The organism is Streptomyces actuosus (assembly GCF_016921115.1).
GTDB lineage: Bacteria > Actinomycetota > Actinomycetes > Streptomycetales > Streptomycetaceae > Streptomyces > Streptomyces actuosus_A.
In genome coordinates this window covers 1-57671 of the sequence record NZ_JAFFZS010000040.1, presented here as the reverse complement: position 1 = coordinate 57671, position 57671 = coordinate 1, and the positions used below count along the sequence as shown (strand labels likewise).

Annotated in this window: 39 protein-coding genes and 6 pseudogenes (1 of these 45 running past the window's edge); 22 read left to right on the top strand and 23 right to left on the bottom strand. The window is 69.3% G+C overall.

All coding sequences use genetic code 11. From position 1 onward, the window contains the following. A protein-coding gene (locus JS756_RS31275) for a DUF3152 domain-containing protein (RefSeq protein ID WP_205386631.1) crosses the window boundary here: on the bottom strand, positions 1–733 show its 5' portion. It extends 164 nt beyond the left edge of the window; 733 of the gene's 897 nt are visible here — the first part of the coding sequence; it begins with the start codon at positions 731–733; the stop codon falls past the left edge of the window. A gap of 128 nt (positions 734–861) precedes the next feature. Between JS756_RS31275 and JS756_RS31270 the strand changes: the two genes are divergently transcribed. The 4 genes and pseudogenes from JS756_RS31270 to JS756_RS31255 all read left to right on the top strand — a co-directional run. Further along, entirely contained in the window at positions 862–1554 is a 693-nt protein-coding gene (locus JS756_RS31270; protein WP_205386630.1) for a response regulator, read from the top strand. Positions 1555–1631: 77 nt separating this feature from the next. Further along, positions 1632–3071 carry an ATP-binding protein gene (locus tag JS756_RS31265; RefSeq protein ID WP_205386650.1) on the top strand — a complete coding sequence of 480 codons (1440 nt, stop codon included), beginning with the start codon at positions 1632–1634 and terminating at the stop codon, positions 3069–3071. Then, on the top strand, positions 3068–3706 hold the full coding sequence (locus JS756_RS31260; RefSeq protein ID WP_205386629.1) for a GerMN domain-containing protein: 639 nt from the start codon (positions 3068–3070) through the stop codon (positions 3704–3706). The genes JS756_RS31265 and JS756_RS31260 overlap by 4 nt, the downstream gene beginning before the upstream one ends. 217 nt (positions 3707–3923) lie before the next feature. Further along, positions 3924–4367, top strand: a pseudogene (locus JS756_RS31255) (transposase); the annotation flags it as partial. On the opposite strand, the gene JS756_RS31250 reads toward JS756_RS31255, so the two are convergent. After that, a complete protein-coding gene (locus JS756_RS31250) occupies positions 4351–4893 on the bottom strand; it encodes a GNAT family N-acetyltransferase (RefSeq protein WP_205386628.1) in 543 nt (180 codons plus the stop codon). The pseudogene JS756_RS31255 and the gene JS756_RS31250 sit on opposite strands and share 17 nt — an antisense overlap. 148 nt (positions 4894–5041) lie before the next feature. Further along, positions 5042–9658 (bottom strand): arabinofuranosidase catalytic domain-containing protein, encoded by a 4617-nt coding sequence (locus JS756_RS37205; protein ID WP_307791259.1) that lies wholly within the window; start codon positions 9656–9658, stop codon positions 5042–5044. Between the two features lie 572 nt (positions 9659–10230). On the opposite strand from JS756_RS37205, the gene JS756_RS31240 reads away from it, so the two are divergent. After that, a complete protein-coding gene (locus JS756_RS31240; RefSeq protein WP_307791258.1) occupies positions 10231–11052 on the top strand; it encodes an IclR family transcriptional regulator in 822 nt (273 codons plus the stop codon). Positions 11053–11628: 576 nt separating this feature from the next. Here the strand turns inward: JS756_RS31240 and JS756_RS31235 are convergent. From JS756_RS31235 to JS756_RS31210, 6 genes are all read right to left on the bottom strand, one after another. Continuing rightward, complete coding sequence (locus JS756_RS31235) at positions 11629–11910, bottom strand: hypothetical protein (protein WP_205386627.1); 282 nt, start codon at positions 11908–11910, stop codon at positions 11629–11631. Positions 11911–11922: 12 nt separating this feature from the next. Next, entirely contained in the window at positions 11923–14733 is a 2811-nt protein-coding gene (locus tag JS756_RS31230) for a hypothetical protein (protein ID WP_205386626.1), read from the bottom strand. A gap of 18 nt (positions 14734–14751) precedes the next feature. Continuing rightward, positions 14752–15300, bottom strand: coding sequence for an NUDIX hydrolase (locus JS756_RS31225; protein WP_205386625.1), 549 nt, complete (start codon positions 15298–15300; stop codon positions 14752–14754). A gap of 4 nt (positions 15301–15304) precedes the next feature. Beyond that, positions 15305–16717 (bottom strand): hypothetical protein, encoded by a 1413-nt coding sequence (locus tag JS756_RS31220; RefSeq protein ID WP_205386624.1) that lies wholly within the window; start codon positions 16715–16717, stop codon positions 15305–15307. Beyond that, entirely contained in the window at positions 16714–19731 is a 3018-nt protein-coding gene (locus JS756_RS31215) for a hypothetical protein (RefSeq protein ID WP_205386623.1), read from the bottom strand. Before JS756_RS31215 ends, JS756_RS31220 begins: the two co-directional genes overlap by 4 nt. 396 nt (positions 19732–20127) lie before the next feature. Next, positions 20128–20388, bottom strand: a complete 261-nt coding sequence (locus JS756_RS31210) for a hypothetical protein (protein WP_240204630.1) — start codon at positions 20386–20388, stop codon at positions 20128–20130. Here JS756_RS31210 and JS756_RS31205 point away from each other — a divergent pair. From JS756_RS31205 to JS756_RS31180, 6 genes and pseudogenes are all read left to right on the top strand, one after another. Beyond that, positions 20375–20816, top strand: a pseudogene (locus tag JS756_RS31205) (ATP-grasp peptide maturase system methyltransferase); the annotation flags it as partial. The gene JS756_RS31210 and the pseudogene JS756_RS31205 sit on opposite strands and share 14 nt — an antisense overlap. A 229-nt stretch (positions 20817–21045) precedes the next feature. Next, positions 21046–23517, top strand: a complete 2472-nt coding sequence (locus JS756_RS31200; protein WP_240204629.1) for a SpoIIE family protein phosphatase — start codon at positions 21046–21048, stop codon at positions 23515–23517. A 91-nt stretch (positions 23518–23608) separates the two neighbouring features. Further along, positions 23609–24067, top strand: coding sequence for a recombinase family protein (locus JS756_RS38135; protein WP_205386622.1), 459 nt, complete (start codon positions 23609–23611; stop codon positions 24065–24067). After that, positions 23962–24900, top strand: a complete 939-nt coding sequence (locus JS756_RS31190; RefSeq protein ID WP_205386621.1) for a hypothetical protein — start codon at positions 23962–23964, stop codon at positions 24898–24900. The genes JS756_RS38135 and JS756_RS31190 overlap by 106 nt, the downstream gene beginning before the upstream one ends. 470 nt (positions 24901–25370) lie before the next feature. Further along, on the top strand, positions 25371–25838 hold the full coding sequence (locus JS756_RS31185; RefSeq protein WP_205386620.1) for a hypothetical protein: 468 nt from the start codon (positions 25371–25373) through the stop codon (positions 25836–25838). A gap of 273 nt (positions 25839–26111) precedes the next feature. Then, on the top strand, positions 26112–27356 hold the full coding sequence (locus JS756_RS31180) for a protein-glutamine gamma-glutamyltransferase (protein WP_205386619.1): 1245 nt from the start codon (positions 26112–26114) through the stop codon (positions 27354–27356). A gap of 501 nt (positions 27357–27857) precedes the next feature. On the opposite strand, the pseudogene JS756_RS31175 reads toward JS756_RS31180, so the two are convergent. Beyond that, positions 27858–28496 (bottom strand): annotated as a pseudogene (locus JS756_RS31175) (transposase); the annotation flags it as partial. A 408-nt stretch (positions 28497–28904) separates the two neighbouring features. On the opposite strand from JS756_RS31175, the gene JS756_RS31170 reads away from it, so the two are divergent. Continuing rightward, complete coding sequence (locus JS756_RS31170; protein ID WP_307791256.1) at positions 28905–30053, top strand: Glu/Leu/Phe/Val family dehydrogenase; 1149 nt, start codon at positions 28905–28907, stop codon at positions 30051–30053. 11 nt (positions 30054–30064) lie between these two features. Then, positions 30065–31465, top strand: a complete 1401-nt coding sequence (gene hglS, locus JS756_RS31165; RefSeq protein WP_205386646.1) for a 2-oxoadipate dioxygenase/decarboxylase — start codon at positions 30065–30067, stop codon at positions 31463–31465. Positions 31466–31804: 339 nt separating this feature from the next. Here the strand turns inward: hglS and JS756_RS31160 are convergent, their stop codons facing one another. Continuing rightward, on the bottom strand, positions 31805–32746 hold the full coding sequence (locus JS756_RS31160; RefSeq protein WP_275892756.1) for a LysR family transcriptional regulator: 942 nt from the start codon (positions 32744–32746) through the stop codon (positions 31805–31807). A 622-nt stretch (positions 32747–33368) separates the two neighbouring features. Between JS756_RS31160 and JS756_RS31155 the strand changes: the two genes are divergently transcribed. The 3 genes from JS756_RS31155 to amaB (JS756_RS31145) all read left to right on the top strand — a co-directional run bounded on the left by JS756_RS31155 (position 33369) and on the right by amaB (JS756_RS31145) (position 36795). After that, a complete protein-coding gene (locus tag JS756_RS31155; protein WP_205386617.1) occupies positions 33369–33584 on the top strand; it encodes a type 2 periplasmic-binding domain-containing protein in 216 nt (71 codons plus the stop codon). Between the two features lie 465 nt (positions 33585–34049). Further along, positions 34050–35219, top strand: coding sequence for an NAD(P)/FAD-dependent oxidoreductase (locus JS756_RS31150; protein ID WP_307791255.1), 1170 nt, complete (start codon positions 34050–34052; stop codon positions 35217–35219). A 40-nt stretch (positions 35220–35259) separates the two neighbouring features. Further along, positions 35260–36795: an L-piperidine-6-carboxylate dehydrogenase gene (gene amaB, locus JS756_RS31145; protein WP_205386616.1), complete on the top strand. Its 1536-nt coding sequence runs from the start codon at positions 35260–35262 to the stop codon at positions 36793–36795. A 180-nt stretch (positions 36796–36975) separates the two neighbouring features. On the opposite strand, the gene JS756_RS31140 is transcribed toward amaB (JS756_RS31145), so the two are convergent. Then, positions 36976–37896 (bottom strand): LysR family transcriptional regulator, encoded by a 921-nt coding sequence (locus JS756_RS31140; protein ID WP_205386615.1) that lies wholly within the window; start codon positions 37894–37896, stop codon positions 36976–36978. A 170-nt stretch (positions 37897–38066) separates the two neighbouring features. On the opposite strand from JS756_RS31140, the gene JS756_RS31135 reads away from it, so the two are divergent. Then, positions 38067–39239, top strand: coding sequence for an NAD(P)/FAD-dependent oxidoreductase (locus tag JS756_RS31135; protein ID WP_205386614.1), 1173 nt, complete (start codon positions 38067–38069; stop codon positions 39237–39239). A gap of 29 nt (positions 39240–39268) precedes the next feature. On the opposite strand, the gene JS756_RS31130 is transcribed toward JS756_RS31135, so the two are convergent. Further along, positions 39269–39526, bottom strand: coding sequence for a hypothetical protein (locus JS756_RS31130; RefSeq protein ID WP_205386613.1), 258 nt, complete (start codon positions 39524–39526; stop codon positions 39269–39271). A 164-nt stretch (positions 39527–39690) separates the two neighbouring features. Between JS756_RS31130 and amaB (JS756_RS31125) the strand changes: the two genes are divergently transcribed. Next, entirely contained in the window at positions 39691–41220 is a 1530-nt protein-coding gene (amaB, locus tag JS756_RS31125) for an L-piperidine-6-carboxylate dehydrogenase (protein WP_205386612.1), read from the top strand. A gap of 82 nt (positions 41221–41302) precedes the next feature. After that, positions 41303–41698 (top strand): annotated as a pseudogene (locus JS756_RS31120) (ISAzo13-like element transposase-related protein); the annotation flags it as partial. 86 nt (positions 41699–41784) lie between these two features. On the opposite strand, the gene JS756_RS31115 reads toward JS756_RS31120, so the two are convergent. Further along, the gene (locus JS756_RS31115; RefSeq protein ID WP_307791254.1) at positions 41785–42036 is read right to left on the bottom strand and encodes a group II intron maturase-specific domain-containing protein; all 252 of its coding nucleotides are present in this window, start codon (positions 42034–42036) and stop codon (positions 41785–41787) included. Between the two features lie 10 nt (positions 42037–42046). On the opposite strand from JS756_RS31115, the pseudogene JS756_RS31110 reads away from it, so the two are divergent. Next, positions 42047–42799 (top strand): annotated as a pseudogene (locus tag JS756_RS31110) (ISAzo13-like element transposase-related protein); the annotation flags it as partial. A 14-nt stretch (positions 42800–42813) separates the two neighbouring features. On the opposite strand, the gene JS756_RS31105 reads toward JS756_RS31110, so the two are convergent. Further along, positions 42814–45717, bottom strand: coding sequence for an FAD-binding and (Fe-S)-binding domain-containing protein (locus JS756_RS31105; protein WP_307791253.1), 2904 nt, complete (start codon positions 45715–45717; stop codon positions 42814–42816). 55 nt (positions 45718–45772) lie between these two features. Here JS756_RS31105 and JS756_RS31100 point away from each other — a divergent pair, with 55 nt between their 5' ends. Then, positions 45773–46498, top strand: coding sequence for a GntR family transcriptional regulator (locus JS756_RS31100; RefSeq protein WP_205386609.1), 726 nt, complete (start codon positions 45773–45775; stop codon positions 46496–46498). Between the two features lie 362 nt (positions 46499–46860). Here the strand turns inward: JS756_RS31100 and JS756_RS31095 are convergent, their stop codons facing one another. The 8 genes and pseudogenes from JS756_RS31095 to JS756_RS37930 all read right to left on the bottom strand — a co-directional run. Then, positions 46861–47649 carry an ABC transporter ATP-binding protein gene (locus tag JS756_RS31095; RefSeq protein WP_205386608.1) on the bottom strand — a complete coding sequence of 263 codons (789 nt, stop codon included), beginning with the start codon at positions 47647–47649 and terminating at the stop codon, positions 46861–46863. A 1-nt stretch (position 47650) separates the two neighbouring features. After that, a complete protein-coding gene (locus JS756_RS31090; RefSeq protein WP_205386607.1) occupies positions 47651–49510 on the bottom strand; it encodes a branched-chain amino acid ABC transporter ATP-binding protein/permease in 1860 nt (619 codons plus the stop codon). Positions 49511–49515: 5 nt separating this feature from the next. Next, a complete protein-coding gene (locus JS756_RS31085; RefSeq protein WP_205386606.1) occupies positions 49516–50427 on the bottom strand; it encodes a branched-chain amino acid ABC transporter permease in 912 nt (303 codons plus the stop codon). A gap of 9 nt (positions 50428–50436) precedes the next feature. Further along, a complete protein-coding gene (locus JS756_RS31080; protein WP_205386605.1) occupies positions 50437–51621 on the bottom strand; it encodes a branched-chain amino acid ABC transporter substrate-binding protein in 1185 nt (394 codons plus the stop codon). 619 nt (positions 51622–52240) lie between these two features. Further along, positions 52241–53263 carry an ornithine cyclodeaminase family protein gene (locus JS756_RS31075; RefSeq protein WP_205386604.1) on the bottom strand — a complete coding sequence of 341 codons (1023 nt, stop codon included), beginning with the start codon at positions 53261–53263 and terminating at the stop codon, positions 52241–52243. 97 nt (positions 53264–53360) lie between these two features. Beyond that, on the bottom strand, positions 53361–54590 hold the full coding sequence (locus JS756_RS31070; protein WP_205386603.1) for a PucR family transcriptional regulator: 1230 nt from the start codon (positions 54588–54590) through the stop codon (positions 53361–53363). After that, entirely contained in the window at positions 54571–55140 is a 570-nt protein-coding gene (locus JS756_RS37935; protein ID WP_307791252.1) for a hypothetical protein, read from the bottom strand. The genes JS756_RS31070 and JS756_RS37935 overlap by 20 nt, the downstream gene beginning before the upstream one ends. 202 nt (positions 55141–55342) lie before the next feature. Next, positions 55343–55498: pseudogene (locus JS756_RS37930) on the bottom strand (ISAs1 family transposase); the annotation flags it as partial. Between the two features lie 492 nt (positions 55499–55990). Between JS756_RS37930 and JS756_RS31060 the strand changes: the two are divergent. Next, positions 55991–57385: a DUF1214 domain-containing protein gene (locus JS756_RS31060; protein WP_240204627.1), complete on the top strand. Its 1395-nt coding sequence runs from the start codon at positions 55991–55993 to the stop codon at positions 57383–57385. Positions 57386–57671 lie beyond the last annotated feature (286 nt).

Genomic DNA, 57671 nt, shown 5'->3' with positions numbered 1-57671 from the left:
GGTTGATGATCAGCGCGCGGTACGCGGTGACGTCCTTGGCGTAGACGGGAGTTGCCAGCAGCCAGCGCTTGAGGTTGACCATGACCTGTCCGCCCACGTCGCAGTTGAGTTCGCCGCCGGTGTCCAGGCCGTACCGTCCGCAGATGTCGTCCACGGTTGTCGGGGTGGCGACGCGCACGGCGAAGTCCGCCGGGCCGCTGGAGACGCGCTGGAAGGCCGACGTGCCGTTCGCCGTCCAGCCGCGGCGATCGGCGAGGATGCTCTCGACCTGGGCGGCGACGTCGGCGGCGGACAGGGAGAGACCGTCCTCGATGTCGACCCGGTAGCGCAGGGTCTTGCCCCGCCCCGCCCTGGCGCCCGTTCCGGGGGCGGTGGTGAACGTTCCTGCACCGGACGTGGGGACGGAAGGCACCGACGGCTTGGAGGCGGAGGCGGTGGAGCCCGGCGTGGAACGGTGGCCCGGCGGTCGCCGAGAGGGGCTTTCGGGGGGAACGGGGGACGGGCCGGGAGCGGCCGGGCCCGTGGCGTGGTCGGAACCGCCCGAGGCGGCGTTCCCTTCGGTGCCGGACGAGAACGACGTCCACCCTGCGGCGGCTGAACCTGCCAGCACCAGTACGGCCGCTGCGGCCAGACCCGCCGGCCGGGTCCGCTTCCCGTCCCTGCCCGCGGAGGCGTGCCTGCGGACGGGCCTGCGGCGACGGGAACGTGAGCGGGTTGTCTTGTGCGCGTTCATGGCCCTTCAGGCTGGGCGGGGGATGTGCGCGGACCTGGCCCGAGAGATCACGAAGCGATAACGAACCTCCGTATGATCATCCTGTAACAATGCTCTCCGCTTTTCGTTTCGGAGCCGATACTGATCCCATGCCACGTGTTCTGCTGATCGAGGACGATCGCGCCGTCCGGGAGGCCGTCGCACTCGCACTGCGACACCAGGGCCACGAGGTGACGGCCGCCGGGACCGGGGAGGACGGGATGACCCGGCTGCGTTCGTTCCGGCCGGACGTCGTCGTACTCGATCTGATGCTGCCCGGGATGACCGGCCTGCAGGTGTGCCGTGCGATCCGCAGCATCGACCAGGCGATGCCGATCATCATGGCGACGGCGCGGGGAGACGAGGTGGACATCGTCGTCGGCCTGGAAGCGGGAGCCGACGACTACGTTGTCAAGCCCGTCCAGGCGCGTGTGCTGGAGGCGCGCATCCGCGCCGTCCTCCGCCGCGCCACCGCCACCCGGACCGCCGACGGCATCCCCAGGATCGAGACCCATGGAGACCTGTCCGTCGACCGGGCCGGGATGTCCGTCACCCGGCAGGGCGTGCCGATCGCCCTCGCGCCGTCCGAACTGCGCTTGCTGCTGACCCTGTCCGCCTCGCCCGGCCAGGTGTTCAGCCGCCAGCAGCTCCTGGAGACGGTCTGGGAGCACAGCTACCACGGCGACGCGCGCCTCGTGGACGCCTGCGTCAAACGGCTGCGGTCCAAGATGGGGGAACAGGCCGGCCGGCCCCGATACGTCCAGACCGTGCGCGGCTTCGGCTACCGGTTCGGGCCTCGGTGAAGGCCCCCACCCCGGCGAAGGCCCCGGTCACGGACCGGATCGGACCACCTCGACCGCGCGGCCTCCGTGCTCGCCTGATCATCGCCTTCGGCCTCGTCACCGTCCTCACCGCCGCCGCCACCGGAGCCCTGACCTTCCGCGAGGCACGTACCGGCATCCTCCAGCAGAGCCAGGACGCCGTGATCAAGCAGCTGCGCGCCCGCGTCGACCGGCTCGCCCCCGCCCTCGGCTTCCCCCCGTCCGAGTCCGAACTGCGGCGCTTCGCGGTCGACCTCGCGGCCGGCGAGCAGTCCCCTGCCTGGCGCGTACTCGCCGTCTATCGAGGCCTGAGTGCCACCTCCGTCCCCGGTGACCCTTTCGAGGAACTGACGCCCGCACTGCGTGAGGCCGCGCGTTCCCACCCGTTCACGGCCTTCCAGCGGGTGCGCGACGGCGGGCGTGCATCACTCGTCGTCGGCATGCCGGTCACGTTCGCGTATCCGGCCGAACAGGGCCCTCGCGCATCCGGTGTCCAGGTCTTCCTGACGGTGCCTCTGGCGAACGAGCAGATGTACGTCGACGCCCTGGTCGCCGCCGTCGAGCGGGCCACCGTACCCGCCCTCGTCCTCGCCGTCCTGCTCGCCCTGCTGGCCGCTCGCGGAGTGCTGCGGCCGGTGCGCGCGCTGCGGCATGCCACCCGCAGCATCGCCGAAGGCCGCTTCGACACCCGGCTCACCGTCGACGGCTCCGACGAACTGGCCGATCTGTCGCGCACGTTCAACGAGACCGCCGCCGCGCTGGAGACCTCGGTGGCCGAGTTGCGCGACATGGAGGCACGCGCCCGCCGCTTCGCCGCCGACGTCTCCCACGAACTCCGTACGCCCCTGGCCGCCATGTCCGTGATCACCGACGTACTGGACGACGGGGCAGCCCGGCTGGATTCCGACACCGCCGCAGCCGTACAGCTGATCAGCACCGAGACCGTGAAACTGACGCGTCTGGTCGACGACCTCATGGAGATCGCCCGTTTCGACGCGGGCGCGGCCGTCCTCCATCTCGACGAGATCGATCTCGCCGAGTCCGTACGCCGCACGCTCGCGTCCCGCGCCTGGTCGGGGGAGGTGGACGCCCTGCTGCCCGAGCCCGGCGCACTGCGCGGCCGTGTCGATCCACGCCGCCTCGACGTGATCGTCGCGAACCTGGTCGGCAACGCGTTGCGGCACGGCGCACGGCCCGTGGAGCTGCGCCTGTCCGCCGAACGGGCGGGGCGGGAGACGCAGGCGGTCATCGAGGTAAGGGACAGCGGCCCCGGCATCCCCGACAGCGTCCTGCCCCATGTCTTCGAGCGCTTCTACAAGTCGGACACGGCCAGGACCCGCACCGAGGGAAGCGGCCTCGGACTTGCGATCACCGCCGAGAACGTCCGCGTGCACGGCGGCACCATCCGTGCGGCGAACCACGCCGAGGGCGGCGCCCTCTTCACCGTGGCCCTTCCCCTGCGACACCCCGACGACCGGTCCGCTGGAGGGCATCGATGAGACCCGCTCGCCGTTCCACCACCCCACTCCTGCGCCGCTCGCTCCTCTCGGCAGCCCTGTCGGTGCTCTCCGCCTGCGGTATCGCTCCTACCGGCGTGGTGGGGGCGGGAGCCGCCGCCACCGGTGTCCGGCCGACCGTGCAGCTCTACTTCGTCCGGGACGGCGCCCTGGTCGTCGTCCCCCGCACAGCCAACGGTCCGGTCGACGCCGGGAACGCCGTGGAGATGCTTCTCGGGGGACCGACCGGCCCGGAGCGGCTCCAGGGCCTGACCACCGAACTGCCGCGGGTGCCGGTCGAACCGCAGCCACCGACTCCGCCTCCCACCCGGGTGCCACTCGTGGTGGACATACGGACGCACGCCGACACCGTGACGATCGAACTGCCCCGGAATCTCAAGAGCCGTCTGCCCCACACCGCCGCCTACCAGCTGATCTGCACGGCCGCCGCGGCTCACCTCGTCAGCGACCCGGACATCGACGCGGCGCGGGTGACCCTGACGGGCCACACCCGAACCGGCCGATGGCGCACCGAGGGATCGAGCACCGGCTGTCCCCGGCGTACCACCCCCCTCGGCCCGAGCGCCACCCCCTCCGCCCTGCCCGGAACGGTGTCGGGGCGACCGAACCGCGGCTGACCCCGGGACGGCGCCCCGACCGTCTCTCCCGGGTTCCCCTCCCGCCCGCCCGCAGGCACGGGCCGTGCGCCGCACGGCCCGTGCCTGCACCGCAGCACAGCACCACGTGATCGCAGGTTTGTGACATGGTTCGTGGCGATCGTGTCGATGGCGTCGAGTACGCCCGGCGGATCAACGCCGCCGCTGATCTGGTCGAAGCGGGTATGCCCGCCAACCGACGCTGCACCTGGCCGTCGAACAGGGCCAAGAGCCCATGTCCATCGTGATCACGGCCGGACAGCGCGGGGATTCCCCGCAGTTCGCGCCTGTCCTGAACAAGGTCCGTGTCCCTCGTCTCGGGCCGGGCAGGCCGCGTACCCGGCCAGATCGGGTGCGCGCCGACAAGGCGTACGCCTCCCGGAAGAACCGCGCCTACCTGCGCCGCCGGGGAATCCGCTGCACCATCCCGGGCAAGGCCGACCAAGCACGCAACCGCAAGAAACGCGGTTCGCGCGGCGGTCGGCCGCCGAAGTTCGACCCGCAGGACTACAAGGCTCGACACGCGGTCGAGTGCGGTATCAGTCGCCTCAAGAGGCACCGGGCTGTGGCCACGAGGTACGACAAACTCGCGGTCCGCTACGAGGCCACTGTCCTCGTTGCCGCCGTCAATGAGTGGTTGTGACGCACTGGTCCGACGACAACTCGAACACCCGTACTCGCCGACCTCCGGTGGGATTGACCGTCTCACGGACCGGATGCATGCCCAGTTTGGTCATGATTCGTTCGGAGGCGTCGTTGCCCACTTGAGTGATGCTGACGATCCGCTCCAGCCCTCGCTCTTCGAACCCGAACCGTACAGCGGCCGCAGCGGCCTCGGTGGCCAAGCCCTGTCCCCAGTGGGAACGTCCCAGCCGCCAGCCGACCTCAACCGCCGGCAGTACCTCCGGCAAGAAGTTGGGCACCGAAAGGCCGGTGAACCCGGCCAGCTCGCCAGTGGACCGGATCTCCACGGCGAACAGGCCGAACCCCTGTGACTCCCACTCGCTCTCCCATGCCTGGACCCGGCCACGAGTCTGCTGTTCGTCAAGGACGCTGCCGTCACGGATCCACCGCATGACCGCGGCGTCGGCATTGACGGCAGCCATGGGCGCAACGTCTTCCTCGCGCCAGCGACGCAGGATCAAACGAGGAGTCTCAAGCGTGACCATCCAATCATTCTGGATCACAAATGGGCTCTCCTCCATCCTCACCAGGCACTTTCGACACACGTCCTAGAGGCGCCGGAGCTGCTTGTCGCGGAAATGCGCGTATTTCCGCGAGCGGCGGCCGGTGGCCCCGGCCGCCGCGGGCTGAGGGTCACACCGGCGGTGTGCCGTACTTGTCACTCAGGTCCTGCGTGATCCACGACTGGCCGATGGCCGGCAGATAGGTCTCCTGCAGGTGGTTGTTGGACCCGTCCACGCTGAACAGGCTGGTCCAGGTCAGGCCCCCGCTGGTGTCGAAGTGCAGGAGCGGCGACGGTGGCTGGTCCGGCGTGGGCGTGCCGTACTTGGCGGTCAGGTTCTGGGTACTCCAGTTGTCGCTGATGGCCGGCAGGTATGTCTCCTGCAGGTCACCGTTCGACGCGTTGACGGTGTACACGCTGGCGTAGCCTGAGTGGTAGAGCGCCGCCGGTGTCATGCCCGTCTTCACGGCAGGGGTGCCGTACTTGTCGGACAGGTCCTGCGTGACCCAGTCGTCCCCTATCGCCGGCAGGTAGGTCTCCTGCAGGTGATTGTTGCCATTGTCGACCGTGTACACGCTGGTGAACCCGCTGTGCACGGACACGGTCAGGGATGTCTGGATGTCGACTGCCGGCGTGCCGTACTTCGCCGACAGGTCCTGGGTTGCCCACGGGTCGCCGATCGCTGGCAGGTAGGTCTCCCGCAGGTGCTCGTTGGACGCGTCGATCGTGTAGACGCTGACCCAGCCGGAGTGCACGATCGCGACCGGCGAGGTGAACGCGTCGACGGTCGGCGTGCCGTACTTGGCCGACAGATTCTGCGACGTCCACGGGGCGCCGAGCGCTGGCAGGTAGGTCTCCCACAGGTTGCCGTTCGACCTGTCCTGCGTATAGACGCTGGTGTAGCCGTCATGGAACACCGCCGTCGGCGTCGTCTTCGCCGCCGGCGTGCCGTACTTCGCCGAGAGGTCCTGGGTTGTCCACGGATCACCCATCGCGGGCAGGTACGTCTCCTGCAGATGTCCGTTGGATGCATCGATCGTGTACACGCTGGTGTAACCGTTGTGCGTGACCGCGACCGGCGCCACGCCGCCCATCACTGCCGGGGTGCCGTACTTGGCCGAGAGGTCCTGGGTCGCCCACGGCTGGTTCATCGCGGTCAGGTACGTCTCCTGCAGGTGCCCGTTCGACGCGTCGACCGTGTACACGCTGGTGTAGCCATCGTGCACCACCGACCAGGTCGACGTGGCGAGTTGGGAATCCGCCACCGGCGGGGTGCCGTACTTCGCCGACAGGTCCTGGAAGGTCCAGTTGTCGCCGATAGCCGGCAGGTAGGACTCCTCCAGGTGGTTGTTGAACTGGCCCACCGTGTAGACGCTCGTCCAGGTCACGGCTTCGCTCTCGTTGGGGTGCAGCAGGGGTATCGGCGTGTCCGTGGTGGTCGGGGTGCCGTATTTCTGGGTGAAGTCCTGGGTGGTCCAAGGCGCACCTACACCAGCCAGGTAGGTCTCCTGGACGTCGTTGGAGCCTCCGTCCACCGTATAGACGCTGGTGTAGCCGGTGTGCACCAACGCGACGGGCTGTGTGCCCGGCGCCACCCATGGCGTACCGTATGTGGCGGAGAGGTCCTGGGTCGTCCATGGATCACCCATCGCGGGCAGGTAGGTCTCCTGCAGGTGGCTGCTGGCGTCGTCGACCGTGTAGACGCTGGTGTAGCCCTGATGAACGACGGCGGTCGGCGTCACCGACGTGGGCGGAGTGCCGTATTTTGCGGTCAGGTCCTGGGTCGACCATGGGTCACCCATCTTCGGCAGATATGTCTCCTGCAGGTGGTGGTTGGCGTCGACGGTCCACACGCTGGTGTAACCGGTGTGCACGGCCGCGACCGGCGACGACCCGGCCTGCACCTGCGGGGTGCCGTGCTTGGCCGAGAGGTCCTGCGTCGACCACGGGTCACCCATCTTCGGCAGGTAGGTCTCCTGCAGGTGGCCGTTGACCTTGTTCACCGTCCAGACGCTGGTGTAGCCGTCGTGGACCACCGCCGTCGGTGTCCAGGCCGTCGGCGGCGCGCCGTACTTGGCCGAGAGGTCCTGCGTCGACCACGGGTCACCCATCTTCGGCAGGTACGACTCCTGGATGTGCCCGTTGTCCGCGTCCACGGTGAACACGCTGGTGTAGCCGTCATGGGTGAGCGTGACCGGCTTGGTGCCGGGCATCACCTCCGGCGTCCCGTACTTGGCCGAGAGGTCCTGCGTCGACCACGGGTCACCCATCTTCGGCAGGTACGACTCCTGCAGGTGTCCGTTCGCCGAGTTCACCGTGTAGACGCTGGAGTAGCCGTCGTGGACCACCGCCTGCCCGGCCGGCGTCGAGGCACCCGTCGCGCTGCCGCCGGAGTTGCCCGCGTAGCCGGCCTTGACTATGTTCGCCTGGACGGCGTCGTCGGCGGTGTCGGACGGATATCCCGCCGTTATGACGCCCTCGAAGAAGGATCCCCGCGACCAGTTGCTGTTGTCGCCGCCGACGCCGAGCAGGATGGCACCTTCCTGCTGCATCGGCTTGTAGCCTCCTCGGGTCGGCAAGCCCCCCTGCCACCAGGTGCTGAGTCCCCCGCTCTGGGAGTCACCCCCCTTGAGCGCGTACGTCGTCCGGCCGTTGTTCTTCAACAGTGCGGTGACGAAGTTGCTGTTGTTGCCCTTGTTGGCGAGGTTGGAGCCGTTGTCGCCGGAGAACAGGCCGTTCTCCAGGTCCGCCTCGACCCACGGCCCGTTGCCCGTGCAGGGGGCGAAGTAGCACTTGGTGCCGAGGTTGACCGCGTCCATGTGCCCGTTGCCGGTGTCCCGGGTGTTGGTCTCTGCGTTGCCGAAGTCGTAGCAGCAGCCATCGTTCACGTTGGTTCCGCTGGCTACCATGTACATGCCCTCGGGCTGCCCGTTGACCGCCACCCCGCGGGTGTTGTTGTCGCGGTAGCCGGTACCGGGGGTGATGTACAGCCCGTACGCCTCGTCGCCGCCGACCGTGATCGGCAGCGCGGTAGCGTCGGCACCCTTGTCGGCACGGGGTGCGGCACCGCCGCCGGGCGCGATGGTCAAGTCGTTGCCCTGCGGCGACTGGTCGTAGAGCTCGGTCACCGTGCAGGTGGTGTTCGCGCAGAACGAGTCCTGGGCGGACGCCTTGACGTGACCGCCCGTGACCAGCAGGCCGACGTCGCTCGTCGCGCCGTCCGAAGTCCGCTTGACCTGGTACAGCGGCCCGTCATAGCCGGAATACATGGCCCGGGTCGTGCTGTACGCACCGACGCACGGGGTGCCGTAGTAGGTGTAGATGTCACACGGCGAACCGTTGAGCTGCGAGTCCGACGCGGGCTCGGAGATCCAGCCCATCGTCGTGGCCCATTCCAGGGCGCCGGTAAAGGAGTCGGCGACCTTCTGCTGACCGGTGTCGTTGAGGGTCACGCCATCGGCGGTCAGGTCGACGGTGGTCAGTGCGCCCAGGTCGGCCAGCACCACGCGCTGCCCGGCCGCCACTTTGTCCTCAACCATCTGCTTGACCGCCGCGTTGAACGTGGTCACCTGCGTCTCGTCGGCGGCGTTGGTGGTCGGTGCGAGGGTCGCGACCATGACGACCGCGGCGGGATCGTCGTTATGGATCTGATCGACCAGGGCCGACAGCCGGCCGGGCGCCCCGGACGCGTGGCCATGCTGGATGTCCCAGGTGCCCGCCTGCAGCATGACAACGTTCGGCTTGTATTTGGGTATGGCCGTCGCGTCCCGGCTGGCGATGGTGCTGATCTCCTCGCCGGAGGCGCCCTCGACCGGTATGCCGTCGCTCGACATGCCGGATCCGACGAAGTCCACTGACCGCTTGAAGTCGATCGACTCGGCGATGGTCCACCAGAGCTTTTCCTCGGTCTTCGTCTTGTTGGGCATGCTGCCGTAGATGATGTCGCCGTTGAACATGCCCCGCAGGTCCTGCGGCTCCGCGGCGGCCTGCATCCCGCCGAGCTGGACCGGGTAGTGGTCCGACTGGCTGCCGTTCTGGCGGGTGGCGCCGCTCGTCGGGGCACTCGGATCGTTGGTGACGAAGTAGTCGAGCTCGCCGCCGCTCTGCTGCGTGGCCTCACCGGTGGCATAGACGCGGGCGCCGGCCGGGAGCTGCAGCAGCGAGGGATCGCGGTTGTAGTCGCCACCGACGGTATAGGTGTAGTTGGCGTTCAAGCCGGTGATCGTGGTGTCGATCGCGCCTAGGAGCGCCCCGGAATCGTTGCCGCCGCCGGAGAGGCCATGAATGCTGAAGTACCAGTTGTCGCCGAAGCGGACACCGAGGGCCACCCGGCCGGCGTTGACGGGGTTGGGCACGACGATCACCTCGTCCGGCGTCGCCCGGGTGACGATCGCGATGTTGACCCGGCCACCCGTCCCGGTGCCGCCGTTGTTGTCGGTCTGCACGAAATACACGTTGGCCGTCGTGTCCCGGCCCGGTGCCCATACGAAGTGCCGCACCTGGTTCCCGTTGCTGTTGATCGGGGCGAACTCGGTGGCGCCGGGAGGGCCCGAGGGCCCCGCCTCCTGGATCATCACGATGGGAGCGTTGTGGCGGATGAACCCGGCCACCATCGTTCTCCACTTGGAGTCGGTTTGGGACGCACCTTGGATGTTGTTGGTGAGCAGGGAGGTCCGGGAGAGGGGCGCAGCGGCCGCGGGCGCGGCGTTATAGATGCCGCCCAGCAGGGCGCACAGCAGCGACGCCACCGCCAGCACCGCCCACCGACGGCGTCCGTCGCGGGGTGTTACTGATAGAAAGCTCACAAGACGGCCTTCTTCGGTAGATGGAGTGTTCGCGAAGGGTCCGTTGATTGGCTGCAGTTCCAGCCAGTGCGATGCCACTTGGCAGTCGTCACCGCGCCGACCAGCGAGAACGCCAGCGCCTGGAGTCACGCCTCCTCTCCATTGCACCCTCCCTGGTCAGACCACATCTTGTAACTCTAGGTGACGGGAATTCCGTCGAGCCCGGGTAAGGGGGCAGCAGTGGCCTCTTCCACTCCAGCTCCAGCTCCAGCTCCAGCTCCAGCCGCAGCTTGACCCGCGCGCTGATCTTCTCGAAGAAGATCCGCTTGCACTGCGCGAGCGCGAGGGCGTCGCCACGGCCGTGCCGCCGCCCGCGTCCTGACAAAGGCACGGCCCCTTCCCAACCTCAAGTCGAGAAGCGAGGCGCCGCCCCCTGAGGGAGAGCCGCCCCGGGAGATACTTGCCGGTTCGGCGGTGGTCCGGCACCCCTGGTTTCATTGAATGGACCCATCCGGCGCGATCCGCGGAGCTTGAGCGTGAACGACCACAACGACAGCAACGGCGCCAACCAGGCGAGCTCGCACGTGCGAGGACGCCGCCCGGCCCGCGGCGAACCCCTGCTGGACCGGGCCTTTCGCCTACTCGCCTGTTTCGGGCCGGACACGCGCGTGCTGTCATTGACCGCTCTGGCCGCCCGGGCTGGCTTACCCAAGGCCACCGCGCTGCGCCTGGCCCGCCAACTGGTCGGCCAAGGCGCGCTGGAGCGCACCGACGATGGCCACTACACCATCGGCTTACGCCTGCTGGAGTTGGCCACCCTCGCCCCACGCGGCCACGGCGTGCGCGCCGCCGCCCTGCCCCACCTGCACGATCTCCACCACGCTACCTGCCAACACGTGCAGCTCGTGGTGCGCGAAGGTCTGGCGGGCGTCCTGGTCGAGCGACTGTCCGCCCACAACGCGAAACGCATCATGTACCGCGTCGGCGGCCGCCTCCCACTCAATGCCACTGCACCCGGACTGGTCCTGCTCGCCTTTGCCCCCGCCGAGGTGCAAGATGACTTCCTCGTCGGCGAGGGGCCGACCGAGGAGGACGACTCACACCCCACCGGCGAGGCGCTGCGGGCTGAGCTTGCTGCCATCCGCCGCGACCGGTACGCGGTGTTCTCCCGCCGCCAATGGGACACCGAGATGACCGGGGTGGCCGCCCCCATCCTCGACCGGCACGACACCACCGTCGCCGCCGTCTCGGTCGTCACCCCGTCCGAGACCATCCAGCCGGCGGCGCACATCCCCGCTGTGGTCACCGTGGCCCGCGCCATCAGCCGTGCCCTGGCCACCAGCAGGGAGACCTATTGATCCGAAACGGTCTGGGTTCTGGGTCGTTGGGGGGGGGTGTGCGATCTGGTGGGGGACGCACGGCATCTGTCGCCGTCGGCGCGGGCGGCCCTTCGGCTGAGGGCGGTGGCCGCGTTGGTGGCGAGGCGGGACCGTGAGGACGTAGCCGCAGTCTTCGGGGTGTCGCTGAAGGCGGTCGACGGTTGGGTGGGCGACCTCGTCGTGAAGCGGTAACGGGGGCAGCCAGTTGAAGAGATTCTGTGACCAGGGGTGGCGGTTCGCCTACGGCGACACCGCGTTCCTCGGCGCATCCAGCATCATGATCGAACGCTATCGCTATCGCGGAGCACGTATCCCGACTCCGTGGACCATCGGCTCGGCAGCCGGAACCGGCTGACCGCAGGGCAAGACACGTGGACAGCCGGATGCGTGGAGACACGCACGTCCGGTTCGGGCCGGCGGCTCGGGGAAACGGAACGACGGCAACGTCGTCACCGCGCCCCGAGCCGACCGCACAGGGAAACAGGGGGCCACCTCCCCACATTCAAGGGGGCTGAAAAGCGACACCAGGGAGTCCAACTGCGTGCGATATCGGCGTCATTCCCTTGAGCGGGTTCCCAGCCATTCGGCGCTCTCCCCCTTGGCCAGGGAGGCCACGGCCAGGTAGAGGAAGAACCCGGCTGCCAGGCCGATGGCGTACCAGGAGAACAGGCTCGTCTCCTCGAACAGGGACACGACACCCCCGCCACCGACGACCCCGACCACGGCGCTGATGTCCTTCAGCGATGCCTTGTCCTCCCGCCGCCGCAGCGTTCGGTAGGTGATCCATCCGACGACCAGTCCGAAGCAGGCCGCACCGACAGCGTCGACGATCTTCACGAGCCCTCCCCGTCAAGCCATTGCGCTCTTGAGGCGCAGATCTCCGAAGCAATGTGCGGTATAGGTGAGCCCGAGCAGGTTGTTCTTGCGCAGCAGCCGGATCCGTACCGAGTGCAGGGCCTGTCCGACGGTTTCACCCTTGCCGAGAGCTGCCCAGAACTCCTCGGCCACTTCGGTCGCAAGGTGCGCCTCGACCTCCGTCTCTGTACCCACCACTCCGGCGGCGTAGAGGAAGGCGAACGTCTCGACGAAGTCGAGCCACGTCGCGGACGGTTCCCCCGCCGCGGTGGCGCAGCCGTTGATGAACACCAGGGGCCCCACGTGTTTCCAGTACTCCAGAGGTTCGCGAGAGTCGTCCAATGCCCGCAGGCGGCCGGGGGTGATGCCGGGCTTCGGAGGCGTCGGGAGCATCAGGCAGGGGTCTTGAAGACCCTTGCTGTGCGGATCCGGGCCGCAGTGGCAGCAGAAGTAGACCAGAGACGGGGGAGTCGAGCGCAGTTGATCCATGAACTGCTGTCCGGTCTCGGTGAAGTGGACCGCGTCGGAGCCCACGGCATCGCCCAGGGCCCGCCGGTGACGGTCACGCAGACCGTCCGAAAGGTCAACCGCCGCGACCATGACGGGGTGCCCGGCGGGCCGGACGGTCTCCGAGACGAACGGGCGGCCCCCGTCCCGGTGGGGCGGCGCGTCGATGTTGTGCCGTATGCCCCAGAAGCCGAAGGGGCACAGGAAGTTTGCGGCTGAGGCCCCTCTTCTGTCCGGATGCTGATCGGCGCGAGGACAGACCCTTGTCTCGGCGGCAGGGTCCAGGTCGTCCAGCTCGTCGATCACAGAGCAGTACGTCACCGCTTCCTCGGAGCCGTAGTACGGCAGGTCGTAGACCAGGGACCATGGTATGTAGGGGCATTCCCGCACCGAATAGGCTATCTGCACGTTCCTGGACGGGCGCAGGGCTTCCGTGACCGCCTGACGGTCGGCGGCGGTACTGAAGAGTCCGTCCCACAGGCGCCTGCCCACTGTGGCCAGTTCGGCGAGATCCCTCGTGAACTCCTTCACGCTCTTGCCGTTGTCCCGGCCGAGCAGATTGCCTCCCGACCTGCCCTTCTTACCCTCCCGCATGTGGATCCGGGTGAGGGTGCTGCGGCAGGACTCCACCAGGGGCTCCAGCGCCCGTCCGGGCCTGACCGTGACCGACCGCGTGGCGGACCCGCTGCCCTGGTTCACGGTGACATGCCAGGTACCGTCGGCGCCCTTGAGTTGCACGATGCCCGCATCACGTGGCGACAGGGCTTCCAGCCCTCTCAGTCCTCCCGTCAGGTCCCAGGCGAGGGACACCCGTTGCGGATGCCCCGGCTCCTCCCGGTCGAGGATCCGGAAGTCGGCCCTGAGGCACTGCAGCACGTTTCCCTGGTAGAGGACCTCCACCCCCAGCCGTGCAGGACCCAGCTCCGGCGGCGCGGTCACAGGGATGAACAGCCAGCGTCCCTGCTGGTCGGCGGTGCACTGATGCGGTCGGCCAGGGGTGCACGGACAGACCCACGAGGGCCCGTGCTCGGGCAGGAAGAGCCGGGACGCCCCCGCCGGGGGCCCTGCTGATGTCGTGGTGAAGTCGATGTCGATGACACGGACATCGAGCCAATGTCCGCCGTGGGCAGTCGCCGGCAACTCCTCCACCGGAAAAGGCACGGGATGGTCGACGGCCGGGCCGGAGAGATCCCGGCCGCCGATGTTCAGACGCAGTTCATATGTCGCGCCACGGCGCAGGGAGCAGGTAGCGGGCAAGGGGTTCCGTGAGGAGGGCCAGACCATACGGGCGTTGAGGAAACGCTCTTCGCCTCGCGGTCCGTCCTGTCGCCCGCTGCCACCCAGCTGGACGGTCCGCGTCACCGGATCACTGCTCTCCCGCCGCGCGGCCTCCGCCCGTACGGCATCTTCCCGCATCAGCCGCAGCATGGCCCCACTGTCGGCCTCCGCGCCGAATGGAACCGCGATCCTGTCGAGCCGTGCGCCCAGCCGGTGCGAGGCAAGCAGTTCGGCGGCCGGCCCTCTCCAGTCGCCGTCCGCCCAGATGACGTTGTCCAGCACATGCGCAGCCCATGCCTCGCCGAGCCGCGCCTCCTGCACCCGGGAGGCGACAAGCCTGCGCTGCGGGTTGGGCAACGCCGGTACGACGTGGGCGATCAGGGCGGCTGCTCGCCATTCCGGCCCGCCGTCGAGGGCAGCCGCCACGGCTCGAAGTGCGGCCTCCTGAAGCGGGCCGATGTGGGGCACCGGGCCGGCCGACAGGCGGGGTCTGCCTCGGACGACCAGCAGTGGCAGCAGAAACGCCAGCATCAGGTCGCTCTCGGGCCGCGCGTCCGGCAGGGTCCGCCACGCCTCGACGGCGCCGACGGCGTCCTCGAGGCGCAGGCCGCTCCTCAGCGCGACGGTGCCGGCCGCGTCCGGGCTTCCGCCCAGATCCTCCACCGACAGGGGGCTCACACTGGTGCGGACGCGGGCGGACAACAGGGTGCGTGCCGATGGGCTCAACGAGTCCGACCGCTTGTCGACCAAGGCGCAGGCCGGCTGGTCCAGGTGGCGCAACAGCCCGGGCAGGGCGTCGACGAGCGGGGCCAGCTCCGCGGCGTCGGCGCCGTGCCGGCGCACCAGCACCTCGGCGACCGCGTCCGCGAGGCCCGGCCACTGAAATGGCGCGAATCCGCTGAGCGCCGTCGCCGTCTCCGCGGTGTCCCGCAGCTCACCGGTGTTCACCCGCTCCGCCAGCCACGGAAGGAGCGACGGCTCGGGCGCTCCGCCCCCCAGTAGCACCGACAGTTCACTCACCTTGCAGACCCCTGTCGCTCACTTCGTGGGCAGCAATCCGCGCAACTCGGCCCGCAGGAACGCCGCAAGGGTGAAGCCGTCACGGATCTCGTCCGTCGCGATGGCCTCACGAAGCCGGGACACCGGCCACCACTCGAACCGGTCGACCTCGCCATCCATGGCATCGAGGTTGCGATGCCCGTTCACCCTGGCCAAGAAGAGACGTACCCCCCCGGCGGACAGGCCGCTGTTGGGCACCACCGTGCCCAGAGGGACCCATGTGTCGGCACTCAGTCCGGTCTCCTCACCGAGTTCCCTGGCTGCGTCCGTCTCCGGGTCGGGTGTCTCCCCGAATCCTCGGGGCAGTTCCCAGACGTCGTCGTCCAGCACGATCCGGTACTGCCTCACCATTCCGATGTGCTCGCCCCACAGGGGCAGAACGACCACGCCGGGCACGCCCCCCGACTCCACCAGCCGCAGGCGCTGGGAGGAGGACTCACCGGACACGATGTCGTCCAGGTACACCTGAAGCCAGGGATCATGCGCGAAGGCGGGCTCTGTCGCGCGGATGACGTGGTCGGGTCGCACGTGGTCACCTCTCGGTCGATTCAGCGGGATACAACTGGCCCGTTGCCAGCGGCGGGGCCGGCGGGGAGCTTCCCTGCGGATCCGGCGACGCCCCGCCGGACAGCTCGGGAATCCATTGGTCCAGCCTGTACACCTGAGCCGACCCCGCCAGGGTCGCCTCGATCGCCATGGAGCGGGAGACGTTCTTCACCGACCCGGGCAGCATCGCGCGCAGGAGCTGCAGGTGGCGCTGCCAGGCGTCGTCCAGCTCGGCAGGAACCCACGCGTCACCGCCGCGACCGGACAGGTAACGAAGCCGTTCGCAGGACTGGTTCCAGGCGTGTTGGAGGGACTCGTCCGTGGTCCGGTGCTCGAAGTAGGCCTCGAAGATCGCACTCATCCCGATCACCAACTGCTCCTGGCTGGGGAGCCCCACCGCGTCACGGACCCGGCTCAGCTGTCCCTGGAGGGCGGGCCTGCCGTGAGGGTCCATGCCCTGCCTGGACCGGAGGAAGGCAAGGGCCAACTCGTTGCTCTGCTGCACGCCGCGCTCCCAGCCTACGCGCGGGGGCGAACTCAGATAGGCGTCCATGGCCTCCGCGGAAGCGGCGAGCACGGCGTTGTAGAGAGTGTCGACGAACTCCTGCACCCGGAGGTCGATGGGGCCGGCGGCATAGATGTCCGGTTCGTGGACCCAGCTGCGGTTGTTGATGGAGGGGTGCGGGTTTTCGGGGTCGTTCCCCATCTGGGTCCGTATCGCATGGCGAATGTCGTTCGCCAGTTCCGTGGGGACACCGGCGGCCGCGGACAGCACGTCCATGGCCTTGTCGTCGACCGCTGCGAAGCCGGCCACGTGGTCGGCGAGTGCGTAGCCGGGCCGATGCCGCGCGCAGGGCAGTTCACGGCCGCCGCCCGCCAGTGCGTAGAGCCTGCGGAACGTCTCGAACTGCCGTCCCATCGTGCCGTCCCGTAAGAATCCCGGTAGCAGCGGCGGCAGGGTGTCACCACGCCGCAGGGTGTCGAGCAGTCGGGCCATCTCCTCACGGGCGTCGGGCTGGTCGTCGATCTCCGGCCATGCCGACAGGACGAACTTGCGCGCGCCTCCGGAGCGCCGCAGCTGGTCCGCCGCCGCACCGAGCAGGCTGACCCCGCCCGGTGCGGCGCCGGGCGCCCACACGCGCAGTTCGAAGGGGGACAGCCGCTGCCTGTCCTCCTCCGGCATCGGCCCCGCCGACACCTGCAGGGCGTCCAGTATCACGCCGGCGAACTCCAGGAAGCTGGCGGAATCGAAGGCGTATGTGTTGGCGACAGCGAGCTTGCGGCCCATCAGCAGGCTCGCCAGCGCCTCCAACTGCGGCTGGATCAGATGGGCCTCCGAGGACGTACTTCCGGTGCGCACCGAATCGAAGGACTCCACGAAGAGTGTGGCTCGGCTCACGACTCGCTCCTTGATCTGAGATAGATGACCGGTACTGCGGCGCCTCCCGGATGACCGGTTCGGATGTACGCGCCGAGCCCCTGTGCAAAGGCCCGGTCCGGAGGGAGCCCGTCGGCGTGAGCGCGTGTGAAGTCCTCCACCAGGACGGAGACCATGCCGGTCATCACGGTCCGCCGCATGGCCACCACCGTCTCCACGCCCGCCTCGATCAGCAGCCGGGCCGCCCGCGTGGACTCGCAGCCGACCAGCACGACGAGCCGGGGCGGCCCTCCGGCCCGCACCCAGCCGACGAACTGTTCCAGATCGGTGTTCGTGTTCGTGCCCGTGCCGAGCTCGATGCCGGTCTCGCCGCAGTGTGCCCAGATGTGGAGGATGTCGCACGGCGGCAGTCCCCCCGGGTCGGGGCCTGGGGCCTCTTTCACCCCGATTCCTTTCGGGGCGAGGCGTCGGCCCAGCCGCACCATGTCCGTCCGGACGGCAGTCAGTGCCCTGTCGCTGCCGATCCGGTACATCAGCAGTTGTCGTCCGTGAGCGGCATGCGGGGGGAGCGGCTGCGCAGTGGAGAGTCGGGCCACGGAACGCACCGTGGTGATCGGCGGCTCCTGGAAGCAGAGCAGACCGGTGTCCCTGTCGTGCAGCAACTCCCAGGGCACGGCGTGCAGCGCTTTCACGTCCGGGATGTCCCATCGCAGTCGGACCTGTCGGTCCGGATCGGGTCCGCGGGCCCGATCCACCGCCGCCGCGAGCCCGGCGGCCCATACCTGCTCTCCCAGCCGTTCCGCCCGATCGGCCGCTTCGGCCAGGACCTGCACGTCCTGGCTGTCCGCGTCGTGCCACAGCCGGCCCAGCCCGTCGTCCCGGGGGTCGGGCCGGGAAGGGACGGCCCCGAGGGTGATCCCCCGGCGGGCCGGGAGATCCCACCGCAGCAGGCATCGGTGGTCGTCGTCCTGTGCGACCCGCACCATGACTTCGCCCGACGTATCCGAGGAGGAGGCGGCCGGCATGACGTCGTACACCTCCAGCTCCGTGTCGGTCCCGACCAGCACGTGGCCCTCCCCCAAGCCCACCACGCGTCCCGTCACGGGCCACCGGGCCCGTACACCGCCGGCCGGTTCCATCATCTGCAGGCCATGCACGGGATGGATGGTGACGAGTGTGCCGTCCTCGCCGACGGCCGCCCGCGTCCCGGCCGGCATGCCGGCAACGGCTGGTTCGACTTCGCCGTCCGGGGTGACACGGACTACCGAGACGTAGCCCGTGTCGTCGGTGCCGCTGAGGCAGAACAGACTCCCCTCGGGAGCCCAGCCGAGGACGGTGTGTCCCGGAAGGAACGCGGGGTACGTCCGGCGGCGACCACGGTGCGTGCCGAATGTCAAAGCACCCGAGTAGTCCAGGGCCGCGATACCGTGACGGGCGCTGACCGCAACGCTGGTGACCGGCGAAGGATGCCTCCACAGCTCACGTACCACCTTGTCCCCGGCGCACACCGCCGACCCGAGCGCGTACACCGGTGGAGCATCGGGCACGGCCCCGACGGCGGTGCAGGCGCCGGCGGCCTGCGGCTCGGGGCTGTGTCCCAGCCGCCACTCGTAGAAGCCGGTGTCGGTGGCGGCCAGCCAGGTCTGCCCGGCGCTGCCGGGCTTCGCAACCAACTGGTGCACCTTGCCCGGGGTGCAGAACCCGCGCTCCCTGACCCGGCCTCTGCCCTCATAGAGGCGCAGCCCGCCGCCGATCGTGCCCACGGCGACCCGGTGCGGGGCGTCGGCCGCCACAGCCACGGCTGTGATGCGGTCGTCCGGCTCCCGCGCCGTCTCGAGCCCCCACCGGGTCGGGTCCGTGTCCCACAGCGTGATCTCCCGCTGTTCGGCGCACGCCAGGCGCTCCTCGTCGAGGAAGACGACCGCCGAGGCGTCGGCCGGAAGAATCTGCAGTGCACCGTCGTGGCTCGGGTCACGTACCTCCAGCCGTCCGTCCGCACCGCAGACCGCGAGCCGGCCCTCGTCCGACAGGGCCATTGCACGCACCCCGGAACGCTGCACCAGGCGCGCCGACCCGTCCGTTCCCCAGATCACGAGCATGCCGTCGCTCCACGCCTCGGCCAGTCGTCCTGCCCGTCCGGCGACGGTGTCGATGTACTCGTGAGCATGGTCGGCCCAGGGCCGCGGAGGCGGTGCGGACGCCTTCATCGTGACGGGCGCCGCACGCGGGTCGTCCCGGGCCGGTCCGGGTTGCGATTCACCGGCCATCCGGAACCGTGCTCCGCCGTCCGCCCACTGGGCATCGAGCGTCCCGTCCGCCAGCCAGGCGAGCAGGCGAACCCTGGTGTCGCGTGCGCCCCCGATGTCTTCGAGCCGCTCGGGCCCCGGGCCCACCTGCACCGCGCCGGTTTCCGTACCGAGCGCCATCCAACCGTCGGCCCTCAGGGCCACGGCGGTCACGGCCGCGTTCGTGCCGCCCCGTACGGTCCCCCGGTGCGCGCGGCTTCCGAACAACTCCCAGCCACCGTCCGGGCCTCCGGCCAGTACCTCCCGTCCATGCCCGGCCACGGCGTGGACGGGCCCGCGGAGACGGCCCACGCGCCGCAGAGCGTCCCCCTCCCAGGACTCCACGCATCCCGACGCGGTACCGACGGTGAAACCGGGATCCGATGCCTCCCGTCCGGTGCAGGGCCCCAATGCCGTGACCGGCGAGTCGGTCACGGCAGTTGTGATCAGGCGGTCTTCGGGGGCCACGGTGGTCCACCGTAGCCGCGGATAGCTCTCTCCCAGAGCTTCCAAGCAGGCCACCGCCCGCCGTTCACCGACGGCCTCACCACGCTCCACCGCGGCCCTGAGCAGCGACAGCGCGGCCGTCTGCACACCTGGCGGACCGTCCGGGCCCGTCCATCCCCCGACCCGTGCGGCGACGAGCGCGACCACGGACTCCGGAAGGCCGCGGCCCAAGAGGAAGGACTCCCAGTCCTCCGGCGGACCGAGCCCTGGCACCGAGGTACCGCTCAGTGAATGCCCCGTCATCGTGCTTCCCCCGTGACGACAGCGGACGAGTGCGCTGACCCGGCACCAAGTATGCGAGTGGCACGGCGCGAGCACCAGAGGAACACTCATGGCACGTCCGTTCGACATGGCGCGCGGCAGGTCGTCCGCGCCCCCGGTTGCAGTCGCTCTCGCGGTCGGCGAGCGCGGCCCCGCCGGGCTGCGGCCCGATCGAACGGGCAGCCTCGGCGTTCTCACCGCCCGCCAACCGACGCCCAGCAGCCGCTGCCCGCCCGGCCCGGTACCCGCCCGGCCCGGGACGCCCGTCTCAGGCGGCGTGCGGCTGCCACGCCTCCTGGAAAAGCCGGCGGGCGCGGTACGGGCGGGAGCGGACGGTCCCCACGGGCAGGGAGAGCGTCGCCGCCGTCTCGTCCTCGTTCAGGCCGTAGAACCGCAGCGCGAGGACCCGCGATGCTGTTCGGAGAGCCGGTCGAACACGTCGTTGATGTGCACGGCGTCCAGCGGGTTCTCCAGCGGGCCGGAGTCCACCTGGAGACTGGCGGCCTCCTCGCGCAGCCGCTTGGCGGTGCGGACGGCCTCGCGGGTCGTGACGGCGCGGACCCAGCCGTAGAAGGCGGCGGGTGCGCGCAGTGAGCCGAGGCCGCGGCAGATGGCCAGCAGTAGCACGGTGTCGTTCATGTCCGTGCGCACGCACGCGGCGCCGGCGTTCGGCAACCCCACCCACTGGGCCGCAGGGCTGCGGCCGGAGACGGGCCGGGCGGCCCGGCACAGCCTCAAGCGGATCACGGCGGCTTCCGAGGAGGCGTTCCACCTGCGGTTCCTCGCCCAGTGCGCCGCTCCGGACGCGCAGATGACGACAGTCGGCGAGCTCGTGCACCTGGTCGACGTCGTGACCGGCTCCGCCGCCACCCTCACCCCGACCGGCGACCGGTGGGAAGCCCGTGAGGGCGGCCTTATGCGGCTGTGGGACCGGATCGAGCGCGTGCTGTCCGGCGTACGACAAGGCGGGTCCACCCGGGCCGGCGACGTTCACCCTGCACGTCCACGACGGCGGGCAGCACCTGCGACACCCGCACCTGCCCGGCCTGCGGCTGCCCAGGCCCTGATCCGGACCTACCGGGAGACTCCGGAGCCCGGGCGGGGAACGTGACGGCCCCGCCCGGGCTCCGGTCGTGCTCGGTGCCAGCTCAACGGTTTGTGATCTTGCCCGGGGTGTCCCGGGGATCTCAGGCGTAGCCGCAGCCGGATCGCGACGACGGGCCTTGCGAGCTGTGATCGATGCGTCTCGCTGGGTTGGGCCTTGGACCGGCGGGCTGACCTGGGCACACTGGAACCATGCGCGAAATGGTCGTCGGCGGGATGGCAGAGCGTGAGGATCTGCTCGCTGCAGCCGTCGTCGAAGCCGTGGCGGGAACCGACGCGTACGCGGGGAGCGTTTTTCTCCGCTCCCGCGACCGTCGGTCGATCGTGCTCGCCGCGACGTGCGGGGTGCCGCCTTCGCTGCTCGGTGGCTGGCACCTCATTCCGGTGAGCAGTCCCATCCCGGTCGCCGCAGCCTACAGCTCTGGGCGCACGGTCCACCTGGCCGACGCCGACGAGACGATGCGCCGGTTTCCTCAGCTCGCGCTGGCTCTGCCGTACGCCTTCGGATCCTGCTCCGTGCCGGTAGGCGCAGGTGAGGAGAGCTTCGGGGCGCTGGCGATCGTCTGGGCGGCGTCACCCGGCAGCGAAGGGCTGTCCAGGGCCCAGCGCCGCCGCGTGCGGACCATCGCCAAACGGCTCGGTGCTTCCCTCGCCGATCTCCGCGCCCGTACCGGCGATCCCGTCGAGTGCGACCCGCAGACGATTCCCGTGGAGACCCCAGCGCCATCGGCACCGGCCATGAGGGCCGGCCTTTTCGACTGGGACCTCGTCACCGGCACCGTCACCGTGGACGACGAGCTCTGCGCGATCTTCGGTCTCGCCCCCCGTGCTTTCGACGGACGAGCCGATACGCTGGCTTCCTGCTTGCACCCCGGTGACCGCGCCGCCCTTCGAGCGGCCGCCCGCGCGGCAACCGCCGAAGGCCGGATCAAGTCGTGGCGCCTGCGCATACGGGATCGCGGGGACGGCGGCGAGGGGTATCGCACGGTCGAGTTGTGGGGCCGCGCATCGGGGACCGACGACGCGCGGGCACACACCCACCTGGTCGGCACGGTCGTCGACATGCAGGCTGGCAGCGCGGCTGTCGCCGCGGTCGAACGGCTGCGGGACGGGGTGTTCTCCCTCGCCCCCGAGGGGCGGGTCACCTACGCCAATCACAGTGCTCTGCAGCTGCTGGGCGTGCGCGGCGACGAGTTGCGGGGGCAGTTCCTCTGGGACGTGCTGCCGTGGCTCTCCGATCCCGACATCGAGTTCCGGCACCGGTCCGCGATGATCTCGCAGGCGCCGGTCTCCTTCCTGGCCCGTCGGCCGCCCGACCGGTGGCTCGCCTTCTCCCTCCATCCGGAAGCGGACGGAGTGACCGGCCGGGTGGTGCCCTCCGGTCGTCCACCCGCGACCTCGACTCCATCAGCCTCCTCGGCCGAGACGGCAACCGTTGGCACATCGGCGCGCCTGGGCGTCATGTACCACGTCTTGCAGCTGGGCAGCGCGCTGACTGAGGCGGTCACCGCCCGCGAAGTCTGCGAAGTCATCTCCGACCAGCTCCTGCCAGCCTTCGGAGGCCAGCAGTTGGCGATCTACGTGGTCCGCGATGGAACGATGCGTCTGCTCTACCACACCGGCCACCACGAAGACTTCCTCGACTGGCTGGAGGGCGTACCGCTGCATGCCTCCCTGCCCGGTACGGAGACCCTGACCTCCGGCGCTCCGCGCTTCATCGAGTCGCAGCAGGACCTCTCCCAGGGCTACCCGGGCATCCCCACAGGCGAAGTGAGCTCTTGGGCGTATCTGCCACTGATCGCCTCCAACCACCCCGTCGGCACCTGCGTCCTCGGTTTCGACGAGATCCACCGATTCACGGAGAAGGACCGCGGCGTCCTCACCGCACTCGCCGGTCTGATCGCCCAGGCTCTGGAACGAGCGCGGCTCTACGACTCGGAGTCAGCCCTCGCGCGCGGCCTGCAGCAGGCGCTCCTGCCGCACCGTCTGCCAGTAGTCCCAGGTATCCGCACCGTCGCGCGCTATCTGCCCGGCACCAGGGGAATGGACATCGGTGGCGACTGGTACGACGTAATCCCCACCGGTGGTGGGGTCTCTCTTGTCATCGGAGACGTGGAGGGGCACAGCATCGCCGCGGCGGCCACCATGGCCCAGCTGCGCAGCGCCGTACGGGCCTTTGCCGCCGTAGGCCATACGCCCGGCGACGCGATGGCGGGCGCCAACCGGACCCTCATCGACCTCGATCCCGGGCTGCTGGCCAGCTGCTGCTACATCCACGTCGAACCCCACGGCCACCACGCCGACGCCGTTACCGCGGGCCACCCCCCACCCCTGCTCCGCCGACCCGACGCGACGACCAACGCCCTTGCACTGGACGTCGGCCCACTCCTCGGTGTCGATTGCGCAAGCGCCTATCCGACAACCCGGATCGACCTCCCGCCGGGGTCCGTCCTCGCCCTCTACACCGACGGACTGGTCGAGGAACGCGGTGCCGACATCAACGTGGGGATTGACGGCCTGCGAACATCCCTGGCCCACGCCCCTGCGGACTCACTGGACGAACTCGCCGACCGGCTTCTGCACAGCGCCCGGGGCTCCTCGTACCGAGCCGACGACATCGCCCTGCTGCTCGCCCAGTACGGTTCCGACCACAGCGCCAGGTGACGCCTGATCACGGTGTCACGACATCCAGTTGGGCATCCGGCTGTGTGAGGGACCGGACAAGGGCACCCTGGAATGGTGAAGGCCGAACCGGATGACGCTGCAGAACCTGCTGCACAATCCCGCCTATGCCGGGATCTACGCCTACGGGCGGCGCCGGGTCGACCCGCGCCGCCAGGACCCGGCCAGGCCGAGCACCGGACGGGTCGTCCGCTCCCGGGACGGATGGCATGTGATGATCCCGAACGTCCTGCCCGCCTACATCACCGTCGCCCAGTTCGAGGCGAACGAGGCGAAGCTGGCGGCCAATCGCGCCCGCGCCGAAGCCATGGGGCGCCATCCGGGGCGGCCCCGCGCTCGCGGCCGGGCTGGTGCACTGCGGACGCTGCAACCGGCGCATGAGCGTGCGCTACCACACCCAGCACAGCAAGGATCCTGCCCGAATACGTGTGCGCCCGGGACAAGACCAACTCCGGCGCGCAGAAGGGCTGCCTGCTGCTCAACTCCGCCTGTGTGGACGCCTTCGTCGAGCAGCAGGTCCTGGCGGCACTGACGCCAGCCGCCGTCGAGGTGTCCCTGCGCGCGGCCGACCAGGTCCTGGCCGAGCGGGCCGAGCTGGAACGGCTGTGGTTGCAGCGGCTGGGACGCGCCGCGCAGGACGCCGACCGGGCACGCCGCAGCCATCACCTCGCCGAGCCGGAGAACCGCCTGGTCGTGCGCCAGCTGGAAAAAGCGTGGGAGGACGCACTCGCCGTCCAGCAGCAACTCCGGGAGGACTACGACCGCTTCGCCCGCAGCAGTCCGCGCATCCTCACTCCGGCCGAGCGGCAGACCATCACGGCTCTGGCCGGCGACATCGAGGACCTGTGGCGCGCGGACAGCACCACGACGGCGGACCGCAAGGAGATCGTCCGCGCGGTCGTCGACAAGGTCGTCGTCACCGTGCACGGCACCAGCGAGCGGGTGAACGTCACGATCGTCTGGGCCGGCGGATCGACTACGGCGGGAGAGGTCATCCGCCCGGTCCAGCGGTTGGAACAGCTCAGCCACTACCCGCAACTGACCGATCGGATCCGCGAACTCGCAGGCCAGGGCATCTGCGCCAGCAGAATCGCGGATCTCCGCAGCCACCGTCCGCGACCTCATGCGCCGCCTCGCCCACCCCGCAGGCCGTGTCCACCAGCACCGTCCCGCACCACCCGGCGAGGAGCCCGGCCCCAACGAGTGGTGGCTCAAGCACCTGGCCGCCGAACCGGACATGACCACCTCCACCCTCTACGCCTGGAGTCGGCCGCCGGGGGCGGTGGAAGCCGTGCAGCCACCGGCGCCGAGCCACGTGCTGTCCGAGCGTCCTCGCCCGCGCCGCGGACACAACACAAGTCGTGAACGTGTTGCCGGTTCGGAGAACGGCGTGATCCGGTGCGTCAACGGCTGCCGCTTCGGTAGGTGACCGCTGCACACGGGATTCTCTGCACGAGACGATCTCGTCGAAAACACCTCGGCCCGGCACCGACCGCGCCGACACAGGACCTGCACCTCGGACCTATGTCAGCCTATTGACCTGCGATTTCGAGTTGGCGGAGGCTCGCTCCTCGTACCGGTCGGTGACGACGTCATCGTCCGCACTGCGGGATGCCCGACCACATCAGTACCGACCTCGCGGGGAACCACACGTCAGGAGCGGAGAAACGCTGCCGCATCGTGCCGCCTCCCCGTTCGACTGGTTCGGATAAACGGCTAGATATCGCCCTTCATGCCGGAGTGGCCGATTTTGAAGCCGTGGTGTTGCCGGGGAATCAGCACACAGACATGATCACCACTCGTAACGACCTGCTCACTCACCCAGGAGCTGAGACGTGATACGTCGAACCGCTCTCCGCGCCCTCACTGGCGTCGCCGTGACCGCGACCCTCGTCCTGCCTCTCACTCAGGGAGCCCAGGCGGCCGCCCCGGAAGCCGCCGCCACGATCAACGCGGACGACTTCAACCCCTTCCGCGGGATGGAACTTGATGGCATGCGAGCCGACTTCCAGTTGATGTGCCCCGCGGACCACTGTGCGGGCTTCTGGTCTCTGGCCCTGACGGACGACGTCATGCAGCAGGAGTTCGAGGGCCGCAAGTTCTTCGTCTACGCCCCGGCCACGGGTGAGTTCGGCTTCCTCCTCGATACGGACATCGTCGTGCGCACGGTCGATCACCCCAGCCAGGTCCGCCTGGTCGACACCGACGTCATGCGCTCCCACCCGCGTACCGAGGTCCGCTACGGCGACCCCGGTCACCCGGACCGGGCCGGCGTCGTCGCCACGGCGACGACCTTGATGTAGCGAGCCGACCGGCCCGGCGGTCGGACACCAAGTCGCACTCAGCCGCAGGGCAGCCACCACGGTGACGACAAGCCACGAACGCAACACCTCCGCCTTCTTTCCCGTCCGCCGCGTCTCCTTCCTCCTCGCGGCGCCGCCTTCGCGCCTTCGGCGCAACGACGCAGGACAGTGCGTCCCGGGCCCTGAGCGACAGCTCGCCGAACCCCTCCATCGGGTCGCGCCCCTTGCGTGCCTTCGTTCCATGAGTTTCACCACAAGGGAGTCATCGATTCTATGAATCAACGTCAGAGCTTCTTCACCTTCGCCGCTTTGGGTGCGGTCTTGTGCACCACCGGATTCATGCCGTCGGCCAGCGCGGCCGACAGCAGCGGCGCCGAGGAATGGAAGGCGTCCTATGCCGAAACGCATGGCCTGACGGCGGAAGACGTCAAGAACATCAATGCACTCAACGAAAGAGCTCCGTCTCTGAGCCGGCCCGGCAAGTCCCCGGCAGACTTGTCGCCGAGCGCCAGCGCCTTCTCCCGGGCCTCCGGCAGGGAAACCCCTCCCGCCGAGCCGCTCGACAGGATGCCTGACGCGTACCGCGCCTACGGGGGCAGGGCCACTACCGTCGTCAACAACTACATACGCAAGTGGCAGCAGGTCTACAGCCATCGCGACGGCAGAAAGCAGCAGATGACCGAAGAGCAGCGGGAGGAGCTGTCCTACGGTTGTGTCGGCATCACCTGGGTCAATTCGGGCCCCTACCCGACGAACAGGCTGGCCTTCGCGTTCTTCGACGAGAGCAAGTACCAGACCGACCTCAAGAACTCCAGGCCCCGCCCCAACGAAACACAGGCGGAGTTCGAGGGACGCATCGCCAAGGACAGTTTCGACGAGAGGAAGGGTTTCAAGCGGGCGCGCGATGTGGCGTCCATCATGAACAAGGCCCTGAATAACGCCCACGACGAGGAAGCCTACCTCGGGAACCTCAAGAGAGAGCTCGTGAACAAGAATGACGCTCTGCTCTACGAGGACAGCCACTCGAACTTCTACTCGGCATTGAGGAACACACCGTCCTTCAAGGCAAGGGACGGAGGCAACTACGACCCGTCCAAGATGAAGGCGGTGATCTACTCGAAGCACTTCTGGAGCGGGCAGGACTGGTGGGGCTCATCTGAAAAGAGGAAGTACGGCGACCCGGACGCTTTCCGCCCCGACCAGGACACGGGCCTGGTCGACATGTCGAAGGACAGAAACATTTCACGCAGTCCCGCCAAGCCCGGCGAACGATGGGTCAACTTCGACTACGGCTGGTTCGGGGCGCAGACCGAGGCAGATGCCGACAAGACCATATGGACCCACGCCAATCACTATCACGCGCCCAACAGCGACGTCGGCCCCATGCGCGTATACGAGAGCAAGTTCCGGAACTGGTCTGCCGGGTACAGCGACTTCGACCGCGGAACCTACGTGATCACATTCATACCCAAGAGCTGGAACACCGCCCCCGCCAAGGTGGAGCAAGGCTGGCGGTGACGGAACCTGTGGGAGCACGTTGAGCCGCTGCCGCCGAGGAAGCAGCGCAAGGCTACGGCAGCCGAGTCGTCAACCGCTCCCGGGCTGTCGCCCCCGAGGCCCGCGGGTCTCGGGGGCGACAGCCCGGCCCATCGACAATGCGACCGGCCGGGAGCATCCCCGCGGGCGCGGGAGCGTCACGAGGACGCCGGCCAGGGAGAGCGGACCAGGCCTTCGGCTTCGGTCGCGGCACGATGAAGCCGCGTGCCGGTCGGAACCTGCGTGTCACGGGAGCTGGACTGCTGAGACCGCCACAACGCAGCCGCGAGCCACGCGTACCGCGGGTCGATCCACTCCTTCATTCAGGTCATCTCCAGAGGCTCACACGCTATGGCCACTCCGGCTTGAGCATGGAGCGGATGCCGCAGGATGAGGTGTGCTGGCACCTCGCCGCCACGGACACGAGGCCTGTCTGCCGCGCATGAGCGGCGGTGGAGGGCCGCCGCGCACAAACAGGGAGCGGACGGCCATGGCCACGTACACAGGGCGGTTGGCGACCTTGCCATCGCGAATCTTCACGTTGATGGCGTCCACGAAGACCACGGGGTAGACGCGATCGAGCGGGCGCGCCTGACATTCGGTCATGCCCTCCATCACCTTGTCCGTGATCGTGGTGATGGTCTGCCTGGACACCTCCGCCCCGTACACCTCGGCGAGATGAGCCGATATCTCCCCATGGGTGAGGCCCTTCGCCGACAGCGAGAGCACCATCTCATCCACACCGGTCAGACGGCGCTGCCGCTTGCGGACGATCTGCGGCTCGAAGGTGCCGGCGGTGTCGCGCGGCACCCTCACCTCGACCGGGCCGACATCGGTCAACACGGTCTTCGACCGCGTGCCGTTCCGGCTGTTGCCGCCGTTCCGGCCAGCCGCGTCGTGCTTGCCATAGCCGACGTGATCGGTGATCTCGCCCTCCAGCGCGGACTCCAGCACCCGCTTCGTCAACTGCTGCAGCAGCCCGCCCTGACCGGTCGGCCGCAGCCCGTCGGAGCGGGCACGGTCGACCAGCATCGCGATCAACTGCTCGTCCGACACCGCCTCCGCGGCCGACCCGACGGCCGGCTCCTCCACGGCCTCGTGCTCGGTGATGGTCTCGCTCATCAGGCGTCTCCTTGATCAGCGGATCCGCCGTCTATTGGACACTCCCGCATTCGAACCGTCTCCCGGCGCTGACGTCCCGCAGGAGTCAGCCCGCCCCCATCCGCATACCTCACACCCAAGTGGATACAGCCCCCGCGCCAGGCCCAGCACGGATTTCAGGAAAGATCACCCTGACGAGCCGAAGCCAGTAGCGCGCCGGGCCGTTCGGACGCCACGGCGCGGCCCGTCCGCTCTGTCTCCCTCGGCTGCTTCCCTCTCGGGACACCGAAAGCCCTGATGCCGCACGCCTTCGAGACATAAGCATCGCTGATGGTCACCTGCGACAACCGTGTGCTGGCTCCCCTGTCCCGGCCGATACGAGACGGCAATCATGAAAGCTCTCGCCGAACGCCCGAGGAGTGTGCAACCTTGCCGAACGACGTGTTCGACCTCATGGACGAATGGGGCCCGGAGAAAGTGGTCTGTGTCTCCGACCGCCGAACCGGGATGCGGGGCGTCCTGGTCCTCGACAACACCGCCCGTGGCATGGGCAAGGGTGGCACGCGGATGAGTCCCGACCTGCGCGTGCTGGAAGTCGCGCGGCTGGCACGGGCCATGACCTGGAAGTGGGCCGCGGTCGACCTCTTTCATGGAGGGGCGAAGGCGGGCATACTCGGTGACCCGAACTCCCCGGACAAGGAACGCATCCTGCGCGCCTTCGCACGCGCCCTGTCCAACGAGGTGCCCGGCGAGTACGTCTTCGGCCTCGACATGGGCCTCAACGAGACCGACGCGGCGATCTTCCTGGACGAGCTGGGCGACCGCGGCGCCGCCGTCGGTCTGCCGCGCGCACTCGGCGGCCTGCCCTACGACGAGCTGGGTGTGACGGGATACGGCGTCGCAGAGGCCACCGACGCCGCCGCCCAGAGCATCGGGATGACCGTCGCCGGCGCCCGTGTCGCACTCCAGGGCTTCGGCGCCGTCGGCCTGGCCACCGCACGCCGACTGGCCGAATTGGGCGCGGTCGTGGTCGCCGTGTCCACCGCGCGCGGCGCCGTCCTCGATCCCGACGGGCTGAACATACCCCGGTTGGCGGAGCTGCGCGCAGTCCACGGCGACGACTGCGTGCTGGAGTACGGCGGCGCCGTCGACACGGATACCGTGCTCACCGCCGACGCCGACATTCTTATCCCGGCCGCGCGCGAGGACGTCATCGACAAGGACCGGGCTGGCACCACCTCCGTACGCCTCATCGTCGAGGGCGCCAACCTGCCCACCACCCCGGCCGCGCGTGACGTGCTTCACCAGCGCGGCATCGCCCTGGTACCCGACTTCATCGCCAACGCGGGCGGCATCGTCGCCGCCGCACACTCCATGGACGCCCGCTACTCGCCCTTCACCGTCGACCCCGACGACGTCTTCCCCATGATCTCCACCAAGATGCGCGCCAACGCCGCCACCGTGCTCGCCGAGAGCGCCCGGCACGACGTACCAGCACACTATGCCGCCCAACTTCTCGCCCAGGAGCGGGTGCGCGAGGCGATGCGGCTGCGCGGCCAGTACAACCCCGGAAGGTGAAACCCATGCGCATTGTCGATTCCACCGAGTTGCGGGCCGGCTTCGCGGCACGCCTGTCCACGCTCTACGGCACGGAAGTGCCCGCGTACACCACGCTGGTCGATGTCTCGCACCAGGTGAACCAGCGGGTCATGCGGCGTGACCCCGAGGCCGCCCAACGGCTGGGCACCATCGAGCGCGTCACCGCCGAGCGGCACGGCGCCGTCCGCGTCGGCAGTCCCGTCGAGCTGGCCCAGGTGGCGCGGATCTTCGGTGCGCTCGGTATGCATCCCACCGGCTTCTACGACCTGCGCGACGCCCACCCGCGGCCGATCCCGGTGATCTCCACCGCCTTCCGCCCCACCGACCGGGCCGAGCTGGCCCGCAACCCGTTCCGCGTCTTCACCTCGATGCTGGTGCCCGAGGACCGACGGTTCTTCGACGACGACCTCGCAGGACGGCTGCGCACCTTCATCGGCAACCGCCGCCTCTTCGACGACGAACTCCTCTCTCTCGCCGACCGTGCCGAGGCCGAGGGCGGTCTGGAGGAAACCGAAGCCGGCCGTTTCCTCACCCTCGCGGCCGCCGCCTTCGCGCTCTCCCCGGAGCCGATCGACCGGGCCTGGTACACCGAACTGGAGCGCGTCTCCGACGTCGCCGCCGACATCGGCGGTGTCATGTCGACCCACATCAACCACCTCACCCCGCGCGTGCTGGACATCGACGACCTCTACGCCGACATGAGCCGCCGTGGCATCGTGATGATCGACCGCGTCCAGGGCCCGCCGCGCTGGGAGGGCCCCGACGTGCTGCTGCGCCAGACGTCCTTCCGCGCCCTGTCGGAGCCGCGCCGCTTCCGTTGGGCGGACGGCAGCGTCCGCGGCGGCGAACTGCGGGTGCGCTTCGGCGAGGTCGAGGCGCGCGGTATCGCGCTCACCCCGGCCGGCCGTGACCTGTACGACCGGCTGGTGGCCACCGTGGACGAGCGCAGCGCCGCCCGGACGGAGCACGACCGCCAGGATGTCGCCGCCGAGGTGTGGCGCGAGAACATGCCGCGAACCGAGCGCGAACTCGCCGAGCGTGGGCTGGCCTTCTTCACCTACCGCGTCCGCGAGGACCGCCCCGTCGGCCCGCCGCCGGCCACCGCGTCCGCCACCGAGTTGATGGCGGGCGGCTGGGTGGATCCGGAGCCCATCGTCTACGAGGACTTCCTGCCCCGCTCGGCCGCCGGTATCTTCGCCTCCAACCTCACCGGCGGCGGCCGCGTGGACGCCGACCAGGGCGGCGCCGACCGCGACATGGCCTGGCTCTCCGGCGCCATCGGCCGCAAGATCCACGTACCCGAGGAGCTGTACCGGGCCGAGAGCGAGGCGTCACGGGAGGCGGTGCTCGGCGAACTCGGTGCCGCGCCCCGGTCGGCCTCGCACACGTAGGCGGTGCCCATGAGCAGGGTCCCGTCGATCCCCGTGACGGTGATCGTGGCGGGTGACCGGGGGACCGCCCGCGACCGTGTCGGCCCGGTCTCCGCGGCGCTGGCCGACGGCAGCCCTGCCGACTGCGTCGTCCAGACGCTCGGGCCAGGCCCGGCCGCACCGAGCCGGGCAAACCGGCCGTTCACACCTCGGTGGGCGTCGGGTGCACGATGCGACCGCGACCGCCGCGGTACTGTCGGCCGCCTGGGAACCGGGCGTGAGCAGGCTCGTCGAGTTGTCGTGGTCAAGTTCGTCGAGCCGTGACGGACGAAGCGGGTCCGGGCCGAGCCGCCCGCTTCGTCACGACGTCGCCGAGGTGGCGGCGATACCGATGGCGTCGACCGCGGTTTCGCGGGCGGAGGCGTGCAGCGCGGTCAGCATGGTCCTCCACACCCCCTCGGTGGTGGCCGGCGAGCGCAGCGCGACCACCTGACGGTAGGCGTCCTGATGGGCGAGCGGGGTACAGGAGACCCCTGGGCTCGGCGTGTAGCCCAGCGCCGGCACCACCGCCACGCCGAGCCCGGCGGCCACCAGGCCCTGCAACACGGCGTAGTTGTTGCTGCGGTAGGCCACCAGCGGCTCGAACCCCGCCGCCGCGCACAGCCGGCGCAGCATGGAGGCGGCCGACGTACCGGATCGGGTGCTGATCCAGGTTTCCTTGGCCAGCAGTTCGATCGACGGCCACTGGCTGCCGCCGGCCAGCGGATGGCCGGTGGAGGTGAGCAGTAGCAGATCCTCGGTGAGCAACTTCTCTGCGCACAGGCCCCGCGGCCAGCGCCGGGGCACCAATCCGTAGTGGTAGACCAACACGATGTCCAGCTCGTGGCTCTCCATCATCGGCAGCAACTCGGCCGGCTCACCCTCGTCGAGCTGCACGTCGACCTGCGGGTGGTCGGTGGTGAACGCCGACAGCGCTCGGGGCAGCAAACGCTCGCTCGCGGTGGGGAAGCTCCCCAGTCGCAGCCGACCCACCACACCGTCGAGCAGCAACTCGACGTCGTCTTCCAGAGCCCGCAGACTGCCCAGCGCCTCAAGGGACCGCCGGGCAATGAACTCGGCCGCCGGCGTCGGCCGGACGCCGTGCGCGCCCCGTTCGAAGAGAGGCGTGCGCACCTGCCGTTCGAGTGCGGACATCTGCTGGGAGACAGCCGAGCCGGTGTAGCCGAGCTGACGGGCCGCGTCGGCGAACGAACCGGTGCGCAGCACCGCCTGCAGGGTATGCAGATGGATGGGATTGAGCATAAGGAACACTAACCTCCGGCTCGCGCCAAGCCCAGTGCCGAGGCTATTTCTCCTGCCACGGTCACCGCCCTCGCATACGCGCGCATAGCGAGCGTGGATCTGGCGCCGATGATCGATTCAACCCCGATTACCTGGCGTTTTCCCTGCCGAAAAATGGGTGTAACAGGGGCACTGGGACGCGGCTTCACTAGCTGATTCCTGTACCCGAAGACTCTCTCACCACTCTGCCGCGCCCGCCACACCCAGCCCAAGCATCACTTATCGCAGCGTAATTCTTCCTGCGTCTTGAGCCACTTCCTGAAGAGTTAATCATTCGGGCAATGTGGCTCGCCAGACATCAGTCGCGTTGATCGCGACGGAGCCAGTGACGAAGAGAGCCCACGTGACCGACCGGGTGATGGACCAAGAGCTGCGGAGAGGGTCGGCCCCCGCGTGTTCAGCCCAGGCGTTCCCGCCGTCTCATCGGCCGATCCACGTCGAAGACGCCGGGTCGGCGACCGCCGCATCGCCTATCACCGGCGCCACGCTCGGGCCGGTTCCGCCCCGCAGGTCACCGACGCCACACCGGCCACGCCCGGCCGCGTCGCCACCGCCGCTGCCCGGTGGTCCACCGGGCGCCGTTGTGAAGGTCGCCGAATCCTTCAAGGAGGTCGCCGCCTCCACCGAGGGCGCGCAGTCCACCTTCCCCGTCCGGCAGAACAGCACGGACCTGCTGACGGCGCTCAACGAGGACATCGCCGAGCTGCGCGAAAACGGCCGATTGGCAGAGATCCTGAAAGCGAACGGACTGGACGAGTCTGCCGCCGAGCCCGGCGAGCCCCGTCTGATCGGCGGCTGACCAGCGAGACGCACGATGTACCGACAGCGCGAGGGGCGGACGGCCGGACCGCCCCTCCCCCGCCCGCACCGAGGCCCTGGCGGTCGGCGCAGTGGCGGGCGGCTCCGAGGTCGCCGCCGGACCGGCCGTCGTGGGCCGCACCGTGACCGTCCCGCGACGCGACACAGCCCTTGGTGCCGGTGCCTCCTTGGGCAACGCCGGACGGGCTGCTGCTCATCGGCGGACGGCCGCAGCACCCCGGGGCACCCTTGTCACCAGGCATGTAATGCCCAGGCAGGCTCCCGGCACTGGCAGACAGGTCGCCGACCTGCTCAAAAGCACTCCCGACGCGCGGCCCGGCGCAGTCGCCCCGCCACGCCACGCCAACGCACGACATCGGCCTGACCGGCCGACCGCCACACCTCGAACTGGTGGGCGACCCGGCAGCCGACCGGACATCCACCGCATCACGAACCGGAGGAACCCGTGACCACCACAGCACGCCACGTGCCGCCCGACACGGCCGACATCGTCATCATCGGAGGCGGCATCATGGGGCTCAGCGCTGCGTACCACCTCGCCGCGGCGGGCGTCGAACGAGTCGTACTGGTGGAGCGCGGTGCCCTCGGCGAGGGCTCGACCTGCAAGGCGGCCGGCGGGGTCAGGGCGTTGTTCTCCGACGAGATCAACATCAAGCTCGGGCTGCACAGCCTGGAGACCTTCGAGCGCTTCGGCGCCGAGTTCGGGCAGGAGATCGACCTCCACCAGGTTGGCTACCTCTTCCTCCTGGACGACGAGAAGGACCTGGACACCTTCGCCAGGAACGCCGAGTTGCAGAACGCCCTCGGCGTGCCGAGCCGCCTCATCGACGTGGCCGAGGCCAAACAACTCTCCCCGCTCATCGACACCGACGGCATGGTGGGCGCGCTGTACTCGCCCCGCGATGGTCACTGCACCCCGGAATCGGTGGTGCTCGGATACGCCACCGCCGCCCGCCGCGCAGGCGCCCGCATCGTCACCGGGTGCGCAGCCACCGGGATCGACGCGCACGACGAGGAGATCACGGCCGTGCACACCGAGCACGGCACCATCCGCACCGCCAACGTCATCTGTACCGCTGGCGCCTGGGCCAAGCAGGTCGGTGCGTGGGTGGGGGTGACGCTGCCCGTGGAGCCGCTGCGCCGGCAGGTCGTGATCACCGAACCGGTGCCTGGACTGGCCCCCGACACCCCGTTCACCATCGACTTCTCGACCTCCTTCTACTTCCACAACGAGGGCAAGGGCCTGCTCATGGGCATGTCCGAGCGCACCGACTCCTGGGGGTTCGACCTGACCCGTGATCCTGAGTGGCTCGCCGACCTCGCCGAGGTGATGGAGCGGCGCGTCCCCTCGCTCGGTGAAGTCGGCATCGCCAGCGGCTGGACGGGCCTGTACGAGATGACGCCCGATCACAACGCGGTGATCGGCCGCTCGGCGGAGGTGCCCGGTTTCCTGTACGCAACGGGCTTCTCCGGGCACGGGTTCCTCATGGGACCCGCGGTCGGCGAGGTGCTGCGCGATCTCTACACCGGCTCCAACCCCCTCGTGGACGTCAGCGCGCTGAGCGCGGACCGGTTCACGGGCACGGACGTGCGGCCCGAACTCAACATCGTCTAGACCTCTGTCCAGTACAACCCTCAAGGAAGCTGGTCCACCCATGACCCTCAACCGCATCCCCGGCCCCGACGTCCTCGGCGCCCAGGCACTGGACGCTGCCCGTCGCTGCGGCGTGGACGTGACCGCCATCGGCGGCGACGCCCGGCACCGCTCGCCGGTCAACGGTGGCTCGCTGGGCGGCGTCGCCTGGTGCGAGTCCGCCGGCCTCGACGAGGTAGTGGCCCGGTCCCAGGAGGCGTTCCTGGCCTGGCGCAAGATCCCCGCCCCGGCGCGCGGCGCCGTGGTCAAACGTTTCGGTGACCTGCTCACCGTGCACAAGTCCGACCTCGGCGAACTGATCAGCTTGGAAGCCGGAAAGATCACCTCAGAGGCGCTGGGCGAGGTGCAGGAGATGATCGACATCTGCGACTTCGCGGTCGGCCTCTCCCGCCAGCTCTACGGCCGCACCGCCGTCTCCGAGCGGCCAGGACACCGGCTGATGGAGACCTGGCACCCGCTGGGCGTGGTGGGCGTCATCAGCGCCTTCAACTTCCCGGCCGCAGTGTGGGCGTGGAACACCGCCATCGCCCTGGTCTGTGGCGACACAGTGGTGTGGAAGCCGTCCGAGCAGACGCCGCTGACCGCGTGGGCGAGTGCCGCGCTCCTCGACCGGGCGCTGACGGAGGCGGGCGCGCCGCGCGATGTCAGTCAGGTCGTGGTCGGTGGCCCGGCGGTGGGTGAGACTCTGGTGGATCACCGCGATGTGGCTCTGGTCAGCGCAACCGGATCGACCCGGATGGGCCGCGCCGTCGGCCCCCGGGTGGCGAACCGCTTCGGCCGCTCGTTGCTGGAACTGGGTGGCAACAACGCCGGCATCGTCGCCCCCTCGGCCGACCTGGACCTCGCCCTGCGCGGCATCGTCTTCGCGGCGGCCGGCACGGCCGGACAGCGCTGCACCACCATGCGCCGCGTCATCGCCCACCGCGACATCGCCGACGAACTCACTGAGCGGCTGGTCGAGGCGTACGGCCGGTTGCCGATCGGCAATCCGATGGCCGCGGGCACCCTGGTCGGCCCGCTGGTGAACAAGACCGCGTACGAGACGATGGTCGCGGCCGTCAAGCAGGCCACCGCCGAGGGCGGCACGATCGTTGCGGGCGGCCGCCGCGAACTGACGGGCGAGGCCCCGGACGCGTACTACGTCCAGCCGGCCATTGTGCGCATGCCGGCCCAGACGGATGTCGTCCGTGCGGAGACCTTCGCCCCGCTTCTGTACGTGCTGACCTACGACGACCTCGACGAGGCCATCGCGCTCAACAACGCTGTCCCACAAGGGCTGTCCTCGTCCCTCTTCACCCGCGACCAGGCGGAGGCGGAGATCTTTGTCTCCGACGAGGGCTCGGACTGCGGCATCGCCAACGTCAACATCGGCACCTCGGGTGCCGAGATCGGCGGCGCGTTCGGCGGCGAGAAGGAGACGGGCGGCGGCCGCGAGTCCGGCTCCGATGCATGGCGCGGGTACATGCGCCGCGCCACCAACACCGTCAACTACTCAGGTGAACTCCCTCTCGCGCAGGGGGTCGACTTCTCGATCTGACATCTCGGATCCCCACCCGCGTGTGGGCTGCCGCCGATCACCCGGGCTGCAGCCCACCTGCTGCGGGACGGCTGGGGCGGCTGGACATGACCACGTCGGCAACGCGGCAACGTTCATCCCGGAGGCCAGGGGGATCCTGCCCTGCCTCGCGCGATCAGGAGCGTGCTCCCCGCTCGCTGCTCACTCTTGGGCCGGGGCCGGTGAGTGCCGGCCCGCGGAGGCCCGCAGGACGTCGACCAGGGCTGCCACCGTCGGCCGGTGCTCGGCGAAGGAGCGGAACACCACCACGATGTGTCGCTCCATCGTCTCGTGGAGCTCCAGGACATCGAGGCTTGACCGACGCAGCCGGAGCATCAGATCCGTCACCGGGCTGACCCCGACGCCGGCCTCGACCAGGGCCAGGGTGGCAGCCGTGTCCGTCACCTCGTGCAGAACCTGTGGTTCGAAACCGGCCCGGCGGCAGGCGGTGAGCACGGCGCGGCCGTAGTAGCTGCCGACCGACGGCAGGATCCATCCCAGTTGTTTGGTGTCGGCGAGCGAGACTTTCGTCCGGCCGGGCATGGCTCCGGCGGGAACCGCGAGCGAGAAGCGTTCCCTGGACAGTTCCCTCACCCGCAGGGACGGATCTCGCGGGATGGGTACGTCCGGGTAGTCCAGCCCCAGCGCCAGGTCCACGCTGCCGCCGGCGACCGCGTCGTACACCTCGTCCACGTCCATGTCCCGGCTGCGCACGGTCACGCCCGGATGCAGCCCGCGCACCTGGCGCAGAGCAGGCGGCAGGATCTCGGCGGCGGCCGTGGCGAAGAGCCCGATCCGTAGCGTCCCGGAGACCTCGTTGCGGGTGCGCTCCAGCGCCTCAACGGCCTCGGCCTCTGTCGTGAGGATGCGCTCGGCGTGCAGTGCCAGGGTCGCCCCGGCGTCGGTGAGTTCCACGCGGCGCCCCACCCGCCGCAGCAGTTGCATACCGGTGGCCTTCTCCAGTGCGCTGATCTGCTGCGAGACCCCGCCGGGGGAGTATCCAAGGGCGTCTGCGACCGCAGTGATGGTGCCGCGCCTGGTCAGCTCTACCAGTGAACGCAGCTGCGCACTCGTCCATTCCATATAGGAATTCTAAAAGATCAGAAGCGTGAACCGTTGATAGACGTCAACGGTGGGGTTGCTGCACGATGACGCGCAGATAGCTGATCGGCGTCGCTCTGTACTGTCAACCCCGCCACTCTCGGAACCGGCTCGCTCGTCCGACGGGGTGGCCCCTGGAAGGGAGTGGTCTGTTGTCCTCCTCCGCCTTCCGTACCGTTCCGGCCACCGCCGATGTCGTGATCATCGGCGGCGGTGTGATGGGTGCGAGCACCGCTTTCCACCTCGCCGAGGCCGGGGTGAAGAACATCGTCGTCGTCGAGCGCGGCGAGCTGGGCTGCGGCAGCTCGGGCAAGCCGATCGGTGGCGTACGTGCCCAGTTCTCCGACCCGCTCAACATCGAACTGGGCCACCGCAGCCTGCGTGCCTACCAGAGGTTCCCCCACCGGCCCGGCGGCGACATCGAGCTCGACTCCGTCGGCTACCTCTTCCTGCTCGACAGCGAGCAGCAGGCAAGCAATTTCGAGGCCGGCGTCGAACTCCAGAACAGCCTGAACGTGCCGAGCCGCATGATCAGCCCCGATGACGCCCAGCGTCTGTGTCCCTACGTCAGCACCGATGGCCTCGTGGCCGCCGTGTACTCCCCGACGGACGGACACGCCCGCCCCGGACTGGTCATCCAGGGATATGCGCGTGCCGCGGCCCGGGCCGGTGTCACCATCGCCACCCATACCGCGGTCTTCGGCATCGACACGGTCGGAGACCGCATCACCGGCGTGCACACCGACCACGGCCGCATCGCATGCTCCACCGTGATCTGCGCAGCCGGGGCCTGGTCGGCACACATCGGTGACATGGTCGGCATCGGCCTCCCGGTCCGGCCCGTCAGACGGCAGCTGGCGTTCACCACGCCGCTCACGCCGCCCGCCCCGCGTATCCCGGTCACCATCGACTTCTCATCGTCCGCCTACTTCCACAACAGCGACGACGGTCTGCTGTTCGGCTTGGCCGACCCCGCCCAGAAGGACGGGTTCGACACCACCTGGACCCCAGAATGGCTGGAGCTGTTCCGTACCGCCGCCCGCTGCCGCGCCCCGGCCCTGGCCGACATGAAGACCGTCGGCGGCTGGGCGGGCCTGTACGAGGTCACGCCGGACCACAACGCGCTGATCGGCCGCTCCGGCGAGCTGCCGGGCTTCCTGTACGCCGCCGGATTCTCCGGTCACGGCTTCCTCCAGGCGCCCGCGGTCGGCGAGATCCTGCGCGACCTCTACTTGGAGCGCGAGCCGGCCACCGACATCTCCCCGCTCAGCGTCGACCGGTTCCGCCACGGCGCCGAGTTCCGCCCCGAAGTCCACGTGGTGTGAACCCCGATCGAGAGTCCGCTTCCAGGTGCTCACCTCCCTGCCCACCCAGGCCCGACCCCCGCTTCTTCGACGCCGACCTGCGCTCGCACGTGGAAGCCTTCCTCGCCGACCGCGAACTCGTCCACCCCGAGCTGCTCGACTTGGCCGACCGTGCCACCACCGAGCAGGAGTTCCCCCGGCAGGAGGCCGCGCGGTTCCTGCCGCTCGCCACGCAGGTATCCCGCCGCCGGAGTCTTCCAGCCCGACCTCAGCGGCGAGGGCGGCTGCGACAACGACCAGCAGGTCACCGCCTACGCCGCCACCTGGCTCTCCGGCGCCATCGGGCGTGACGTACTGGCCCCCCGCGCTCTTCAGACCCAGGAGCGGGCGAACTCCCTCGACCGGGTCGCTCACGAACCGGATCTCACCGACCCCCTCGGCTCGGCTGACCCTCACACTGACAAGGACCACCATGACCAGCACAGCACAGCCCATCACCGACGACCTGCGCACCAGCGCTCGCGCCGCTCTCCGGAACATCGGCGTCACTGTCCCGAAGGGCGGCGACCTCCACGCCCGCACGCCCCTCACCGGCGAGCGCCTCTTCGGACTGACGGCGGCCACCGAAGCCGACGCCGAAGAGGCCGTCGATGCCACCCGTGCGGCCTTCCTGACCTGGCGGACCACCCCGGCACCGCGTCGCGGCGAGCTCGTCCGCCGTCTCGGTGAGTTGCTGAGCGAACACAAGAGCGACCTGGCCGACCTTGTCACCATCGAGGCGGGCAAGATCCGTTCCGAGGCGCTCGGCGAGATCCAGGAGATGATCGACATCTGCGACTTCGCCGTCGGTCTGTCCCGTCAACTGTACGGCCGTACGATCGCCTCCGAACGCCCCGGCCACCGCTTGGCCGAGACCTGGCACCCACTCGGTGTGGTCGGTGTCATCTCCGCCTTCAACTTCCCTGCGGCCGTGTGGTCCTGGAACACCGCAGTAGCCCTCGTCTGCGGCGACACCGTGATCTGGAAACCCTCGGAACTCACGCCGTTGATCTCCCTGGCCTGCGACCACCTGCTCGCCCGGGCCGCCGACGAGGTCGGGGCATCCCGCGACGTACACCGCCTCCTACTCGGCGACCGCGTGGTCGGCGAGAGACTGGTCGACGACCCCCGCGTGGCTCTTGTCAGCGCCACCGGTTCCACTCGTATGGGCCGCGAGGTCGGCCCACGCGTCGCCGCGCGCTTCGGCCGCAGCCTGCTGGAACTCGGCGGCAACAACGCCGCGATCGTCGCCCCTTCCGCGGACTTGGACCTCGCGATCCAGGGCATCGTCTTCGCGGCGGCCGGCACGGCGGGCCAGCGCTGTACGACGCTGCGCCGCCTCATCATCCACCGCGACATCGCCGACACGCTCGTCGAACGGCTCACCGCCGCCTATGACAAGCTCCCCATCGGCAACCCGTTCGACGACACCACGCTGGTCGGCCCGCTCATCTCCATGACTGCGCTCGATGCCATGAACAGCGCCTTGGCGCGCGTCCAGGCCCAGGGCGGCAAGATCCTCGCGGGAGGCAAACGGCGTCTGTCCGAGGAAGCGCCTGCGGCAGCCTATGTCGAGCCGGTCCTTGTCCGCGTCGACGAACAGAGCGGTGTCGTACGGGAAGAGACCTTCGCCCCCATCCTGTACGTGCTCACCTATGACACCCTCGACGAGGCGATCGCCCTGCACAACGACGTTTCCCAGGGCCTGTCGTCCAGCATCTTCACCCGCGATCAGCAGGAAGCCGAGATCTTCCTCTCCGCAGCCGGCTCCGACTGCGGCATCGCCAATGTCAACGTCGGCACGTCCGGAGCCGAGATCGGCGGCGCCTTCGGAGGCGAGAAGGACACCGGCGGCGGCCGTGAGTCCGGCTCCGACGCTTGGAAGGCGTACATGCGCCCCGCCACCAACACCGTCAACTATTCCAGCGAACCCGCCCTCGCCCAGGGCGTCAGCTTCCTCTGATCAGACCGCTTGCTTCCTGGCGGTGAAGACCTCAAGAATCACAGGAAGCGGCGTGTTTCCCGTATCAGGGCAGGTCAGGGCACCCACACATACGGCAGGAGAGCCAAAAAAGGAGCTGGTCGGCAACTACAAGAACGCCGGCCGCGAATGGCATCTCGCCGGCGAGCCGACCACGGTGCACACCCACGACTTCCCCGACGCCGACCTGGGCAAGGCCATCCCGTACGGGATCTACGACCTGGCCGCCGATGCCGCCTGGGTCAACGTCACCGCTGGCTTCGCCGTGGAGCCGATCCGCCGGTGGTGGAACGGCTGCGGACGGGACTCCTACCCCGCCTCCGGGCGGTTGCTGATCACCGCGGACGCGGGCGGCTCCAACGGCTACCGCAGCCGGACCTGGAAGTTCCAGCTCGCCGCACTGGCCGTGGAGACCGGGCTGGAGATCACCGTGTGCCACATGCCGCCGGGCACATCGAAGGTCGGGGAGCCGGAGGGATTCGCGCCCTCCGGCTCCCACAGATCCGTACGTGACGATCTCTCGTCATACGGCTCTTGCCGTCCTGATCACCAGGCCAGGGAGGGGGAACTGGTCAACGTCCACTGCGCGAACATCCCCGGGCGGCGCTTGGCCGCCCGTTGGAAGGCCGCGATGGCCTTCCTCATCGCGCGAAACCGTCTGTACTTGTTGCGGAGCCAGCGCACCAGGTAGGCGTTGATGCGCATCAGGAGCGGATACAGGGCCGATCGGTAGAACCGGCCGTAGTACTGCATCCAACCCGCGACGATCGTATTGATCCGCTGCGCGAGTTCTTCCACGGTGAGGTTGACCCGCCGATGGAGCCGCCAGGAGCGGACCTCCTCGCCCAGTCGTTTGAGAGCGTCGCTGCTGACCGCCAGGAAGCTGACCAGCCACGAGGTTATCGTGAACAGCGTCGCGTCAACGACCACCCGAACCGGGCTGAAGGTCCGCGCCGAGCTCGACCGCGCCGCCTACGAGACCGGCGTCCGCGTCAGCGACGGGCAGATGGCCGCCCTATCCCTGGACAGGCGCACCTGGCACGGTGACTGGAACTACACCCTCCGCCCCGAGGAACACCGTCGCGACGGCATCCCCCCGATCCCGCCCCAGGATCTGCCCGGCCCAGGCCGGGCATGGCTGGTCCATCCGGCCCTGACGGGCATGCCGGACGAGCAGTGGAGCCAACTGGTCGCCGTGCTGAGCGCGGCACGCGAAGTCCAGCGGGAGGCAGAGCTTCGCCAACGACGCGGCGGCGACCGTCAGAAAGTGCCCGCGACCGGCCTCTACACCGGCCGACGCCCCGGCCTCACCCTGGTCGACCGGCTCCTCGCGACCGTCCTCTACGGACACCACGGACTTCCCCAAGTCGCAGCGGCCAGACTCTTCGCGGTCACCCCCGTGACCCTCAACCGAGCCATCAGCCAGACCCGGCGCCTCCTCGACGAAGCCGGCCACACCATCGAACGCGCCGACACCCGACTGGCAACGCTGGACGACCTCGTCGACCTCGCCACCCGTCACGGCATCACGCCACCATCAGAGATCAAGACAGCGAGTTGATTTCCGGCAAGCCCTTACCGTAACGAGCCGGGTTCGCCGTCGGAGCCGCCGGTGTGGGCAAGGTCGCCGCGGGCGGCGCCGCGCAGCAGCTGGGCCAGGTGGAATCCGGTGCGGTCGCGCAGGTCGGCGACCTGGGTGCGGCACGAGAAGCCGTCGGCCAGGAACACGGCATCCGGGCCGGCCCCGTCCAGTGCTGGCAGCAGCTGCTGCTCGGCGACCGCCACCGACACGTCGTAGTGGCCACGTTCGACGCCGAAGTTCCCGGCAAGCCCGCAGCAGCCGCCGAGCCGTCGCACTCGCGCGCCTGCGTCGGCGAGCAGCCGGGCCTCGGCGTCCCAGCCGCCGACGGCGTGCTGGTGGCAGTGCGGCTGGGCGACCACCTCCAGGCCAGTAAGGTCGGGCGGGGTCCAACCGCTGTCCGCGACGAGCAGTTCGGCGAGGGTGCGCATCGCGGCGGCCACCCGCCGGGCGGCGTCGGTGCCGAGCAGTTCCACGGCGTCGTGCCGGAGCGCGGCGGTGCAGGACGGCTCGATGCCCACCACGGGCACGTCCGCGCGGGCGACGTCGTCCAGGACGGCGACCGAGCGGGCGAGGCGGTGTCGGGCCTCGTCCAGCTGTCCGGTGGAGATCCAGGTCAGGCCGCAGCAGACCTCTTCGCTGGTGAGGGTGGGGGTGTAGCCGGCGTCGACGAGCACGGCGAGGACGTCCTCGGCGACCTTGGGGGCGAAGTGCTCGGTGAAGCTGTCGAGGAAGACCATGACGGGACGGCCATCGGTGTTCGCCGTGTCCGGCGGGTTTTTCCGGGCAACGGCGCGGGCGGTGGCGCGGGCGAAAGCGGGGACACCGCGCCGGGCGTCGACACCCGCACCGGCCAGAGCGATGTGCCGCAGCCCCGGCGTCCGCAGGAGAGCGTTGACCAGTCGGGGCGCCCGGGCGGCGAGCTTCGCCCACGTCGGGAGCCGCCCCAGAGTGTAGTGCGAGCGGGGCCGCGGGCGCCAGCGGTACTTCTGGTACAGGGCTTCGGCCTTGTACGCGGCCATGTCGATGCCGGTCGGGCAGTCGGAGGCGCAGCCCTTGCACCCCAGGCAGAGGTCCAGCGCATCGGCCACCGCAGGTGAGCGCCAGCCGCCGATCAGTTCGCCGTTGAGCATCTCCTGGAGTACATGGGCCCGGCCTCGGGTGGAGTCCTTCTCCTCGCGGGTGGCGGCGTAGGAGGGGCACATCACCGTGCCCGGTCCCCTCGCGACGGTGCGGCACTTGGCGACACCGGTGCAGCGGTGCACGGCGGCGGAGAAGTCGCCGTCGTCGGCGGGGTAGAGCAGGGCGGGCGGATGCTCGGGCGGCCGTGCCGTCGGCACGCGCAGATCCGCGTCAAGCGGGCGGGGGTCGATGAGCACACCCGGGTTGAGGATGCCGTCCGGGTCGAACACCGACTTGACCTCGGCGAAGAGGTCGAGCACGCGTCGCGAGTACACGCGCGGCAGCAGCTCGCTCCGGGCCCGGCCGTCACCGTGCTCGCCGGACAGAGTGCCGCCGTGCGCGGCGACCAGGTCGGCGGCATCGGTGAGAAAGCGACGGAAGGCCGCCGGGCCGTCGGGACGGTCGAGAGGGAAGTCCAGCCGCACGTGGATGCAGCCCTCGCCGAAATGGCCGAAGGGCATGGCGGTCAGGCCGTGCTCGGCCAGCAGGGCGTCGAAGGCACGCAGATAGCCTCCGAGTTCGGCGGGCGGCACGGCAGCGTCTTCCCACCCTGCCCAGGCGGGGCGGCCCGACGGCGCGCGGCCGGCGAGTCCCCCGCCGTCCTCACGGATTCGCCAGAGCGCGGCCTGCTCGGCGGGATCCGCGACGATGCGGTGCCGCAGCGCGCAGGCGCCGGCCGCCAGCTTCGCGGCGCGCTCCAGGAGCTCGGCGCGGTCGTCCCCGGCGAGTTCGACGAGCAGCCAGGCTGCGCCGCGCGGCAGGTCGGGGACGGCGGCTGGGCCCTTGCGCTCGCGGACCACGTCCACAATGCGGGAGTCGAGCCCTTCGCAGGCGATCGGTCGATACGTCAGGACGAGGGCGGTGGCCTCGCCGGCCGTGGCGATGTCGGGGTAGCCGAGCGCCACCAGCACGTGGTGGGCGGGGGAACGTACCAGTCGCACGGTCGCCTCGGTGACGATGCCGAGAGTGCCCTCGCTGCCGACCAGCATGCGGGTGAGGTCGAAATCGTTCTCGGGGAGGAGCTGGTGCAGGGCGTAGCCGGATATCTGACGGTGGAAGCGGCCGAGTTCGGTGCGGACCGGCTCCAGGGCGCGGGCGACGAGCGCCTTGAGTTCGCGCTGCTGGGTGGGGCAGCCGTCGGCAGTGTGCGTGTTGTCCAGGCGGCTGGTGCGCAGCACTTCGCCGGTGCCGGTGATCAGGGTGAGGGCTTCGACGTTCTCCGCGGTGCGGCCGTAGCCGAGGGCCCGGGACCCGCAGGCGTCGTTGCCGATCATTCCGCCGATGGTGCAGCGGGTGTGGGTCGAGGGGTCGGGGCCAAAGCGCAGTCCGTGCGGGGCGGCGGCGTGCTGCAGCGACGCGTGCACCACGCCGGGCCGGACGCGTGCGGTGCGGGCCTCGGGGTCGACGGCGAGAACAGCGTCGAGATGGCGGGAGAAGTCCAGCACGAGTCCGGGGCCGATGGCGTTGCCGGCGACAGAGGTACCGGCGCCGCGGGCGGTGACGCCGAGGCCGAGGACGCGGGCGGCATGGACAGCAGCGGCGACCTCGGCGTCGTCGCGGGGGAAGGCGACGGCGGCCGGCAGCACACGGTAGAGCGAGGCGTCGGAGGAGTAGGCGGCGCGGGTGGTGTCGTCGACGCGGACGTCGCGGAGCCCGGCGCGGAGAAGCCGGCGGTGCAGTGCAGCACCGGTGGGATGGGAAGGTCGCGGGTTAGTCACACGTAACATGCTACATGTGACCCATCGCGGATGCCTTCTCCCGTAGGATGGCGCCATGCCCGACACCCTGCGCACCGAGGAACGGATCAGCACACGCCGTACGCTCACCGATGAGGTCATGGAGAAGGTGCAGCAGATGGTGCGCTGCGGCGAACTGCGCGCGGGCAAGCTGTACTCGGTGTACCAGTTGGCCGAGGCGCTGGGCATCTCCCGCTCACCGGTTCGCGACGGACTGCTGAAGCTGGAGGCGGCCGGGCTGGTCGGCTTCGAGCGCAACCGGGGCTTCCGCGTCACCGTGCCCTCTGCCCGGCAGATCGTGGAGATCTTCGCCATCCGCCTGGCCCTGGAGCCACCGGCCGTGGCCAGGGTCGCCGCCCACCGCGACCCGGCGGTGGCAGGGCGGCTCCGGCAGACGATGGCAGCCATGGAGAAGGCGGCGGCTTCATTGGACGAACCCTCGTTCTGGGCCCACGACCAGGATTTCCACAACACGATCCTCACCGCTGCGGGCAACAGCCAGGCGGCCACCGTCGTCCGCGACCTCCGGGAGAGGACCCGCCTCATCGGACCGGGCACCACGACGGCGGCCCGCTCGCTGCCCGCCGTCGCCGCGGAACACCGCCCGGTACTCGACGCCATTGCGGCAGGTGACGGGGTGACGGCGAGCGCCCGAATGCGGGCCCACCTGGAAGCCACGGGACGACTCCTGTCGGCCCAGACCGCGGCCGTCCCCTCGGACGACCCAGGCGTCGACGCCCTCTGGAGAGACATCGTCGGATGACCCCGCGGCCACGACAGCCGGGCGCACGGTGGGGCTCCTGTCCGCTGCCGGCGCGGTTCGAGGGGGGCGTCCGTCGACCGGGGTGAACGCCCCTGAGGGCTGGCCGGAGGGGATGCGGCTGATCGTGCGCCGTGTCAGGTTCTCCCGCCGGCACCTGAGGAGGCTGACCGCGTTCGAGAAGAAGACCGGCTGGGGCGACTGCGTCACCGCCACCGGCATCCGCCGCATGCGGGGCATCGCCGGCTCCGGCCACGCCCGGTTCCTGGACGTGCCCATCAACTCGCCTGCCAACAACGGGACACGCCATCGGCGGACGTACCTGACCAAGTTCTGCCAGGCACGCCCGCCGGTGTCCGCGGCGGTCAGGAACCGTCGGCGCCCTTCCCGCCGTTGTCAGAGGTGCTGGCGACCGGGCCCCTTGGCGACGGTTCCGCCGGGGCGCCGCCCAGGTAGGCGGCCTTCACCCGTGGGTCGTCGGCCAGCTCGGCCGCCGGGCCCTCCAGCGCGACCCGCCCGGTCTCCAGCACATACCCCCGGTCGGCGAGCCGCAGCGCTTGGCGGGCGTTCTGCTCGACGAGCAGCACGGCTGTGCCCTGCTCCCGGATCCGCCGCACGATCTTGAAGATGTTGCGGGTGAACAGCGGGGACAGGCCGAGCGAGGGTTCGTCCAGGGCGAGGAACCGCGGTGCGTTCATCAGGGCCCTGCCGATCGCGAGCATCTGCTGCTCGCCACCGGACAGCGTGCCCGCGAGCTGGCCCTGCCGCTCGGCCAGGCGCGGGAACAGCTCGTACACCTGCCGACGCCGTTCCGCCAGTGCCGCGGGTTCCTTGCGGGACTGGTAGCCGCCCATCGTCAGGTTGCCGTCGACCTCCAGCGCGGCGAACACCCGGCGCCCTTCGGGGACGTGGCCGAAGCCCATGCCCACGATGTCGTGCGCCCTGCGGCGGGTGATGTCCTGACCGTCGAGGAGGACCGTGCCCGCCTTCGCCCGGTGCAGGCCGGTGAGGGTGCGCAGCAGCGTCGTCTTGCCAGCGCCATTCGCGCCGAGGATCGCCACGATCTCCCCGGGTTCGACCCGCAGAGAGACCCCTGACAAGGCCTCGATCGCGCCATAGGAGGCATCCAGACCGGTGACTTCGAGCAGTGCCATCTCACTGGCCCTTCGTGAGAGTCGGGGCGGTGGTGTCGTCCGGGCCAGCGCCGAGGTCGCCGTCGGCATCCTCGTCGCCCTCATCGTCTTCGTCCACGCCGAGGTATGCCTCGATCACCCTGGGGTCCTGCTGGACTTCGTACGGCGAACCCTCGGTGAGCTTGGCGCCGGTCTCGATGACGAGCACCCGCTCGCACAGGCCCATGACGAAGGCCATGTCGTGCTCGATGAGGACGACGGTGACACCCCGGTCCCGGATACGGCCGATGAGCTCCATGAGGTCGGCCTTCTCACTGGGGTTCATACCGGCTGCGGGCTCGTCCAGCAGCAGCACCAGCGGGTTGCTCGCCAGCGCGCGTGCGATGTCCAGACGGCGCTGGTCACCGTAGGACAGTTCGCGGGCGAACCGGGTGGCCTTGTCGGACAGACCCACGAAGTCCAGCCAGTAGCGGGCCTGCCGTCCGGCGCGCTGTTCCTCCCTGCGCTGGGCCGGCAGGCGCAGCAGCGAGGTCAGCACGCCGCTGTTCATCCTGGCTGTCATGCCGACGAGCACGTTCTCGACGACGCTCATGTCCGAGAACAGGCGCGCGCCCTGGAAGGTGCGGGCCATGCCGCGCTGTACGACCTGGTGAGGGTGTCGGCCGATCAGCGACTCACCGCCGAGGACGACCTTCCCGGCCGTGGGCCGCACCACACCGGTCACGCAGTTGAACACGGTGGTCTTGCCGGCGCCGTTGGGCCCGATGACGCCGAGGACCTCGCCGCGCCCGACGGTGATGTCCACATCGTTCAGCGCCAGCAGGCCACCGAACCGCATCGTCAGACCGCGTACCTCGAGCAGCGGTTCCCCGGGCGCCACCCCGACTTCGGGCAGCGGCGGTTCCTCCGCGGACTGTGCGAGCCGTGCCCCACGTCTGGTGCGCGCCGGCCACAGGCCCAGCGGCCGGACGAACATCAGCACGATGAGGACCACTGCGAACAGGAAGATCCGCCACTCGTCACCGATGCTCCGCAGTACTTCGGGCGTGCCCTGGACGACGAGCGCGCCGAGGAACACCCCGACGAGGCTGCCGCGTCCGCCGATCAGGACCACCAGCAGGATGAGCACCGAGGTGAGGAAAGTGAAGCTGGTGGGGCTGACGATGCCGATGTAGGTGGCGAAGAAGGCCCCGGCCACGCCCGCGATCACGCCGCCGACGACATAGGCGAGCGCCTTGACCCGGATGGACGGCACACCCACCGCCTCGGCGACCCGCTCGTCCTCGCGGACGCTCTCCCACGAGCGGCCGATCTTCGAGCGGGTGAGGCTGGTGGCGCCCAGCCCCACGACGAGGGCGATCACGAGCACGAGGTAGTACATGCTCTGTGTGCCGGCCAACTCGTAGCCGAAGAGCACGGGGCGGAAGGGGAGGATGACGCCGTCCGGCCCACCGGTGAACTCAAGGTTGTTGGCGGTCACCCGCACGATCTCGCCGAAGCCCAGGGTGACGATCGCCAGGTAGTCGCTGCGCAGTCGGAGTGTCGGGTAGCCGATGAGGTAGCCGCCGATGGCGGCGACGAGCATCGCGATCGGCAGTGTGAGCCACCAGTTGACGCCGTAGTTGCCGACGAGGATCGCGGTGGTGTAGCCGCCCACGGCGAAGAACGCCGAGTAGCCGAGGTCCAGCAGGCCCGCGTAGCCGACCACGACATTGATGCCGAGGCCGAGAACGACGTACAGCAGCACCTTGACGCCGACGTCCGTCCAGTACTCGTCCGCGATGCTGGGAAAGGCGAGCAGAACGACGGCGAACACGGCAAGAGAGGGGATCTTCACCCGTGCCGAGTCGAGCAGCCCGGTGAGTCCGCTGATTCCGCGCATGTCTGTCACACCCTTTCCGCGACGCGCTCGCCGAGGATCCCGCTCGGCCGTATGACGAGTACGCCGATGAGCACGCCGAAGACGACCACGTCGGTCCACCGCCCGGCCACGTAGCCGGTGGCGTAGGACTCCAGCAGTCCGATGAGGAAACCGCCCACCATGGCTCCGGGAATGTTGCCGATGCCGCCGAGCACGGCGGCGGTGAAGGCGCGCAGGCCGAGCAGGAAACCCATCAGGAAGTTGACCTGGGGGTAGTACAGGGCGTACATGGTGCCGGCCGTGCCGGCGAGCCCGGCACCGATGATGAACGTCATCATGATCGTGCGTTCGACGTTCACTCCCATCAACCGCGCGGCGTCCTGGTCCATGGCGAGGACGCGCATGGCGGTCCCGGTGAACGTGCGCGTGACATAGAGGTACAGGCCGATCATCAACGCCAGGCTGACGGCGATGACGCCCAGTTGCGCGTACGTCAGCCGCACGCCGTCGGTCAGCCCGATCGCGTGCTCGGCGGAGAGGAAACCGATGTGCGGAACGCTCCTGAAGCCGGTTCCCTGCGACAGCGCCGTCCCGTACTCGACGGCGAGCGAGAGTCCGAGCGCGGAGACGAGCAGCGACAGCTTCGGGGCCTTGACGAGGGGGAGGTAGACGATGCGGGCGGAGACGCCGCCGAGTGCGGCGGCCGCCGCCGTGGCCGCAACGAGCGCGACCACGACAACCAGGCCGGACGGCAGACCGCTGCCCGTCAACAGGCTGAGCACGCCCGTGGCGAGGAAGGCTCCCACCATGAAGAAGTCGCCATGGGCGAAGTTGAGGAGCCGGATGATGCCGTACACCATCGTGTAGCCCAGTGCGACCAGCGCGTAGAACGCTCCGACCGTCAGGCCGTTGAGGGTGTACTGAAGGAAGTCGTTCACGGTGTCGGTTCAGCCCTTCGCGTCGACCCAGTTGCCCGACTCGTCGAGCTTCTTGCCGGGAACGAAGGCGCCGCCCTCGACGACCGCGGTCACATAGATCGGATGCACACGGTCGCCCTTCTCGTCGAAGTTGATCGGGCCGGTGACGCCGGCGTAGTCCTTCGTGGCGTGCAGTGCTTCGGTGATCTTCTCCGAATCCGCTGATGCGGCCCGCGCGATGGCGTCCGCCAGCACGTTGACCGCGTCGTACTCGTACGGCGCGTACGGTCCGGGTTCGGTGCCGTACTCCCTCTCGTAGGCGGACACGAAGTCGGCGGTCGACTTGATGAAGTCCGGCAGCGGCGCGGTCGTGGTCGTGAATCCCTCGGCGGCCCTGCCGGCGGTCTTGATGACGGTCGGGTCCTGGTTGGCGTCACCGCCGATGATCGGGACGTCGATGCCCAGTTCGTGGGCCTGCTTGAGCAGCAGCCCTGCGTCGGCGTAGTAGCCGGTGAAGTAGATCGCCTGGGGCTTGGTGCTCTTGGCCTTGGTCAGGAAGGAGGTGAAGTCCTTGGCGCCGGGGGTGATGGCGTCGTAGAACACGGTCTTCGCGCCGAGCTTCTTGACGGTGTCCTTGGTGGCCTCGGCGAGGCCCTTCGAGTAGGCCGTGTTGTCGTGGATGACGGCGACGCTGTCCGCCTTCAGGTACTCCACCATGTATCTGGCGGCGAACTCCGACTGCTTGTCGTCGCGGCCGATGGTGCGGAAGACATGCTTCAGACCCCGTTCGGTGATCTCCACATTGGTCGAGGCGTCGGCGATGAAGGGAACGCCGGCCCTGTCGGTGATCATCGTCTCGGGGATGACGGCGCCCGAGCAGTAGCCGCCCGCGACGGCCACGACCTTCTGCGTCAGCAGCTTCCGCATCGCGGCGGTGCCGGTCTGCGCGTCGCAGGCGTCGTCGACCTGGACGATCTCGACCTTCCGGCCGTCGAGGAGACCTTCCTTGTTGATCTTCTTCACCGCAAGCTTGGCGGCGTTGACGATGTCCGTGCCGGCTGCCGCGGAGTCACCCGACAGCGGGGCGCTCACTCCGATCCTGATCGGTCCGCTGCCGTCGTCACCCCCCGACGAGCCGTTGCCGCCGCAGGCGGAAAGCAGCGCGACACTGGTCAGCGCGATGCCCGTTCCAAGGCGTCTGGTCAGATTTTCCATTTTTCACTCCTGTTGAATGTCCCGACCGCGAGCACGGCTCCACGGAGCTGATACTCGCCAACCCGGAAAATGAATGTGTTGGAGTATGACGACTGCGTTTAATTCAGAACTATCCTGGCTAAATTGCCATGTGCGCCTGCAGGGCGAACCCCCCGGAATTCCCATTGCACATATCGTTCAACAGATCTGCGCCTGCTGCGTGTCAATCTCCGGGAGCGGCAGCAACGCCATCCGACCAGGGTCGCCCTCACAAAGCGCAGTAGTACGGCAGTTTTGACTGCAGAGGAAAAGGAATTCTCCGTCATCAGAGTCTTCACATCGCAGAGTCCGCCTCAATCCGTTCCCGGCACTGGGAAGGGCACCGAGCCGGGTGGTATCCATGGACGCTGCCAGGGCAGCGGCGGTGATGAGCGCAATCCGATGTTGGGGTCGCCAGCTCGCCCAAGTAGATCCACTGGAGGTCTTGGGCGCTTCCGGCGAGGACGGCGTGGGCGGGGAGTGGGTGATAGTTCCTTCGGTGGTGTCTCGCGCGGGTTCTGGTGGTTTGGTGGTTCGGATCGCGTTGGCGCTCTACGCCTCTCCACCACCGTCGATCACCCGGATCCGCTGCGAATGGAGATCACAGGGGCAGCCGCACCCCGACGCCGCGCCCGAGCGCACGGTGCATGATCGCGTGGCCCACCGCGATGTCGCAGACGGCCATGCCGATGTTGCTGTTGACGATGATCTCTTCGGCCCTCTCACGGCCGGGCTTCACCCCGGCCAGCACCTCACCGGTCTCGGCCGCAACCTCCGGCAAGCCATCAGGGAAGTACCCCATCGACGCGAACAGTTGGTGTTCCTCGATGCTGTCGACGATGTACTTGTCAGCGCGCCGGGCGGTGCGGGGATCCCAGAAGGTGTTCAGGTCGCACGGCAGGATGGTCTGGCCGGCGGTGACCCACTCGTCCTTCACCACCGCGAGCGGGTCCCGCAGGATGACCGTCGCGGAGCTGAGCACCTCTGCGCTCTTGGTGACCGCCTCGGGCGACTCGCCCAAAATGATACGCAGATCCAGTTCCGGCTGAAGCATGGCGATCAAGGCATCCGCGGCGGCCTTGTTGGTGTCGTAGACGTAGACGTTCTTCAGCCTGGGCAGCGCCACGGCCGCGTAGCGGACATGCTCTATTCCCTGCACGCCGCAACCGAACATCCCGAAGGTGGTGGCGTCGGGGTGCAGCGCCGCGGCGGCCAGAACCGTCACCGCGGGGGTACGCATCGCGGTCAGCCAGGCCGAGTCCATCACAGCCACCGGCACACCGGTGTCCACGTCGTTGAGCACGAGCAGCCCCGTGGTCTGCGGAAGATCGAACCTCTGCGGGTTGTCCGGGTAGCACTCGATCCACTTCATGCCCACGATGCCCGGCCCTGGCAGGTAGGCCGGCATGGCGTGGTAGAAGACGTTGTCGTACGGGTGGACACCGATCTTGGCCGGCATCTCGTAACGGCGATGCCCGTGCTCGACCAGGGCCTGGCGGGTCAGCTCCAGGATGTCCTCCCGCGTCAGTGCCAGGCGTTCGACATCCTGTCGGGTCAGATAGAGCAGCTCCGAGCCGATCTTCAGCTGGTCTGCGACACACTGTCGGTCAGTGGGGACGGTCATGAGGCTCCTTCGACTCTCGTCCTCACCCCGGCGGCGAGCGCCGTCCGGGGTGCTGGGAAGTCTCCGACGGACCGGCCCCTGCCGGCTTCGCCACGTGTTAGGAACTCCCCCGGCGCTCTTCCTCTCCTCGTAGGAAAGCCGGGATGCCGCTGTCGAGGAGGCGCTGCAGTTTCAGCCCCAGGTGCAAGGTCAACCGGTCACGGCCGTTCTTCAGGTCCCACCCGGTCCTGTTCTCCACCTGGGCCAGCCGGTAGTAGAGCGTCGTGCGGTGGATCATCAGCCGCTCGGACGCGGTCGAGGTGTCGCCAGCGGCGTCCAGGAACACCTCTGCGGTGCGGGCCAGGGAATCCGTACGTCCATGGGCGCTGAGGTCAGCGATCTCCGGCGGTACGACGATTTCGGGAGAATCCACCGCAGCAAGCATGAGCGGGCCGTAGACGCCGGTATCCCGCCAGGACAACACCGGGGCGAACTCCGGCAACTCGGCAGCGGCGAACACGGCCAGCACAGCCTGACGCAACAGGTCGGGAGCTCGATCAAGTCGGCCGACGTTGCTCAACCCGACGAAGACACCACTCCCCGTGCCTCTCTCCTGCGCTCTCCTCCGGACCGCCTCGGCCAACCGCGCCGCTTCGCGTTCCAGCTTGTTTCGGCCGGCGACGAGGACGACACCGTGATCCTCCACCACACTGGCAAGTGCTCGGACGGCCGGCTCCTGGCGGCCGCCCCGACCGGTCGCCTCGGCGATCGACTCCGCAACCACCTCGGGGTCCGTGGTCGCGTCAGCCACGATGACCACGATCTCGTCTTCGGCGCCGACGAGCCCCTGGCTGACCATGTCCCCTGCGGCACGAGCGGAGCCCTCGGCACCACGCAGGAGCTCGGCCGCCAACGCCCGGCGCTGCCTCTCCTCCCCGGCCACCTGCAGCGACCGTTCCCGCAGCCGGCCCGACAACTGGACCACGCACTCCCTGACCACCTCGTCGAAGCGCTCCGCGTGATCACCGATCAGCCACACGTAGCCGAGCAGCCGCCCATGATCGCGGATGGGATAACACCGTCGGGCCTTGAGCCCGAGAGAGGGGCTGGCAGGAATCGACAGGGGCTTGTCAGAGGTGGCGATGCCGAAGCTGTTGAGGTACTCGGCGACGGGGGCCGGCAACCGCCGGGAGAGCACCACCTCGATACGGAGCTTGTCCTCGTCGCCGAAGTGACGGCTGCACGCGACGAGGCTGCCGCGCTCGTCGTCCAGGGCGACCGACTGATGGATCCGCGTGGCGAGCGAGTCGACCAGCTGCTGGATCGCGTCAACGTATGGCAAGATCACTGCGACTCCTGCGGCCGATGAGCTTCGTATACAGTTTCAATGCATCCTTCAAATCTACTGGCTGCGGCTCGTTGAGGTGACGCGGGTACGTCGACGCCCGAGTGGCACAACTCATGGGCCACCTGGCGGACGTCAGCCCGGTCGCCGGGGACGCCTGCGAAGCAGCGCCGCTGGAAGCCGCCGACGCCCTCACCTGCGACCTCGTCGTCGCCACCACCGGAGACGACGCAGACAGCCCGTCGTCAGCCTGCTCGTCAAACGGCAGTTCTCCGTACCCCACGTGGTCGCCGGGCTTGCGGCGGTGGTGGACCCGGATGGCGAGGTGGGCGTGGGGGAAAGCGATGCCGCCGAGGTTGTCGGCGATGGCGCAGGTCTTGATCGAGCGGGACTCTCGGCGGCCGTGGGCGGTGGCGGAGGCGGTGCGCTGGACCTTGATCGAGGCCCAGGGCAGGACGGCGAGCTGGGCGTAGGCCGTGGGCTGGTTGGTCTTGATGACGGCGATGTAGGGGGCCTTCTTCGTCTCGACCAGCCAGGTGATGTTGGCCTTCACCGAGTGGAGGGCATCGAAGGCGACGGCGCGGCGCGGCCTGGCGGGCCGAGCCCTTGTGGGCCTTGCCGTCCACGGCGATGACCTGCCGCGATCGGGCCTCGGACATGTCCGCGGACGCGGTGATGCGGTGCCGGTCGGCCAGGTGGGCGCCAACGGCCTGGTCCAGGGCGTCGCCGTCAAGTGCCTGAAGGACGCGTCCGAGAGTGACCGGCTTGGGGCTGCACCGCCGGCCGAGTAGGTGACGGTGTGCCCTGGGGGATGCCGGCAGCGAGTTCGCGGCCCGCTCGCCGAACTCGGCGAGCTCGTCGATGCTCTTCGCGCCGCAGACGGCCGCGCAGGCACACACCAGCAAGATCGCCGTCGGCGAGTACCACCGGCACCGGCGTGAGCGCGGATCCGGAACCGATTCAAGGTAGGACGCAGGTCAGCGATCCGGTCCGCATCCAGCGGCCCAGCTTCTCCAGCACGGCAGGGCTGGGGGAAGGTGCAACAGCAGGCACGGGACGTCCTCGTGATCATCTGGCTTCGACACCACAATGATCCCGAACCCCCGTGCCTGCTCTGCTACCCGCCCCTACCGGCTGAACGCCGACCCTCCACACAGCCACGGAACTTGACGGAGCCTAACCGCGAAGGCGCGGCTTCTGCTGATCGTTTCGCCGCGGGGACCGACCGACGAATTCTTGACATGCCGTCAGTAATGAACCCCTCGCCGGTGCCGCCACCGGCAGACTGTCCCCGTACCCGCCGGTCCGACGCGGGTACCGATCGCGGACCGGGGAGAGGCTCGCCCGGGCCACCGGTCCGGCGGCCGAAGCGGCGACACTCCCGAAGGGAACTCTGGCAGTCCATGCTGCACCTCACGACGCGCACCCGACGGAAATGGCTGACGGCGCTCCTGACCCTCGGCATGCTCCTCGGCGCCTCCCCCGCTCAGGCGGACACCACCCAGCGCCAGTCCGACGCATACTGCGTGTCCCGGTCCTACATCGAGCGGTTCTATCCGCGCTGGTTCAGCTACGAACAGACCCGTCTGCTCGGCGGGGGCAACGTGCTCTTCGGGCCCGACCGGGTGACCCCGCTGTACGGCGCGGTCGTCGCGATCAACGTCGATACCCTGTACGCCAGCGCGGTCGTCGAGCCGACCCGCCGGCCGGTGATCCTGACCGTCCCGGAGACCTCCGTCTCCTACTCCCTGCTGACCGCTACTCCCTTCGGGGACGTCTTCGACTCGGGCATCCCTGCGGGCAAGGCGGGCACCTATGCGATCACCGCGCCGGACTGGCACGGCAAGCTCCCCCGCGGGACCACCCGGATCACCGTCCCGTACTCCCAGTCCTACTGGATCTTCCGGGCCGACAAGTACGCCGGCGACGGCCAGGACATGACCGCGGAAGCCGAAGAATTCCGGCGCAACCTGCACATGGCGACCCTGTCCGACTACCGGACCGACTCGGAGTCCGGACCTACGAAGATCCTGCCCGAGGCGCTGTTCGCCATCCGGTACAAGGTGATCGCCGACGGTCTGGTCGGCCACGTGCCGATCTCCTTCCTGCGCCAGCTGCAGACCGCCGTGCACGACCCGGGCACGCCTCCGCTGACCGGTGAGGACAGGGCGGTGGCCGCGAGGTTCGACCGGCTCTTCGGTGACGGCAGGAACCTGTCGCCGGAGCAGCGTGACCAGTTCGCCCGCGGGGCCCAGGACGGCCACGCCCGGATCCTCGACAACTACCTCGACCACACCGGTGACACCAACTGGATCAACTTCCGCAACATCGGGAACTGGGCTCCCTCGGCCTACCTGGACCGTTCCTCGATCGCCGAGTTCCTCCAGTGGGGCAACGGCTATCCCACCGCCGCCTACTGGCACGCCTTCAAGGACCGTTCCGGCGCCGCTCTCGACGGGGCCGAGCACGGCTACGTGCTGACCTTCCCAGCCGAGGCGCTCCCGGAGGTCAGCAGGTTCTGGTCGCTCACGGCGTACACCCCTGAGGCAGTCACCCTCATCCCGAACGAGGCCGACACGTACGCCGTGGCGAGCTATACCCCGGGGTTGGAGTGGAACAAGGACGGATCGCTGTCGATCTACCTGTCCCGCACTCGGCCGCAGGGAGTGAACCCGGCGAACTGGTTGCCCGTCGGTGACGGCCCGTTCGACATCATGCTCCGCGCGTACGGCCCGCAGGGTGCCGCGCTGGACGGCAGCTATGTCCCGCCCGCCGTCGACGTGCTTCCGGCCGGCTGATCCATCAGCCGCCCGCCCGGTTGCGGACCGGGCGGGCGGCGGCCACGTCGCGGAGGGCGAACGGCGGGACGGCCCCGCCGCTGGTCGCGTACGCGTGTCCGCCGCGAGGCCGCGACCGCCGGGCCGGCCGACGGCGAGCACCCTTTGGGCCCGCAGCTCGACTCCGTTGCTCAATTCTCTGCGAGGGACGCTGTGTTGGCGGCATGATCGCTTCCGCGGCTGGTAGCCCGTCGAGTGGCCGCGGGGGTGGAATCGATGTCTCTGCAGTCCAAGGGCCTGCCCGCGG

Bases quoted from the DNA above. Each gene is read 5' to 3' on its own strand.
- JS756_RS31095 (WP_205386608.1), bottom strand. From the start codon at position 47,649: ATGGCACTGCTCGAAGTCACCGGTCTGGATGCCTCCTATGGCGCGATC.
- JS756_RS31140 (WP_205386615.1), bottom strand. From the start codon at position 37,896: ATGGAATGGACGAGTGCGCAGCTGCGTTCACTGGTAGAGCTGACCAGG.
- JS756_RS31260 (WP_205386629.1), top strand. From the start codon at position 3,068: ATGAGACCCGCTCGCCGTTCCACCACCCCACTCCTGCGCCGCTCGCTC.
- JS756_RS38135 (WP_205386622.1), top strand. From the start codon at position 23,609: ATGACGCTGCAGAACCTGCTGCACAATCCCGCCTATGCCGGGATCTAC.
- JS756_RS31090 (WP_205386607.1), bottom strand. From the start codon at position 49,510: ATGCGCGGAATCAGCGGACTCACCGGGCTGCTCGACTCGGCACGGGTG.
- JS756_RS31215 (WP_205386623.1), bottom strand. From the start codon at position 19,731: ATGACGGGGCATTCACTGAGCGGTACCTCGGTGCCAGGGCTCGGTCCG.
- JS756_RS31200 (WP_240204629.1), top strand. From the start codon at position 21,046: ATGCGCGAAATGGTCGTCGGCGGGATGGCAGAGCGTGAGGATCTGCTC.
- JS756_RS31080 (WP_205386605.1), bottom strand. From the start codon at position 51,621: ATGGAAAATCTGACCAGACGCCTTGGAACGGGCATCGCGCTGACCAGT.
- JS756_RS31100 (WP_205386609.1), top strand. From the start codon at position 45,773: ATGCCCGACACCCTGCGCACCGAGGAACGGATCAGCACACGCCGTACG.
- JS756_RS31250 (WP_205386628.1), bottom strand. From the start codon at position 4,893: ATGGTCACGCTTGAGACTCCTCGTTTGATCCTGCGTCGCTGGCGCGAG.
- JS756_RS31160 (WP_275892756.1), bottom strand. From the start codon at position 32,746: ATGCTCAATCCCATCCATCTGCATACCCTGCAGGCGGTGCTGCGCACC.
- amaB (WP_205386616.1), top strand. From the start codon at position 35,260: ATGACCCTCAACCGCATCCCCGGCCCCGACGTCCTCGGCGCCCAGGCA.
- JS756_RS31060 (WP_240204627.1), top strand. From the start codon at position 55,991: ATGCTGCACCTCACGACGCGCACCCGACGGAAATGGCTGACGGCGCTC.
- JS756_RS31075 (WP_205386604.1), bottom strand. From the start codon at position 53,263: ATGACCGTCCCCACTGACCGACAGTGTGTCGCAGACCAGCTGAAGATC.
- amaB (WP_205386612.1), top strand. From the start codon at position 39,691: ATGACCAGCACAGCACAGCCCATCACCGACGACCTGCGCACCAGCGCT.
- JS756_RS31180 (WP_205386619.1), top strand. From the start codon at position 26,112: ATGAATCAACGTCAGAGCTTCTTCACCTTCGCCGCTTTGGGTGCGGTC.
- JS756_RS31210 (WP_240204630.1), bottom strand. From the start codon at position 20,388: ATGAACGACACCGTGCTACTGCTGGCCATCTGCCGCGGCCTCGGCTCA.
- JS756_RS31270 (WP_205386630.1), top strand. From the start codon at position 862: ATGCCACGTGTTCTGCTGATCGAGGACGATCGCGCCGTCCGGGAGGCC.